Raw genomic sequence first — 47,581 nt, 5'->3', positions numbered from 1 at the left:
GTACAGATGCGGCCGATCAGCGCAGAACTCTTTGAGCAGTGCTGTTTTCCCCACTCGACGACGCCCATACACGACGTAGAAAGCGTGACCAGATGATGAATACGCCGTGTCTAGTGCATCGAGTTCACCTTGGCGGTCATAGAAGGTCATACTTTGCATAATGATTACTGCGATAATGACTTATGCGCTTCGCACTCTCGCCAAAATGCTGTCCGCTCGACCCCGCCTGTTCGCTCCTCGGTTCCGACGCTCTGTCGGAACACTCGTCACTCACGGGAAGGCGGGGGTATGCGCTCGTATCTCTAATCAACGGTAAGAACAGTCGAGGGACCCAAAGTGGCAGAAAATCGGCGTAAGGTAGATATGTATGTATACAGACCGTATACATATGAGCACATCCATCCGAGTCTCCGATGATACGAAAGCGATGCTCGAGAGTCTCAAGCGAGAAAATGAGACATTCGACGAACTGTTGGAGCGACTCGCGCAGAGTGAGCGGCCGATCAACATCGGCGCGTGGAGCAAAGAAGAAGCAGACCGCGCGCGTGACGCAGTCAAGCGTTCTCGGGAGAGTTTTTGACCAGTGACGTTCCTCGATTCGTCGGTCATTATCGATCTCCTTGAGGGTGTCCCGGACGTCGTCGAGTACGTTGACAACTGTTTTCAGCCATACCTCACGTCCACGATCTGTGTCTTTGAGGTGATTGACGGACGAGTCGGGTCGGGGGAGACTGATGTCGTCAGCGTCCGACAAGATTTCGGCGGCGTCCGCTCGCTCGATCTGAACGAGCAGATCGTTCTCGAGGCAGGGCGGATGCAAGACCAACTGATGGATGACGGCGAGCGGATGGCAACGCGAGATCTGCTGATTGCGGCGACTGCCCGGTCTACAGGGAGTGAGCTTGTCGTCGCCGATTCAGACTTCCAAGCGCGACTTCTTGCCGACCAGATGGACGTGACAAATCTTCGGAGCAATCACTAGCGACTCTCTAGGTTGACTTACAGGTAGAGCAGGGCGAAGTGCTTCACTCACCGCGGAAGAACGGGCACAACCAGTTAGCGGGATGCACGAAAGGTCCGCGTGGTGTCTCTGTCACCACGAACCGTCTCAACTTCAACGAGCCCTAGCGAGGTGAAGATGCGACTCCAGTCCCGGTAGTATAGAGGGGTGTCCTCGTCGACATAATTCACGTCGACGTCGGGCGATGAGGACTCGTGAACTGGTTCCTCGGTCTCCGTCGTGATGAGGATGTTGTCGGTGATCCGAGCCACCTCCTCGAAGACCCATTCGACATCGGGATGCAGGTGCTGTAGCGTTTCAACCGTGTAGACCGCGTCGAACTCTCCGTCGTCGAAGTCCTCAATAATATCCTCAATTGGACTGCAGTGAAATGTTCCGTCCGTAGCGAGCCGGGGGTAGTGCTCCTCCATCACGTCGAATGCCTCGGCATTGATGTCTACACCCGAGAGATTCTCGAAGCCGTGATCGGCGAGGTGTGCAAGATGCCGGCCCGAACCACATCCCAGCTCGAGGATGGCTGCGTCACGGTCCAGGTAGCCACTAAGGAGATCGTGAATCAACGTACTCGTCTCATCCGAACCATAGTACGCGTAGTAGGAAGGGGAGTATTCCCCCGGCCGGTTTGTCCACGTGTCTCGGACGGTATCAGGATCCACGTGTATTGACTCCGCTGAACGCATAAAACGCCGTGGGTCGCGTCGGATGCGCGTAGAGATAGGGAGCTTCTCCGGGACGGGGGGGTCCCGGCCAGTCGTAGGCTAAATTCACTGTGCTCGACTTTCTAGTGGCAGCGAGAGTGAGTGCTGGCCGGTCTCTGTTGAGGAAGGAAGTTGATCTAGCCCCCCAGAACAACCGAGTAGCCTATACACTATACCAATAGCCAAATTGTATAGGACATAGATATACCCATAGCCGATACATATAGCAGAAACCTATATGCTAAATGTATATTATACAGTCGGAGACTGTCGGCGGTTGATCGCCTCCCGGAGATCGTCCATCACATCCGCAGTTCCCTCTTGGAGGCCAACACGCACTGCCAGTCGGATAATCGCACTTCGGGATGCGGAGTCGAGTCCGGAGTTGCCGTCGTAGGCCTCCTGAAGTTGCTCGAAGACATCGTCAAGGCGGTCATCCTCTTCGAGCGCCCGGAGCACAGCCGCAAGCGTTGGGTCGTACGCTGTAATCGTGTCTCCTGTCTCGCCGTTCTCGACAGCTTCGAGCGCCTCATCAAGCGCGTCGACGAAGTCTGGCTGAGCGCTGGGGTCGTCACGATCGAGTCGGTTGCCGTGCGATTCTTCTTGTCGGAGTTTCTCGAGGTCGTCGTCAGTCATCGGTGAGTCGGTTGTAGAGTTCTGCCGCGTTGGTTGCGAATGCGTCTCGCGCGTCTGTACCCGTCTTCAGGAGTTCGTCATCCGGGATATCGAAGAGAGTCTGTCCCTCTTCTGTTGCCGTTCGGATCTGCTGGGAGTCGACGACGTACTCCGGCGCGAGCAACTCGCCGAACTCGTCTTGGAACGCCGCCAACTTCTCAGCGTGTAAGTTAGTCCGGCGGTCGAACTGGTTGGGGATCAACATCTGAAGGCGGACGTCTTCCCCGTAGTTGGAGCGAATCTTTTCGAGGTCTTCCTGGAGGCGCTGGGCTTGTGAGTACTCGAACGAGCCCATCAGGACTGGTGTCACGACATTTTGCGCTGCCCACAAGCCATTGTAGGTGATGTTGTTGGCGAGACCGGGCATATCCAGGATAACAACATCCCAGCGATCCAGCGGTTCGACGTAGTCGTCGAGGAACCGTCGGAATCGTGAATAGCGATCGTCGACGTCGTCGACGTTTCCGAGGTCAGCATCGAGGCCATCAAGATCTGGATGAGCTGGGATCAGATCAACCCCGGTTTCGGTCGGATAGACAAGTCGGTCGACCGCCTCGTCTGTCCCGACCATCTCTGCGACGTCCCCCCAGCGGTTCCCCATCGTCGTCGCGACGTTCGGGAAGTCATCTTCGTTGGCGATATCAGCCTGGAGTTGATCGTCGACGCCGAGTTCTTTGGCGAGATCGCCCTGCTTCCCAGCCAGGTCGACGAGTAAGACGTCGTGGCCACCCGCATCCAGTGCAGCGCCGAGGTGAGCGGCGCTCGTTGTCTTCCCCGTGCCACCCTTATCGAGGTAGACAGCAACACGGCGAGTTTTAGGCATTGCCACCACCCTGTAGGTATAGCATACAGTGTTTGGCTATACCTTGATGCTATATAAATATTCAGTCGGTGAACGGAATAGCAGTAAAGAGAACAGACTGTATCAACAGGAGAACGAAGAGTTAGAGCAGCGGATCGACGACCTCACGGGTTTCGACGCCGCATCATTGTTCCGCTCAAGGGGAGTACAAGTAAACTACCGCACCCTACTCGCTCACGGCTTGGCCGTTCGCTTCGTTGAGGGTGGGGCTTTCGCGTGGACTCCCGCTCTGGCCGGAATCTTCGGCAGGAGATTCATATTCTCCGTTCGCGTTCAGCGTCCCGCGATTCAAGCGCACGCCTACGGGTGCGCCTCCGCCGTCCCCAGTTTGGTTACGGCGGAGATACCGCAGTCCAATGTTCTTTGCTGCGTTGTAGTCGGCGTGGTTCTGGTAGCCACACTTCAGGCACTCGAACTTCTCGCCGTCGCGGTTATCCGGGTGCGTGAATCCACAGTGTGAACAACGACGTGACGTATTCTCCGGGTCCACTTGCTCTACATCGATGCCGTGCATCTCAGCCTTGTATGCGACGTACTCGTATAACCGCTTGAAGGCCCACTTGTGGCCCCACGATGCGCCGGGCAGTCGGTCACGGATGCCGGTCAACTCCTCGAAGGCGATGACCGCACAGCCATTTTCGGCGGCTTCTTCGATGATGCCGTTGGCAATCCGGTGGAGCATCATCGTGAACCGCCCCGTTTCTTTTCGACCGACCGACTGGATGTTCTCGTGGGCGTGGCGTGACCCACACCGCTGGAGTGACGCCCGCCGGTTCTCATACTCGCGCCGCCAGTGGTCGAACTCGTGACCGCTCCAGAACGTGCCCGTCGAAGTGACCGCGAGTTGGTTCACGCCGAGGTCAACGCCGAGGACTGTGCTGTGCCCGGTCGTTGCCTGCTCCGGCGTGTTGAACTCCACCTCCGCCTTTGTGCGAAGATGAAGGCACCACTCGCCGTCCGTGTTGTGGAGTTCTGCGCCCGTCACCTCGTAGTCGTCGTTGTCGAGATACCGGCTGTGAGGTGTGTCACGGTCCTCGTCTGGCAGAACGTACTCGACTTCGATACGTCCATCTACGGTCGCCAGCGACACGTACTCGTCGTGGAACGTGGCGCACCGCTTGTCGTAGACGGCAGTCGGTTGCGAGAAGTGTGGTTTCCCGGCGTACTCGCCCTGTTTCCAGCGAGCGACGACGCCCTGTACGGCGTCGGCGGCCTTGTTGCGGGCGTTCTGGACGAGGTTCGCGTGCAACCGTGTCCGGTCGCGTACCTCGTCGTAGGTTTCCTCCTGCAACTGTGCCTTGCTGGTCGTCTTGTATTCGCCCTGCCAAGCGTGGTCCACGACGTAGTTGGCAGCCAACAAAAACTCATCAACTGTTTCGCGGAGAAGGGCGGCGTCGTCGCTGTCCACGTCGAGTTTGACTGGAACAGTGCGCCGCACCTCCATACGTCAGATGGGTAGACGGTAGTTTATTAACGTTGGGGAGAACGGGCGGCTACAGTCCGTGGTCTGTGCCGGAGTTGTCGGCTTCCTCCCCGGCCTACTCGCTTCGCGCTTCCGACTGGTCGGAAGCACTCGCTCCTTGAGGCCGGGGGCTCCGCCTCGAAACTGCTGATCTCACGCTCCAATCGGATCCCGGACCATCACCAGCGTGGTGGAATCCGGAGCTTCTCACCGACCTCATAGAGATACCCCTTCAGGAGCAACTGCTCGATTATGTCACTCGCATCGGCACGGGCGAGTCCCTGCTCTGTGAGGTACGCGATCGCTGTCTCACGTGCGATCGAGTCAGTGTCCGCTGCATCGACGTACGCCTCAAGATGGTCGAGGACATCTTGTTCGGCTGGCGCAATCGGTCGCCGTGAGTTCTGCATCACCAGCAAGTACGGGTTACTCACAGGAGACTGTTCGGGTAGAGGAGGCGGTGGTAGCAGGCTACTCGTCAACCACCGCGGAGGCTGGCGCCTGTGTCCGCGCTCATCTGAAGTATAGGCAAGAGAGAAAGAGAATCGCACGCAGAGTGTAGCAGAGAGGTTGCGGGGTGTACCGAACTCGTCAGACATCCATCAAACGCCAAATCAGTGAACGGACATTTTAGAGACGATGTTAACCCAATACACGCCGATGAGGATAAACAGAATACCGATGATACCGGCTGAATCGAGAGGCTCGTCGAACACGAGAACGCCGATACCTGCGACACCAACGATGCCGAGAGCGGCCCACGTTCCATAAACGACTCCGATGGGCAAGTCTTCCAGAGTTACTGAAACTAGATAAAAAGCAAGTCCATACCCGGCGACGACACCAAGACTCGGTAGCGGGTTTGAAAACCCATCTGAGAGCTTAAGCGAGGTCGTTCCAATTAGTTCGGACACAATCGCGCCGGCTAGTAGCACATATGGATTCATATCTGTCGCTGCTGTTCTGTTGGATATGATGATTCTGAAACCAACTGCCACTTGTGGGCCATTTCTTCCGCAGGTGCGAGTGGACCCGCAATTTTGACGTCGGATTTGTTGAGATCGATCATCGTCGGATTAAGTAGAGCTACTCTTTCCATCGGATTTCGCGGGTCCGGTGTGAAACTGGCATCACGAAAATCGAAACACAGCAGAGAAAAGGCAATAAAGCCGCGTAGAAGGAATCCGATCAACATCAAAAACGACACGCACATACTAACTATCGGAATACAGTAACAATCCTCGATGACTGAACTCGGTGAACTTGGACTGTCGAGCTACGAAGAGAAAGTCTACCGGGCGCTACTGGTCACCGGTGCAGCGACGGCAACAGACATTTCAGCTGCAAGTGGCGTACCCAAGGGTCGTATTTATGATGTACTCAACAACCTCCAAGCTCGGCAGCTCATTCGAACACAATCGACTGAGCCAACCCGATACATCGCAGAACAGCCTGACACCGTCGTTGATAGGCTCCTTGCCGAGCGTACCGCCGAACTACAACAGGAGTGGGCCCGGTATCGTAATGTGGCTAACTCTGTCCGTTCAAATCTCCTGCCAACGTTGCCGACTGACGCGAGCATCTGGCTTGGCACACTCGGCAGTGAAGAGATGCAGACAGCTCTCCAGGAACATATGGAGACAGCGACGAATTCAGTTCACGCCATCGTTGGGCCACCTTATGAGTCAGCTCCGTGGGAGACACTCAAACGAGAAGTTGAGGCGTTTTTTGATGGAGCACAGTCAGGTATCTCTGTCTCATTACTCATCAGCGAGCAAGTACTCGAAACGACCCCGAAATCGCTCTTTGATACCGCCGAAGAACACGTAGCAGAGGTGCGAATCAGAGTACTTCCAGAGGTCTCAGTATCCTTTGATATAATCGACCAGACGGTAACGACCATCGACATCCCCCATCCACAGAGAGCCATAGACCGTATCGGCGTGGTTGCGGTAAACGACAGTGACATCGTCGACGAATTCGAACGTCAGTTTCAGGAACTGTGGAGCGAAGCCGTGCCGCTCCGCGAATGAGCGACGCAGAGACGACTGGTGGGAGCGGGACACGAGCATCAATGATTCATCATTAGCCCACCATCGTATTTGTCCCCGGCCGATTCGTCCAGCTCTAGTATTCTGGATCATAGAAGCATTCGCACACCTACACAGAGATCTCTCAATACAGCCGAGCTACTCATTAATCGCTCCCCGAATCGACATCGCCGAGGACGGCCAGAGCGCCGATGCTGCTGGTCGCGAAGAAGACGGCACCGTCAACGAGAATCGGTGGGATAGTCACGGAGTGGAACCCGTCCAACACGTAGTTCCACTGAACGTCTCCGGTCTCTCGGTCGAAAGCGGTTATCGTCTCCCGGAGTTCGGTGGAGACGTATTCGGAGCCATCAACCATAGCGACTACTGTCTCGTTCCCGACGGACAGCCCTTGAGCGTACACCTCGTCGTCGTGTCGCCACTTCGTGGTTTCTTCCTCGATATCGACTGCGAGCAGTTCCGCCTTGTTCGCCACGAACGCGATTCCCCCGCTCACAGCCACCGTCGTGGTGGATGTCTCGTCGGTCTCGAACAATCGGATCTCACTGTGCCGAGCTCCCGTTTGCCGGTTGTGAATGGCAAGTGTGTTCCCGTCGACGACGAAAACTCCATACTCGGTAACCACCGGATCGGCGCTTGTTGATGGATTCGCTAGTGCCCTCCTCCAGTGGGTTGTTCCGTCATTGAGATCGAACGCTACGAGGCTATCTGTTCCGTCGATTCGCCCGACTGTGTAGACGGTCTCGTTGTGGATCGCTGGCGTGAGCTGCTGCTGTGACACCTCGGTTGTCTCCCAGTGAGATTCGCCGTCCTCCGCGTGGATTGCTTCGAGGCCGTGCCGGTGCGGAACGACGACGATACCCGACTGCTCGTCGACAGCGACCAACTCCGGCGAATAGTCACTACCAGTGGGTTTCGACTTCTCGAAAGAGTGTCGCCAGACAACATCTCCGTTCTGTCGGTTGAGAGCGACGAGTTCCTCGCTGTGAGCCACGACGAAGAGATCGTTGACGAGCGCTCTTCCGTGGTCGCCATCGCCTTCGAGAACTGTCCGCCACTGTTCGCTACCGTCCTGTGCGTCGAGTGCGATGGCGCTTCCCTCGTTGCTGGGGTCAAAGTTCGTGGTGTAGACGGTTCCGTCGGTGATCACCGGCTTCCACCGGGTGAAAGCCGCTGACTCCCACGCCAGGTTCCCCCGCGGGGGTGCGGACCCGTCCGACACGAACGTGTTCGCGCTGTCTGCCCCGTGTTGTGTCCATTTCCCCTCAGGGACGGCGGGCAACGGTGTGTCCGGCCTGCCCGACGGAAGGGCCGATAGGCACCCCGACAGTGCTGCGGTACCGATGCTAGTCGTCGCAAGGAACGTACGCCGGTTCATACGGGTGATAAACGTGTTAGTAACCGGTATCTCGTACTTTCTGGAGGGCGCATTCCCGACGCTGTACGCTCGGATAGTTGTTATACGTTCATACTCAACGTGCAGGCAGAATCCAACGACTGATTCGGCTGTGGGATCGTGAAATAAACACCGTAGCAACGTCTGTGGCACCCTGATTTGTGTATTAACGGGTCGTCCTCCTGCAGAATCTCAGTGTAGTCACGCGGTTTCACGACGGGTTCTACGAGCTGATCGCCGCCAATCGCGACGCCAGCGACCCGATCGAGGTGGTGGCGAGTATGATCGAGTACGGCCGGAACGCAAACCCAGCGTGAGGCAAACTGATCGGTTCAGGATTGAATGACCTGGGCCCAGTCATAGAGATATTCCTATCAATCAGCAATCGACTTCACGAACGCGTAATCAACCGGTGTGTTATGACTGGACAGAGACATATCTTCACTTTGGTTCCCAGATGGCGAGTCGGACTCACTCGATGGCTCTATCCGTATTTCTTCCTCGCAAGTGGGACGTTCTGGAGGTACACTCCCTCGTTGCCGCTGTAAACACTCAAGAGAGGAACCACAATGTCCATCACACATAATCAGCAACGAACTATCCAATTCTATCGGTACCTCTCTATATCAGACAGGCACTCAGGAATCGAACGTCGTCGAAATCATCACACGGTCAGAGTCCGCGATCGTCTGTCGGACACTCTGGTGAATTCCAACGCGTTCAATCAGATCGGACATCGCACTGAGCACCGTTTCGACGTCGTGTTTGAGTGTGTGCTCTCGGTACTGCCCGCCGGAGAGGCCATCATTGCGCTGTGACGAAACGACGATGCTGAGCGTCGAGAGATCAGCGAGAAAGTCCCGAACGCGTCGGCTCGTCCGGCTGTCGAGGGCGGCAACCTCAGCGAGTTCTTGATATCGCTGGTAGACGGTCTGGGACCGAGCGGGCGTCTCACTCTCGGCCTCGAGAGTCGTAAGCGCATAGAGAACGAGCTGCTGGTGATCGGCGAGATCAGCAATTCCGTCCATCAACTCTTCACGTTCCAATTCGTCGCGAGCGTTTTTCACGTGGCTCGTGGTTACGGTATCGGCGTTCTCGGCCCGGGCGATATCGCCCGCTCCCCGGAGGAGGTCAAGCGCCTTCCGGGCGTCGCCTGCGTCCTGGGCACCGTAGGCAGCGCACAGTTGGATCACGCCATCCCCGAGGGCGCCTTCGTGGAAGGCAACCTCAGCGCGTTGTTCCAAGACTGCCTCGAGTTCGGTGGCGTCGTACGGCGGGAACGAGATTGATTTCTCACAGAGGCTGGAGCGGACCTTCGGTGAGAGGTTCTCCCGGAACGCGAGGTCGTTCGAGATACCGATGATCCCGACCTTCGCGTCGTTGATGTTCCCGTTGCTCCGGGCACGTGGGATCTGATAGAGGATGCTGTCACTCTCGCCGATGTTGTCAACCTCGTCGAGGACGATCAAGACGGTCCCCCCGAGGTCATCGAGTTCGTTCCAGAGAAACTCGTACACCTCGTACTGCGGGTGCCCCGTCTTCGAGATGTGGTGTTCTGGGGTTCGAATCTTGTTCACGAGGTTGACGGCGACCTGGTAGCTCGAGTTAAGCCCTTCACAGTTGAGCGAGATGACGGTGAGATCGACGTCGAACTTCTCGGAGTCATCCTGCAGCTGGCCAAGCAGATACGACGTCACGGCCGTCTTGCCGACGCCGGTCTTCCCGTAGAGGAAGATATTGTTCGGTCGTTCGCCGTTGATCACCGGCTGGAGGGCGGCGTGATACTGGGAGATCTCGTTGTCTCGTCCGACGATCGTCGACGGCGTGTAGTCCTCGGACAGACTATCGCGGTTCCGGTACAGCGAGTCGTCCGGCGTGAAACTTATTTCTGACATAGTGACCGACGTTTCCGGTGGCCTCACCCACCCACTGTTTCCAGTGCTTATTGACAGAGTGCCGTTTCCAGTGCTTGGTATTTGGTTCTTCGGGTCCCCTCACCGCCATTTCCAGTGCTCCGTCAGACACCACTGTTTCCAGTGCTTTTGGGGTAGAACAGCCGAATCCACGATGTGTGAGTGGGATAGCCGTCTACTCAACGGTCGCGCTATAGCCCACACAGAGAGAGTGGTGTTTCCAGTGCTTTCTCTCCCCACTAGCCTACCCCTCTAGAATATGTCTAATATTATAGGAAAGATTAAAGACGTACGTCTTTGAATTGGTCCGTAGAACAGTCACTTAGTGAGAACAACCGCTAGTGTTGCTCTCACGGTGACGGTCGTTTTCTGGAAAGCACTGGAAACGGTGGTCTCTCTGTTGGGTAGCTGCTCGAGTTCTCAAGAGTAGACTTCCACGCGGATGCTGAAACTCAGCAGAAGACGCGTGGAACGTATGCGTCGTGAACGGTGAAGATTCTATCAGATACAAGTAATGTTCATAGGTGCGTGCTGAATACCCCGCGCGAATCGGTCGAGAAAGTCTGCGCCGAATCGGACAACCCAACTTATTGATTGGCGCTGTTTCCAACTCCGTTCCCGATACCCCCGCCTTTGCCGCCAACACAGGCGTTCGACGGGGCCGGGGCGATGAGCCACGGCGTGTAGTCTACTGTGGCGCTGCCGCGCTCTAGGGCCCATATCCCCTCCCCATCGGGATTGTCGTCGTGGGTGGGACCGGACCGGTCGTCCCACCAGTTGCACTCGGCAACAAGTGTGCCGTCCCCATCCTTGCTTTCCACGCCGTTTGGGGCGAGGAGGTTGTTCTGCCTAACCGTGGCCTCACTGGCGTCGGCATGAGCATCAATTCCGAATGCGCTACCCGGGTACGGCGCGGCGTCCCGGCCGTCGTTCGCGCTAGCGAACACGTCGTAGACGCTGCTATCGTTCAATCCAGAGATGTGATTCTTTTCAACTGTGATGTCCGTGGGAACGCCCGAATCACTGTCGGAAGACGTGAGGACGACGCCCCACACCCAGCCTATCGAGTGGTGGTCGGTGATTTCGTTCTCTTCTATGGTGACGTTTTCGACGCCGGCCTGTGCCTTTACACCTGCTATCCCGCCGTAATTGGGCCACGTGGTCGCATCACCGTCGCTTTTGAATCCGCGGATCACATTGTTCCGAACGGTCACATCGGAGACTCCAGCGCCGAAAACCTGGACACCGTGGAGAGTGAAGTTGCCCTCCCCATTACTCAGATCGGCGTTGAAATCCTCTATCACGGTGTTTTCGATCACGACATCGCTCGCCTTGACGAGCACCCCGGCCGGGTCTGGGAAGGTTCCCCCAAGGAAGGTCTCGGAGGGAGAAATATGTAGCCGGCGGACAGAAGCACCCTCTCCATCTTGGGTGATCTCGATCTGCCCATCCAGTGCGGCCGGGTTGTTGCCGTTCGGCGAGTTTCGGCCGCGCAGTGTGACCGCCTTATTTACCGTGACATCTTCATCGTAAGTCCCTTGCCTGATACAGATGGTGTCACCGTTGTTTGCACCATTGACCGCGTCTTGGATTGTTCCGTAGTCGTCCGGGACGACGATATTACATCTCTGGGCGGCGGCTGCTCCTGACGACGCAGATAATCCAGCTATACTGATAGCGGATGCGACAGCGCCCCGTTTGAGAACTGCCCGTCGTGATACGACTGTCTGAGACGATGGGAGTTGTGACATAAGGCTTCCCCTTTCACAGGTAGTTCGGGGATCAAAGTTATGAGGTGATTACCCACTCTGATGTATCAGGATCAACCAGAGAGAGCGCTGAACTCACCCTCTATATTCAGCAGACGGTACCTGACAAATATTGAGAAGGTAACGGTCTGGTGTAATTCAATCCAACCGGGGCGTCCGTGACGGGAGGTGCGTTAATCGAGAGCGGCCAGGGACAGTATACGTCCACGTTTGTCCTTGACATAGGGGGTGTCCAAAGCGCTCCGCATCCAAATTGAGCCGAACGAACCTGGAAAGCATACGATCACTGGCTATGCGGTGTACTACTTCGGGGACGATACAGAAAACAGAGAGTCACGAAGCGTCCAAATCCCGATCACGGTGACGTCGTAACGACAACGTACCGTCCGGTATATTTACACTACCGAACGAACCTACTGCAGAACGTGTCACGAAGACGGCCCGGAGAGACACACCGCTTCGGGGTCGGTCTCATCTTGGTCCTCCTGCTGGTCAGTTCTCTCGGCGCCGGCGTGGTAGTCGCGGCCGACGACACAGCCAACGCGAGCAGTAGTGCCAACACCACCGGAAACACGACCGCAGAACCACTTGATATCGACACAAAGCGAGTCAATATCTATTTACGAAGCTCTCGGACTGTGGTCGGTCCCGAGGAGTACGCGGTATTTCAGTATAGCGCGACGAATTACGTCACGAACTCCGAGCCGCTGACGGTGCAGTTGATCCTGGAAGCACCGAGCGGTGTCGCCGTCTCAGGCGCCCGTAACGTGGAGGCGGGATCGAGTCAATTCACCCGGACGGTACATCTCGACCCCGGCGAGACGGCAGGCACGACGATCTTCATCCGTCCCAATAGCCCAGGCGAGTACGCCGTCACCGGGGAGGCAGTCTACTACTTCGGTGACGACAAAGCCGGCGGACGGGGACGTGCCATTGATCTCTCGATCACACAGCAGCCGCCGCCCCCCACAGTATCCGAACGCATCGAACGCGTCGTCACCGGACTTGGTCGTGGAGTGCTCTCGTTCGCGCCGTGGCTTTTCGCAGCCGGAGTCGCCGTCATCGGCGGGCTATTTGCCAGTCGTTACTATACCCGCCTGGGTGAGCAGTATCGGGATCCCAACCGGGTTGTCTGGCTTCGAACGAGGCAGCTCTATCTCAAGCTCAAGTACGCCTGGACCGTGTGCTGGGGGAAGTACCTCTACACCGCCGTGAGCGTCAAACAGCGGCTCCAGCGCGCCCCAGAGGGTCTCGTCGGACTGCTCTTTCCGCTCCCCTATGGCTGGCTTTCGACAGCGCTTTCGGCGTACCTACTCGGCGTGATTCTCTCGCCAGTCCTCGGTCCACAGAACGCCGGTGAGCTCTTTGTTGTGCTCTGGATCGTGGGGCTGATCGCACCGGTGGCAGCGCTGTTGCTGGATGTGTTCCACCACTACGTGCTCTGGTATTTGCTCTTCACCTTCGGCGGCCTCTTGGTGCTTCTCGCCGCACTCTTAGGCGACGTTCGTCTCTACTGGATCCTGGATGTTCCGCTGCCGTCGCTTCCCGTTCCGAACTGAGCAGATCGGTCTCGCTGTGGTGTCACCCAATCGCGGCCGTCACTTCTGTGGTCGCTACTGCAGATATGCATCTCCGTATTCGCCGGTGAATTCGTATTCGGCAGGATACACTGGTTCATTGGTAGTTGCCCACACCGCATTGATTCGTTGTTTGAGCGTCTCCAAGACGACGCGAAGAATATCTGATGGTTCCGATGGATAGGAAGCATCAAGCGCTGTCGTTTCACGTGGCCTTGGTGGTTGGTGAAAGTGTTCACGTGTATTGTGCGTGTTCGGATGGCGATCCCAGCGGCACGCCCACTGCTCGCTATCCCACGTCTCGATGTACTGAATGTTGAAATCCCCATTCATCCGAAATCGAAGTTCGAGACGGGCTGTATCGATCTCCTCCGGATAGTAGCTCTCCACGAGCTGAGCGACAACGCGGTCTTTTTTCTCGGCTGGGAAGTACTGCACTGTCGCGATCACAGACAAGGAGGCGAGATGCTGTCCGAGAATTCGCAGCAGCTCTTCGTTTAGCTCGTCAGACTGGCCCATCTATCGTTTCTGTTTCAGGGGAGAGGCGATGCAGATGCGGGACTCGACCCCGATTCAAGGCGAATCTTTGCCTCGTGGAGTTCACGAAGCCGACGCGTTACTGTGCGCCACTCGCTCAGCGCGTCGTAGATATCGTCTAGGTCCTCGGACTCGACGTCGGAGAGAACGACCGCTTCCGGGGCGGTCGCCTCGAACTGCGCTGCAAGTTCCTGCTCTCGATCACGGTACGCATCGATTGCGTCTCCGACCGCCTCGGCCGTCTCAAACTCGCGTGTGAGCTCGGTCACTCGCCGGAACTCGAAGTACGCTTCATTCCGCACAAAGAGTGCCGGATTCGCTGCGACTTTTTCGAGGACACCGAGTTCGACGAACCATTCCAGATGCGAGCGTGCTCCCTCTTTCGTGCAGTCTGCCCGGTCTGCGATGTCCGCGACGGTCGTCGGCGACGTCAGTGTCGTGGCGACCTCATACACCCGGTCTTTCACCGTTCGCCCCTCCATTGCCGCAGCCCATTCGTCGGTTACGTTGAGATCGGGCGGCGTCTTCTCACTCATTATTGTCTGCTACGCCCTGCGCCTATATTAATTTGTGTCCACGTAGATATCTATTCGTTGCTGATGGTGTTGGCTACCGTCTTAACTGACAATCGAAATTTGAGATCTCATATGTTGGTTCACGCTCTGTCCAACGGGTTGGCTTCATTTCGGACTCGCAGGCGATCTCGGTGAGGATTTGTCACACCTGCAGAGTCTCAAAAATGTGGTTGGGAGGGACGGTAGAAATCCTCAGAAACAGATAGGGAACAGTTGCTGAATACAAACGAAGGCTGTATCGCATTGGATTGCTATTCATCCAAAATCAGTCAGGAACTGCCTGTTGAATAGAGAGGATGAGTTCGGCATTGCTGTGCCACGCAGTATTAGCTCACGTCCACAGTTTGTTTTGAGACCAGCTGACCAGAAGGAATATGATTAATCTGTATAATATATTCTTGGTCTGTCTCGCTCCATTGACTACTGCCTTGCGTCGGTTGATACCATTGAATTGTTATACTATCTCCCGGAGACAAAGGGTCTGAGTAAAATGCCGATGTAGAATCTGAAGCTGACTGGAATTGGGGTTCGTAACTCGCACCGATGGGTTTCCATTTGTCGCCAGTCCATTCAGCTAGTAGCAGCTGATCTGATGACTTGTATATTTTTATTGATATATCATTAGCAGAGAGTGGGTTTCCATTATCGTGGGTAATATCAACAAAATTTGGTCTTTCCCCATACCCGCTATCGAAGTCTTCAGATGCATCGCTCATTTCGAGTACTGCTGCGGGTGAGGTTTTAGGGAGCTCATCCGTGAGCCCTAGTGAGTACGTGGCGACAACCGAGACCAAGATGATAGCAACCGCCACCATAAGAATAATGCTGACCACGGGTGTGACGGCACGAGTATTAGTCTTCATAAACGGACATATATTCTGTTAGTTGATATCTATTTTGCTGCTTCTGTATCAAGTGATCTGATGACCACTACTTAAATACCAATAACCGACACGCGTGGTGTATCTCGTACGATGACCGGAGCCTCGTGTCGGATTGGTAGAACGCTCAGCGACCATTCGCAACCGAATTTTCACGGCTGATTCGGCCGTGATCTCGTGAAATAAACACCGTGACAAGTCTTCTATGGCACTGTAACGTTAGGAGTCAAATCAAGTCGTTCTAATACTCACGGACATAAATACGTAAAAACATCTGGAATTTTGATCCGGTCGAGTGCAGAGAGAGCAGCATCACGAAGATCGTCGAGTGTATCGAACAGACGGTTGCCAAGTTCCTGATCAAGTTGTCTCCAGCACTCTTCCGCGGGGTTCAGCTCCGGTGAACCCCGCGGAAGGTAACAGAGTTCGATCGGTGTACCTTCGGCGAACTCCTGCACTGCATTCGCCGTGAAATACGAGGCGTTGTCCAGGACAACGCAGATTTTCTCGCCGAACTCGGTCTGGAGTGCGTCAAGTAAACGAATCGTCGTGTCGCTGTTGAAGTTCTCTGCACACGGCAGGAAGAACGTCTCACCGCCGTCACTGACTGCTCCGAGCAACTTGATGCTATCCCACGCGCCCGTCACCGGCAGTGACGGGCGCTCTCCTTCCGGAAACCACGCATAGATTAGCGTCGAAAGTACCTGCCGCGTCTGATCGATAGTCAGGACCGTGTATTCGTCGTCCAAGTTGTCGCGCTTTTTTTGAAGCCTTCTTGCCACGCTTCTTGGGCTCTCTCGTCGGATTTGTAGAACTCCGGTCGGGCTGTCTTCCAGGACAGCCCGGCCTCGGACATCAATCGGCGGACATGGCGTTCACAGTACTCAACGCCGAATTCTTCGGCGAGATAGTGACGAGCCAATGGAACAGACCACGCGGGCGCGTCCAGTCCAACTTCTTCGGGTGAGTCGTGGAGTACCTCAACGAACTGGTCGTACTCTTGTTCAGAGAGTTCGGACGGCCTTCCTTCTCGTGGTTCATCATAGACAACCTCCTCGAACGGCTCATCGGCGAGCCGTTCGAGTCGATCAAGCCACCGCGAGAGCCAGCCAGCAGTGTATCCATAGCGTTCAGCGATTTCTTCCAGAGTCGCACCGTCTTCCTCGAGGTAGTTGATTGCCGCCATGAGCCTTTGCGACGGCTTCTTTCCCTCGACCTCCGCCAAGACCTGGCGGAGGTCTTCGGTAGAGACGTTGTCGAGGGACGCCATATTGGAACAACGTATATCTCTTTGAAAAACTTTCAGCCGATAGTATAAGAATGTCCGTCCGTAGTTCGTACTCCTCTCCCTTTCGACGGAGATCTTCGAGCTCGGTTTCAACCTCGGATCTTGGCACCGAGAAGACACGGTTGGCGTGTTCAATTGAAGCGGTAGCGCGGAGTCCCCTTCCTCAAGGAGCGACCCGAGGGAGCGAGTAGGGAGGGGAGGAGCGCGTTCGTATAAATCACAACCATCTAATTATAAGTAGTCATCTTGCTACATTGAAATTGTGGCAGACGACTACGTGCGTCGGACGGCAATCACTCGTCTCGAAGTTACGGACGAGCAACGCGCCCTCCTCGAAGAAACCATCTCCGAGTGGAAGCGTGGTTGCCAACTCGCCACGGATATGGCGTGGAACGTCTGCAACGCTAAGAGCGACGTCCAGCCCCTCGCCTACGACGACGTACGCGAACACACCGACCTCGGCAGTCAGCACGCGATTCTCGCCACTCACCTAGCTGCACAGGCCATTACCGGTTGTCTCGAACGCCGCTCGGAAGGCAAGACGGTCAGCAAGCCCACCTTCACCGCACCGACCGTGAAATACGATACGCGGACTATGACGCTGTTTGACGACGATACGGTGTCGCTCTCCACCACGGAGAGTCGCGTCCGGTGTGACCTTGCGCTGCCCGATGCCGACGACGGCTACCAACACAAGTACCTTGACTCCGACGAGTGGAGTGTCACGGAAAGCACGCTCACCGCCCGTGACGGCGAGTACTTTTTGCATATCGGCTTCCGCCGATCGAAGACCGACACCGAGCGGAACACCGCCGAGGACGGAACGGTCCTCGGGGTTGACCTCGGTATCGAAAACCTCGCCGTCACCAGTACCGCCTCCTTTATCAGCGGGCGGAAGCTAACCCACGACCTCCGTGAGTTTGAGAAGGTACGTGCTGGACTCCAACAGACCGGGACGCGAAGCGCCCACCGAACGCTCGAACAGTCGAGTGGCCGCGAACTTCGCTACGTCCGGGATGTGCTACACCGGGCGTCGAACGCCATCGTAGACGAAGCACTTCGATACGACTGTGACATAATTGCGTTCGAGGACTTGACGGACATCCGCGACCGAACGGGTGCGTCGTGGGGGCACAAATGGGCGTTCCGAACGTTGTACGAGCAAGTAGCGTACAAAGCCGAGGCAAAGGGTATCTCGGTGACACAAGTCGGTTCGGCGTACACGTCTCAGCGGTGCGCCGAGTGTGGGTTCACGGCGGATGAGAACCGCCCGACTCGAAACGACTTCCGGTGCGTGAAGTGCGAGGCGGAAGCGAACGCGGACTACAACGCGGCGAAGAACATCGGGATGCGGTATGTCCGTCGAGGCCAACAGTCGTCTCGACGGACGGGCAACAGTCAACTTGCCCTGAAGTCTGGAACAGTGACGCCGAGCGGCGGATTCACCGCCTACCCTGATCGGTTCGAGGCCGAGTTCATGGACAAGCCCCGTCCTCAACGAGCGCGTCAGCGCGAGTAGGGCGGGGTAGTTGACCGATCTCATCAACCTCTTGCAGTCTTCAGCCATTGTCTCGGGATGGAAGTGTCAATCGTGCAGACTTACAGGTGTTGTAAGCTGGAAATCCCGGCCGACTGTACCTCGTACCACCAAACTCGGTACAGATAAGGCCGGCCCTTACACTAACCGTGTAAGCTAATACAAGCGCGGTTGCGGTCGTCGTAAACTGAACTTTAGTTGGGTGGTGGGATGAATCGGTATTCGTGGTTCGTAGAACCGTCTAAGCGGGGATTGCTTACAGGGTTACCGTCGACTAGCCTTACAACACCTGTAAGGCAACCCGTGTTCATCTCAGCGACCCTCCCCGACCGAGACGCCGATGCGAATCCGCCAACGTCCCTGCTTGTTCTTATCGACACGGCAGAAGCGTGGAGAACTCTCCGCCCAACTTGCGATCTTCTCAAACGTCCGTTTAACCTGGGTCGTCTGTAGTGATTCGCTTCGCGCTGTCTCGAGCTTGTCCTTCGCCGTAGCAGACGTGTAGGTTGCGTACGTGCGCTGGTCGTCTCGGCGGACTGTAGCCCACTCATCAAGGTTGTGCAGGAGCTTCTCTGCGCGCTCGTGGCTTGCATTTACACGCCCGTCAATCACACTGGCGACACCGTCCTTGACGACTTTCGCAACCTTATCGTCTCCAGGGATCGCGTTGAGAAGTTCGACGTCAGTTTCTTCGGAGACGTGCCGAAGCTGCCGGCGAAGGTTTGCGAATTCGGATTTAAACTCTTGCTTGTCTGTGAGGTACTTTTCGCGCATCGCACGCGCCTCACCGAGCCCTTCGACAAGAGCATCGTATTGTGATGTGATCTCGTTGAAGTCGACCGCCGATCTCGACGTTCCTGTTATCACTTTGGTGAGCTTTTTCTGACGACGATCTACATTTTCAACTGTCTTCCCCAGTGGCATACCGGCGATCCACAGGGCTTCGATGCCCCCGCTATTGCCGCGAAGCTCAATCTCGGGCTGCTCGTCGAGTTCTGTTTCGAGTTGGCTTACACGCTGCTGTAAGCCATCCCGCTCCGCTTCGAGTTGACTTACACGCTGCTGTAAGCCATCCCGTTCCGCTTCGAGTTGACTTACACGCTGCTGTAAGCCATCCCGCTCCGCTTCGAGATCATCTATCCGGGACTGCTGTTCTTCGACTGTCTCCTTGAGACTGTCTCGATCTTGTTCCAACTGCTCGACGCGTTCGACGAGCTGCTGGACAGTCGCCGCGTCGACGTCAGCTGGTTGTTCGATAGACGATGCACCTGCTCCGGACATCTCAGATCCTCCCTGTTGCGTGCTCATAGCTATCTCCGTGAGTAGGCACGCCCAACGCGTTCCAGCGCCAGCCCGAATCGCAGCGTCGCCACTTCTTGGGAAACGCTTTTGACCGAGCCGAAAGAACCAGGGAAGTAAGTCCGAGGTGGTGTCCTGGCAGACAAAGCACCTCGGACCCCCTTTGGTTCTTCGGACGAATTGCTTGTCCTACCTGATGGTCTACCGTTTGCTGTCTCTCCCTTATAAACATTTGTCGGACAGTACCGATCATCCCGACACCTCCTGTGTCTGGGAATTTTTGTCCGATTTGGGACCAGCATCGAGCCCCTCGAGCCGCTCTTCGAGCGCCTCGATCACGTGGGTGCGTGGATCCTCGCGACCGCGCTCGTCGCGGAGGCGCGCTTGACACGTGTCGGCATCGAAGCTCTCGACGAGCGAGCGCGCTCGCGTGAGTTTTGCTTCGTACTCGTCGTCGCGAACGACTGGGTCATCGTCCTGTGTGCTGTCCTCTGTGGTGCCGGCGTCCGTAACAGCCGACTCTCCTGTGGACTGTGCTACCGCGACGTCCTGGTCGTCGCCACGAATCCGCGCTTCGGCCCGATCGAGCAGCGTGAGGACACCACGTCGTCCGCTGAACTGTTGCTGTTCGACTTTCCGCCAGAGCGCGATGCGTTCGGGATCTTCCATTCCCTTGATGAGGCTGCGAACGGTCAGCGTCACGCTCCGAGTCCCGCACTGATAGAGGAATCTGGCGGGGTCTTCGCCGCCGAGGCGCTCGACGATCTCTGTGTCGGCGTGCGGGCGCGTGGTCGTATTTGCGGGGCGGGTCATTGGGTGCCCTCCTCTCTCCGTTCTCCGAGTGGACACAGCCCGAAGTCGGCCGGCTCGTGGGTGGCGATGTGGTCGGCCACTCGACTGGGGCCGGTCCCGGGCGTCCACAACTGCGCGCCGCAGGCGGGACACCACACGAGCTGGAGGTGCTGGCGGCGGTGCTGGGGGTACCGATCGACGAGACGGGGCGTGAGCCACGCGACGTCGTCGGTGTCGGGAAGACCCCTGTGAGGGGGTGACATAGTGCTCACGCGTCTGGCCCTCCAGAGAAGAGTTCCGCGACAGTCTCGACCTTCTCGGGGACGTCCGTGAGTAACGCTTCCAGATCGGTGGCCTCGATCCCGCGTGGGGCCTCGACGACCAGTGACAGCTCCCCGCGATCGACGGCGACGAGGACTCGATCGCCCTCGACGTCGACGTCCAGGACGGCCGGGGGCTGGTCAGATGACTCAGTCTTCGCCATTGTCAACCTCCACCCGTCCAGTACAGGGCATCCGGTGGACGGCACGGTCAGGACTTGCCCACGTCGTGGCGACTGTCCGGACGTGCTGGGCTGTACGTTCAGAGAACAAGCCGACCACCTCCTGTGAGTACGATCAGCGTGTGGGCGACCAGGGCGATCACAATAACCAAGACTGCCGTGATGGCTATCCCTGCGAACACCCCTCCGGCAATGATGCCGATCCGGATGAGGTACTCAAGCAGGCCAAGCGATTGGGTCTCAAAGAGGCCCCACTCGGCCATCACCAGAGGCGAACCAGCATAGGCGACTAGCGGCCACGAGGAATCGACTGTCGCGCGATAGAGCAAGTAGTGATAGTTGCACTGGGCACTGTTGCCGACTGTGCGCTGCGGCGATGCCGGCCGCACACATCCGGCTTCGCTGCACTGGTTCTCCCACGGTGGCGGGGCAACAGCAAGCGAGTTCGTCTGCTCTACCATCAGGCACGCACCTCCGCGAGCCGCCGTTTCACGGCCGCCCGATCCACATTTGGCCGGCCACTCTGGAACTGTTCGAGGTACCCGAGCGCATCGAGAAGCGCTTCGATGTCGTCCCGGGAGCACTGGTGCATCTCGCGGTGGATCTGGTGGACGGTCTGGGCGGTCGCGATCGCGTCGACGAGCGCTGTGAAACTGATATCGAACTGGGCAAGGTCGATATGCGACGTCGACGTCTGTCCGCCGTCGGCCGCCGGGACTGACTCTGGCTCGGTGTCGGCGACGTCACTCGCCTCCTCGTCGTCGTCGTCGAGGCCGTCGAACTCGAAGTCGCTGATCGCCGAGATTTCGATGTCGCCACCGACCACATCACTGAGGCCATAGACTCCGAGTAGGCGAAGCGTGCGCTCGCGTGACCAACTGCACGCCTCGATCACCTCGCCAACGCTCTTGGCGTCCTCGACGAGCGATTCGAACTCACCCGGCTCCAGATAGTCGAGTCGGGCCTGTGGGGTGCCGTGGGCCTCCAGCTGGTGGACCTGCCATTCGAGGTCCCCGTCGACGGTGGTCCCACACTGGCACTCGCGCCGTCCGGCGGGTGTCGTGGTCTCGGTGTCGGCCGTCTCCTCGTCGTCGCTGTCGGCGTCTGGAGTTTCGTCGGGTGCCGTCTCGTCTGCCGAGGGTGTCTCTGTGGCGTTCTCGGTGTCGGGTTCAGTGTCTGGCCCGGAGTCGGGCTTGGAGTCTGAGTCAGTATCGGGCCGTGTGTCGGGTCCAGACTCGGACTCGGACTCGGACTCGGACTCAGACTCGATGCCGGCTGTACTCGCTGACTCTCCAGCGTGATCGGTCGTCTCCTCGTTCGGTTCCTCGGCAACGACCGTCGGATCCGTGCCAGCCAGCCGGTAAAGCTTGCGGCGGCGATCGCGTGGATCCTGCCGGACGTCGAGGCGGCCGTCCTCCTGCAGCCGCGCGAGGACGTTCCAGACGTGTTTCGAGCTGTTCGTCTTCGTCTGGATGGCTTTCGCTGGGAGTTCGCCGTGTTCTGTGAGGACGTCGACGATACGCGCGTCCAGTCGTGTTGTCGCGTCCTGTTCGTCCGCGGAATCAGTCGCGGCGTCAGCGTCTCGGTCGCCGACGGCCTCCACGAGTCGCTCGGCGGTCGTTTTCCCGATATGATCGACCGCACAGAGTTCCGTGACCGTTGCCGCCTGGATGTCGACGATCGTCTCGAAGCCCCCGTTGCGGAGCCGTTCGTAGGTGCGCGTCCCGAGTCCGGGTTCAGTCGCGAGGACGTCCTCGAGTGTCAGCTCAGACGCGTCGTCTGGCACCGAGCCGTGATCTGACGCTGACTGATCTGTGGGCGCTGCCCCGAGGTCCCACTGGGGAGTGTCGGTCGTCGCCAGTGCTCGGACAGTGACTGCGTCCTCGGACTCCGTGGCGCGTGTGCCCGGTCGTGGCTCGTCGGTGAGTGCGGCCGTCACATCGAGGTGGGCTCGCAACTGCTCGGTGTCGGGTTCTGCTTCGAGTACCTGGGCGTCGGCGACAGTGACACCGGTGGCTTCGATGCGCTCGACGAGCGCCGCAAGCGTGCGGAACTGCGCCGGTAACCCGCCGTCTGCCACGAGACAATCCGACTGACACTGGGCAATCGCCGCCGCGGAGACGATTTCGGGACGCGCCTGACACCCGTGGGTGGTGGCTCTATTGATCGCGGCCGCGTGGGAGCGGGCGACGCGCGCCCAGCCGCAGGCCCAGCAGATGACGACGTGATCGCCGTCGGGTGCCGACGGCTCAGACATTGCCCGCCACCCCCCTTAGAGTGGCTTCGTTGGTCGATGTGTCAGCGCCACCGGCAGAGGGTGACGTCAGAGGGGACGTCCTACTGGAAGGGGAGACGTGGTTAATGGACCGGGTGTGCCTCTGAACTCCCCGCACGTATGACGATACGCGGAGAATGTGTAAACCTATTGGCAGCTGTTGTTTCTGTAACCCAAACACACCTCGGTCTTCTCGCTCACTCATCGCGCTCACCTCCAAGATCGAGCAGGCCATCATCGGGCGCGCGTGCGGGCTCGGTGTCCCCGTCGGCAGTCGGGCCGCCGAACTCCGCGAGCAGCGACTGGCCGAACTGCGCCCGGCTGGGGGCCTCGTGGAACTCGTCGTCGCGGAAGTCCGTCGACGACAGCCCCTTCTCGTCGTGACACTCCGAACAGAGCGTCTGGAGATTCGTCGGGGCGAAGGGGTGCCCGCCGTTGACGATCGGGACGATGTGATCGCACTCCAGGGCGACGTCCGTCGGCAGGTCTGCGTGGGCGTCGTCGTACCCGCGCCCGCAGCGGGCGCAGTGCCGATCGCGGTTGTACTTCACCCACTTGGAGACGAACTCCCAATTATATAGGTAGTAGACGGCTTCGGCGACGTGCTTGCACCACCGCGAGCAGTACTGCTTGAACGGGTGGGTGACGTCAAGGCCACAGACGCGGCACTGGCCCTCGGGTGTCTTCGACCACAGCACCTCCATTACGGTCGTGCGCGGGCGCCCACGATCGTGACGGGCCGCGACAGCCGTGTGGTCAGTCACGAGTCGGCACCTCCGCTGGGTCGATATTGCTACTCCAGGTCGCTCGGAGCGGCCCACTGAACAGCGAGCGCTCGAGCGGGAGGTACGTGTACGCGGACGCGTTGGCGACGCCGTAGCCGACTTCGGCGCGGGAGGACTCCGGGAGGGGTCGCGGGGTGTCCCACTTCGAGGCCGTCATCGCGATCCGGCCATCAGGCAGGCGGACGTGATCGGCGACGAAGGGAGCCGCCGTGCTCACGTGCAGACGCACGACGAGCCCATCGTCCAGGGCATCCATAATGTCGTTAGCCGAGCAGTTGCCGATGACGGCGAACGTGTTGGTGAGGCGGTCTGCATCCTCGCCTTCGATCGGTGCGGCAGCGCTCACGGGCGCTCACCTCCAAGCCCCGGAATGGGCGCTTCGAGTTGCTGCACCGCAGCACTGACCGCCTTCAGTCGGGCGACCACGACGAACAGTGCGCCATAGCCGACCAGCGGGCTGCCGAGGCCGTAGCCGAGCGAGCCGAGCGTGACTAACTGCACGGGCTCGGTAGGACTGAGGAGACTCTCGATCGGCGTCGCGACCGCGCCGACCAGACACGCGGTGACGCCGACGACCAGCAGGCCGCGCCCGATCGCATACAGGAGGCGGCTGAGGTCGGCCCACTGCAGTTGGTGGACGTCCGGCGCTGACTCGGCCTCAGGCATCGTCACCCTCCTGATCGGTTGCTTGGGCACGAGTCGCGGTGCCGTCGACGGGCGTCGCGAGGGCGTCGTGGGCGACCAGCAGTTCGCGAACGGCCGCGCGGATGCACTCGCTTTTGCTGTCGAAGACCTCGGCGTCGACGAGTTGTTGGATACCGACGCGGAACTCACGGGGCATCCGGACGGTTTCGCGGCGGGCACGCCCGGGCGTCGCTTCGAGCCCGCGCGTCCGTGTGTCGTCGGGCTTGCTCACGCCTTCTCACCCCCGTTGGCGGCGCGCTGGAGATGCACCGCGCCGCGATCGAGGACGGCTTCGCCCTCGGCCGTGAGTCGGTAGCCGTTGGTCCGGCCATCGAGCGTCGTCTTCTCGAGGAGGCCCGCCTCGACGAGCGTATCGAGGTTCGTGTACAGCTGGCTGTGATGGACGGAGTCGTGATACCAGCGTTCGAGGTACGCCTGGATCTCTCGGCCGCTGGGGGGTCGGGCGTCGGTGTAGACGCTCACTGCCACGAGGCAATCCCGCTGGAAGGCTCGGAGGCTGTACCACTGTTTGCCGTGTTCGACGTCGGGACGTTCCAGGTGGCCGCCGTCGGTGCGGAGGTCGGTGTCCGTGTGGTCGTCCGGGTACGCGGGGGCGTGCTCGTCACACGCGAGGGCGTTCACCGGGCGCTCGTCCGCAGAATGCGTGTACACGTACAGGACGACCGCGGGCTCGCCGCAGGGGCCTGCGGGCGTGGGCCACAGATCGCAGGTGGTGCCTGCAGGCGCGCCCACGACGTCGTCCACGTCCGGGGGCGCGCGGCCGCCGTCCGTGAGTGGCTCGCGAGTGGGCGCGTGTTCGCGGTACCGACAGCCGACGCAGACGCCCTCGTGGAGGTACTTCCGGGCGACGACGTCGCCACAGCGCCGGCAGCGGCGCTCGGGATCCGTCTGGGGATCGCTAAATTCGTCGAAGGTGTCGGCGATCTTGCCGCCGTCCGGGACGAGCGTCGAGTCGTCCTGGTCGGCACTGACGGCGTCTTTATCGGCCGCTGCGAGCCGGCCCGCGAGCCCGCGTCGGCCGCTTTTGCGTTGGCGGTCGCGACGCGCGGGCTCGTCGAAGTCTGCGCCACAGTCCGAACAGCGCCAGACGTCCTCGTTGGGATCGACCGTGGAGTTGTGTCGTCCGGGTGCACGCCGGAAGATGTTCTTCGTCGAGCCGCACTCGGGGCAGGCGAGCGTCTGGCCGCCGTCGGTGACGAGTTCGGTGTCCTCGACGAGCGAGATCCACTCGCCGTCGCGATCTTCTCTCCACGCGATCGCTTCGAGTTCGACCTCGTTGCCGCAGCCCTCGAAGTCAGCGCCGCGTGCGGGATGTGGCGCGTAGCATTCGCCTTCGCGGGTTTGCTCCGGGTCTTCGCCGTCGATGTTTTCGGGTCGGACGTGCGTCGCGTCGCACTCCGGACAGCGGTATCGAACCGACACGAGTCGGCTCATCAGCGCTCCACCTCCTCGCTGTCGAGGTCGGCGACACTGCGGACGTTCGGATCCGCGAGTTTCGCGGCGAGTGAGTGCGTGGGATTGTGGTGGCGGTGCTCGACGCTCGGGTCACACCACTCACAGAGGCTCGCATTCTCCGGGAGAGTTCCGCGCCTGGCGGCCTCCCAGTCGGTCTCGGTGCGATCGGCGAAGCCACAGCGCGGTTCTGGGGTGTCGGTGTCGCGTGCGCGCAGATGGAAGATGTTCTCCGAGTCGTCGCGTTCGAAGTATGGGCTCGTGACGACCACGGTGTCGGCGGTGATCGTCGGCTGTGCAGCTGGGTTCGTGACCGCCTGTTTTTTGGCGGTCCGCGGTGTTTTCGACATTGTCGTACATACGACCCCACAAGCGTCGGCCGAGGGTCCAGCTCGGTCGGCGCGTTTTCGTGGGCGCGCCGAATCCGCTCGTAGCGTCGCATATACTCTACAAATGAACCCTCCCACTTGAAATTTGCCACGCGGAAATTAATTGCCGCATAGAGCTAGATTGGTTCGTAGAACCTTTGCATATGGCCCCTGATGTTCCAGTATGGCCGGACGGAAGCGGCAAGTAAACGATTCAGATATCCTTCGAGTGTTTGCTCTATCTCCAGATCCTGTTCTCGTCGCTTCCGAAGTCGCAGAAGAGATTGATATGACTCGTCAGGGTGCTTTCAACCGACTACAGAAACTCGAAGAGGAAGGTTTCGTCAAGAGCGCTATGAAGTCGTCTGCGCGAGTCTGGTGGATTACTCCTGAAGGAAAGCATCAGATAGCGTCGTCGGGCTGAGTGTTTAGCCACCATACGTAGCCGTTCCCCACATTCTTTCGACTGAGCATCCCTTTCTGTCGAAGCCTTTTCATTCGCATATTCGCACTCGTACGGGTAATGCCTAAACGCGAAGCAACTTCTGAGGCTGATACAACTGGTTCCTCTATTTCTTTGATCACGGATATGATCTCCTCATCACTGACTTTCTGGTTCCCGTGAGGTGAACTCATTCCTCTCAGTGAGTACTTAATTTCCACGTGGCAAAAATTTTATCCCCATAGCTCCACAAGAGAGATACAGACACAGTCGACTCTCACCGGGTAATTTCTTCGCAGAAATGCCCGCCTGTTAGAGCAGGCGAGCCGGGCTGTGTCTTGATCTGTGATGAGCCAAGCAAGCCCATCGCCATCTAACGGCGACACGACTCAAGAACGTACCGAACACGAACGCATCACCGACGTCCGCGACCTCGACGTCGGCGACGAAATTCTCGTTGGCGATCGCGTCAAGCCGATCGTCGTCGACGACCACGGCACCCGCCCCGTCCAGACCTTCCAGGGCGAGCGCACGCAACACGCGGTTGAAGCGTCCGGTGAGTGGGCGGACGCTGTTTCGGTCCTGCTCGTGAACCGCATCGATATGGGAACTGGAGAGCGCCGCGGTGACATCTCCGTGGATCTGGGCGCGCCCGAACCGGTCTGGAGGGTCTCGGAATGAGTAGTCGTTCCGAGGGTGATCGCGCAGTCTGGAAGTTCGAGGCCGACGTCGCCACGTTGCTACTAACGGATCCTGTGCGGAACGCGCGTCGCGAGCGACTACTGGAGGGGCAGCAATGAGCGCGCAGACGCCCGCGCGGATCTACGGTAGCAGCTGTGCTGGCTGCGGGCGATTGCTGGTGCGTGGCCCGTCGGATCCCGAACTGTGCGTGCGGTGTCAGCAGGAGCAGTGGGAGGTGCAGCGATGAGCGAGTCTCCGAAAGCCCAGGCTTTGATGCATCTCGCGCAGGCCGTGACGCGAGCGGAGAACGCGGACGCGCAGGCGCATATCGAGGCAGCTTTAGGAGAGATCGAGGAGCTGCCGTGGCCCGAGCAGATCGAGTGTCCGAATTGTGGGCGAAAAGGGTTGGTCGGGCAAATTGCTGTGCACGAGTGCGGCTGAACACTTGATTTAGGTCTGCTCTCCCGCTTCAGCTTTCCCTAGATCCTATTCTTCTGTTCGCCTCGCTAATTTCCAGGTCACATTCGTAATTATACCTGGATCCATCTGTTCATAGAAATCTAATATCCATCAGCCAGCACAGAGGTCTCGCGGAAGTATTCTGCGAGGTCCTGTTTGACCTCTGATGGTGAATCGATGAAGTTTCGAATCCGTGCTTCCACAACGTCAGTCGTTATGACGTGGAGATGCGGCCGTTCTAGATACTTCTCATCATAGTCTTCTTGACTCTGTCCAACCTTTCTCGTGATCCCACTGACGCTGGTTTGTTTGTAAGCTTCGGTGACAAAGAACGGATAGAATAGCTTCTGAAAATCACCGCCAACCAACTGCAACTCGTTTCTCAGGTTGACAGTAAGTGCTACCTCCAGGAGCATCGCCAGCGCATCGACGTACCACACGACCATATTTTCATTCGAGTTGTAGGAATCTGCCATCTTATCGAAGAAGGCGATCTCCTGCTGCCCATCGATTTCGTTCACAACAAAGATGTGGGAGAGATATTCCGTATCGAGGTGCCTCCGCGCCCGGCTGAGATACTCAGTGTGCTTTCCCTCTGTTTCTTCGTCTCCAAAGTTCGCCTCGTCTCCGGATTTTGTATCAACGATGCCACCCACTGTAGAGTATTTATTATCCGGATCTGGTGCGATATCTGTGATCTTGAAAAGTAGATCAGGAAGTTCTTCGCCGCGATTGTCTTCCCCACCCGCATCCGGATAACTGGGTGTCAACGTAGAGAATGCAGCGTATCCGACTTCCTCTAGTCGTGTTCCCGAACTCTGTGGGAGCTCTTTGTTAGTCCGTAGAAGGCGCATATGGTTGAGCTCAGTAAGCATATAGCGGGGATTGGAATGGATCCGCCCAACCACCTTGTGTGAATCAGCATCTAATTGCTCTTGGGCGAGATCTGCTTCGAGCGTCTGGATCTGCTTCATCGCTCGGACTGGTTTCTCAAGATACTCTTGATCATCCGTCAACATCGAGAGTGGAACTGTGTAGACGAGGCTGCCAGTCGTGAACAGCGACTGTGTCTCTAGGTACGCGTCGATCTCCCCATCAGGAACCAGCAGCATCGTGGGCTGATTCTCTCGTAACGCGTGTACATACACCTGAGTCGCCTCTCGTTCTGGATTCCGACCTCCGATAATTGAGACTCGGAGCCCTGCCTGCGTTACACCGTGAACGGAACTCGGGAGACTCTGTGAGTCATAATAATCGAGTTCCTGATCGATTTTGGTTGTCACCGCCTCCAACACCGTCGGCCATTCTAGATCAAAATATCGGCAGGTCTCTAGATCGACAGTCTCCTTGTGGACTTCACCGCCACTTCCGGTACAGCGAGTGTGTAACTTCTGGTTTTCTTCCTCAACCTCGCTATTCCGAAGCGGTGCGCGACAGTGTTGATTCGGACAGCGTTGTGGGAGTTCTAGATTTGAGGACACGAACGATGTTTCGCTGAGAGTTGGGGGTAGATCTGTCTCAGCTACCGTCCCATCTCGAAGCCGTAGTTCAATTGCCTCTACTAATGCATCGAATGGCGGTCCGCTCATACCACGTCTTCCTCGTCGAAGAAGTATTTCAAGGCCAGTTGTGCATCATTCGATAGTCGGGCACTATCGGTCGGCTGGTAGTCACCGCTTCTGACCGCTACGTTTCTGTTGTCAATCGAGAGGACTAATGCTGCATTTTCGTCGTCGGCAGTAGCCAGCAGATCAAGGAAACTATCCCGCATCTGGTCGACTCTATCGAAAATTGCCTCCAGTCCTTCTCGCCCGACAAGTGAGAACTCCTCTGTTGCAACAGATGGATCATCGATGACTTGCGAGCCGTCGTACTCCACGGTTTCTAAACATCGGATGACTGCTTCCTTCTTATCTTGCGGCAACGAGTCAGAATCTCGCACTCGTTCCTTCGCTGTTTCTGCGTGACCTCGTATCAACTGACGCGTTTTTTCGATCGGATCATCGGATTCTTGGATTGCTTCCGATGCATCCGCTTCGAGTTCTCCGGCGGCCTCTAATCGTTTCGTCGTAAGCTCTCCTATGAAGTCTTCAACGTCGAATAACTGGCTGAAGAGAGCGTTTAGGATCCGTTTCCATCTTTGTTTTCCTTCAGTCAGGACGACTGTTGTGTCCTCGCCCGTGGAGTCGATATATACACGGCACGCTTTGACCGCTCGATATTCCTTTGTCATTGTTTCGGGTTTTGCGGGCATCTCCTCGTCTTCCTCGCGGAATCGGAATACCCGGACCCTGTTCGGTTGTGTGCCACGCTCTGCAGTGATATGAAAGACGATACTTCCATCCCCGATTTCTTCGATCTTCACCCGGACTGCTTTGGCCTGATCGTCTGAATTCCATTGTTCGTGGAAATCGGAAACACTCTGCTTGAGCCCATCCAGATTTACCGTATCAGTGTAGGTGTACGTTTTTGTCGAGGCTACACTCCGAATCCGTGAGCCGATTATGATGTTGTCCAGTTCGCTGGCGAGCCCCTCTTGGAGCACACGAAGCGCGAGTTGGTACTTTGATTCCGGTGTGCTTTCCTCAAAGTCGACCTCGTACTCTTCGGCTATATAGCGAACTGTTGGATCGATACCGACGTTCTCATCGTCGAGCCGTTCGTAGGCACCAAGCCACTCCCGGGTTTTGCTGACATATTTAGAACAGAGCGCGCGCCGGATCCCATCGAACTCGTAGTCCGATTTATCGAGATTATCTGATTCAAAGAGACTGAGAGCATCGAAGAGGGTCTGCTTCCTACGAGGTTCTAACCTGTGGAATATCTCTTCATCGTACTCCCCAGCCAAGCCAGACGCAGTCATACAGGCTATGTAACAAAAACCAGGCTCTTATAATTGTAGTTGATTTATCCTCTATGATAGACATTTATCGATGGAACGAGGTTGGTTACGGCTCACTCAGGTCCAGCGGTACAAAACTAACCAACATTGGAACACAATAGCCATCGAGTGTTAGTTAGCCACTCTCGGAGATGATGAGACCGCCCCCACGACTGGGTGGTATACGAGGATCAGCCACGATACGTTATGATAATGCCGGATGACACGAAAGCAGAACTGTAGCAGTGCCTCGCAGTCACGGCCGAACGGCCAGTCGATCGCACTCTCAGCCGCCTGTTAGGTGAGGCCCAGGCGGTCGCTGACGATCTGTGTGGGATCGATGATCCGGCGGTCGTCACCAATCGCGCCAGTGTTGTTGTCGAACTCCTCTCGAAGATCGATGGGACGGGAGACCCCGAGGCGGACGCTGCGGTGGCTCGAGCCCAGGAGCTCGCTGAGGCTCTGGCCATCGAGTGAGTCTTCGATCTCTCTCCGACTGTGTCGAATTGCGCGACTGACAGCACGGTGTTTGCTCATTGTCCCTGATCAGAGTTGACTAGTTATATCCTGATCTTAACCAACTCTGCCGCTGACGCGATTACAATCGAGAAGACAATCAAATAGTAGACTGAGAGAGAATACACAGCTGCAGCCACCAGTTCAATTTTAATTCCGTAACCTAGCAGTCGCGTTTGCGCTGTGTAGATGTTGAGATCGGGAAATAACTGAAAGACTCCTGCGACGATGATCGTGACAATCCCCACCCCAAGAGTGTGGATCGAAATGTGGAGCGACTTCTCATAATAGTCTCTGAGCTGCCCGCTGTGATCTGTGTCCCCAGACAGGTATTGCTCAGAAGAATTCCCGAGCATAACTACTGCGTTAATTGTAAATCCAAATAGGATCGCGGTCAAAGTCAGAATCGGTAAATCAGCAGCTCTTGGACTATTGGATAGTAACACTCCAGCAACAATACTCACGATAGAGTACACAAATATCCGGACCCGTGGATAGCGAATTTTCTCTAGGTAGTTGCTGAGTTCTAATATCGTTCGAACCAGATTGAGTATCATTGAGGGAGATTGTTGAAAGCCTCGGCAATAGCCTGTTTACCCGAGCGACTCGTATTGACCTTCTCTCTGATTGCACGGTCTCCACCCTCACCAAGCTTTACAACTCCGTCTTTGGTCTTTTCCACCCGCACTTTGGTCACGATGCCGGATTCAATCAGTTCGTCAAACACATCGACATTATTCAGCCACTCATCCTTGTTGATGTCAAGGGACATTCTATGTGCCCGAGAGATGTCTAGAAGAGAGGTGATCTTGTTCGCGATGTCGATATTCCCGAATCCTTCGTCTTCTCGAATATCCTCGTCGTTGGGGGGCTTGAAAAGAGATGCAGTTAAATCGTAGTCTTCAGCAAAATCCAGCGTTGTCTTGCCGATCGTTTTCGACTCTTGAATTGACTGAATCGTTTTAGAGGAATAGTGGGGCGTGATGTCCATTCCCTTACAGGCGGCAACAAAGAAAGAGCCAAACGTATTCTCAACAAGAATATGAACCTCGCTATCCACCTTTTTCATTCCAAGTAATCCTTGGACAAACGCGTCTTCGTGCTCCGAGATGATTTTCTGGACAGAGATTCCATCGTCATCTTCTGCTAACTGGTGAAGCGCCTTTCCGGGGTTTGTTTGCTTATAGATATCTGCAGTCACTATGCCAGAACCCTTGTTATATTTCACATTATCAACAAGCAGACTGACCGTTTGGTTTTCCAAGACCCGATCTAAATCCATATCTCCGATTAAATTGATCATTCTTCCGAGATTTTTGTCTATACCTTGCCCAAAACTCGCCAATGTAGCGTTGTTATCTAACGGCTCCGCAGTATAGACAAGGAAATTCATTTATCAGATCCCTAAATTATAGTAGTATAAAACTTCTGCTTGTGTAACGTTTGATTGGAAGCATACTCAACTGCAACCAACTCGAAAGTAGTCGTAGCCATTGGTTTGAGCTATCCTCGATCTCGTCCACCTTCGTATCGCGTTCGATCAGCGCTTCAGATAACCCTCCTAAAACATCGTCAACAGAACCTAATCCCAGACGGTCTGATAGTCCGCGTCACCGATCTCGCCATCAGTCGTGATGATCGCCTCCGTATCCTGCGCGCGGTGGCTGGCGACGATCATTCCGTCGTGAATACTGAACTCATCGACTACTTGCGCGTACTCAACCAGCTCGGCATCATCGATCGGTGCGACCGAGATTGGTCCGTTCCCGACGAGCGCCTGACGGGCGTCCTCCGGCGTGCCGGTGAGGGTGATGCCCCGAACGTCCTTGTCGCGAGAAACTGAGTACAGGACTTCTGCGAGCGCTGTGCTCGGTGCCTGAAGCACGGTCTCTCCCGCCTCGGCCTCGGCAAATACTTGGTCGGCCTCCGACGGGAGAGCGTCGACGAGATAGACGAGCAGGGAGACGGCGTCGGCGGTGTACGTCGCCATCAGGCTTCCTCGTAGTTGCGGTCGCGACGCTCGCGAACGCGCTGCTTAAGCTCTTCGGCGATCTCCTGCCGCTTCTCCTCCGGAGTGTCTTCGGGAAGGAGCATCCCGCGGCCGCCTGTGTTCGTACGCTTCTTCACGACGATCCCCTCGTCTGTGTCCATCCAGACGACCTCGTCGCCGGGCTCCAGATCGTACTTCTCGCGGAGATCCTTCGGGATCGTGGCCTGTCCCTTCTCCGTGACGCGGGTGGACTTGCTCATATCTAGTAATACCCTGCGTAATACCTTAGCTTTGTGGAGGTGCTACGTTCGTATCCTGTATTGAGAGATCTCTGTGTAGGTGTACGAAAGCTTCTATGACACCCTGCTAGAGTTCAGCCCCCATCGGCAGGACGTGGTTTCGAGGCAATCAGAATACGTCGAGATAGTCTTCGATCACGTCCCGCTCATCCTCGGTGAGGTTGAATAGATCGTACACCGTCTGATCGATCTCCGCCTCGAGGTCGTCGATGCTCGTCTCCGCAACTGTCTGCCGATCGGCTTCCAATGCTGCGACGAGCGCTTCCACACCAGCCTGTGATCGCGGAATCGGAATCGTCTGCTCTTCTCCCTTCTTCATATTCCGCCCGTCGACGGCAGCGTGGACGTACTGCGCTCGAAGCTTCTGCTCTTCACGGTCGCCCCTATCCATCAATGGGTCCGTGATCTCGTCAGAACGGCCAGCTGTGACTGCGAACCGTCCGTCTGTCTTCTCTTGGATCTCGGCATTCACTGGGTAGCGACGAGTCTGCCACTCGTAGTCGATGTATCCAAGATCACCATCGAACTCCCCGAGATACGCTTCGGGGAACCGTTCGGTCTTGCTTTCGAGATCAATAGTATCCGTGATTTCACTCGCCTTCTCTCGCAGCGTATCGAATTTTCTATCTGCTCCCGAAGTCGTACAGGGGAGTTTTTCCACGTACTGTGAGCGGTACTCGTAGTACCCACCTGCCTTGACCGTTGTAATGTGCTTAAAGTAGAAGTCGAGGGCCTTTGAGTTCAGCTGACAAGCAACTTCTTGTGTCTCTCCCCGATATTGCTCAGTCAAGAGAATACCATAGGCAGTTGTGAAGTACCAAGTCCCTGGTTCATCAATCATAAAAGTCGCATCCTCAGAAATGTGTGCTTGGATGATTTTTGGATTCTCAAATTTCCCGAGATTCTTAGGGTAGATGTAGCCGTACCAATCATCACGCCCTCTCATTCGGCCACTTTCTCGATCTTCAAGCGCCTCTTTATGAGCAGTGAAGAAATCCCACGTCTTTGGGAGGTTCTCGCGAAGGTAGTCTTCTGAGTAGAGTCCCGCGTTAAGTTCCTTGCCATTTCCACCCTCCGCGAAATAGGGATGAACAACGTGGAGGCCCGACCAATCCCCACGCCAACGTTTTACTTCATTTCCCTGTAGAAATGGCCGGAGGAGATCGGTCTCAATTTCGTACTTTTCCGATTCTCCTATCGGCACGATCGTTACTACATCCCCTGTATCGTCCGATTCGATCCGGTCAGCATCAAGCACATCAACGATGTAGATCTTGTTCGCGCTCGTCCGAATCCCCTGAAAAACGGCGTCAGTAACTGACTCAATGCGTGCGTCAGCTTGCTCCTCCAACTTCCGGAATACATCCAACTCAGCCGGTGGCATCAACGACCAGTAGCCATCCCCAAGCTCGGCCTGCGGGAAGTCGAAGACGTCGATGAACTCATCACCATATCCCGGCTCGCCCCGATGATCACGGACGGCGGCGACGATCTCCTCGTCGAGTGCTCGTCCTGTGTCTTCGTCGACGTTAGCCCTCACCCGGACACATCGGATCTGGTTCTCATCACGGGTGGCTTCATCCGGTTCGTCTGCTGCAATGACGATCGCCGGGTAGTTGGTTGCGTCCTTGAATACACCCGAATCGCGGAAGTCATACACTTCCTCGAGAGCGGCATCTCGACGGAGCACCCGACGCAGTCCCGCTCCGTAATCAGTCACCATAAACTGATTCGGCGTGATGTATCCGAGCGTCCCGGTCCCCTCTTCGAGCCAGTCGAGCCCTCGCTCGTAGAAGGGACAGTACAGGTCGTAGTTTCCAGTCGTCGACTCGTACAGCTCGTCGAGGACCGATTTCTGCTGATCGGGGAGGTTCTGGATCCGGACGTACGGTGGGTTCCCCACGACGTACTGGTACTGCATATAGTTCTTCACGACGAGCGCGAGCACGCTGTCCTCGAACATTTTGAACAGGCGTCCGTCGCCGTGGTCCTCCCTGAGATACCGAACTGTCGCCAGAATGTCGTTGACGTACGGCTCGAAGAAGTCCTCGACACCGTCGTACTCACGAGTGGTATAGCGATGGATGCCCTCCTCGAGGCCGCCACCGTACTCCCACCAATTCTCGTGCATATGGAATTTGACGACGTCCAGGACACCTTGCAGGGCCGCATAATACTCTCCGAAGTTCCGCACCCCGGCGTTCACCTTCGCCGTATCGTACTTGGGCATCCGGACCCGTTGGACGAGGAATCCATCCTCTAATTCTGTCTCGGCGACGTCGTCGTCATCGACCTCGATCGGGAGCGGCACCGGGATCTTCACGTCTTGGCTATCCTCGGTGATCGAATCCAGCGTCATCTGCGTCTGCCCATCATCTCCGAGATCGATCCCTGTCAACTCACGCTCGTTCCGGAGTGAATCCGTCCGGAAGATGGGTAATCGACGAATCGTGAAGTCCTCGTTCGCACGCTTGGCTTCCCGATATTCGGGGAGAATGGCGACCATAAACCGAATCTGGGCCATCAACACCGCGAAGGGGTGAATGTCCAGACCCACAATGTGGGGTGTCGTACAGAGTTCGGTAAGGTGGTCGGCCCAATCGGGGTCATCGTTGTATCGGCGGACGTCTTCGAGATAGCGTTCGACCGCCTCCACGAGGAATGTCCCGGATCCACAGGACGGATCGATGAGCCGTTCCTGTGAAACGCCGACGTTGTAGTCCACACCGTCCATAATGTAGTCGATGACCGGCTGTGGAGTGTAGAATTCTCCGAGAGCTTTGCGCGTCTCTGGGTCGAAGTAGCGCTGATAGAGGTCGCCGAGCGGGTCGCCCTCGATGCGAGAGAAGTCGAACTTCAACACTGCGAAGGAGACGTGCGCAATCGCGCGACTGAATCGCTCGCGGGTGGCTGGACTCACCCGACTGACGTCACTGCCTTCTTTCGCAACGTCACGGAAGCGATTGTACGGGTTCTCGTGTTGGCTGGCCGTTTGCTCACCGTAGCCATCCGTCCACCAAATGAAGATGTCGTCCTCGAAGAGACTCTGAACGAGCTGGTTGCGCATATCCTCGATCATCCCGTTCGCTGCAACCGGGTAGGCGTCGAGGTCTATCTGCCCACTGAACCCACCGAGTTCATCGAAGTATCGGCGGAGGCCCTTACTGTTCGGGAAGAAGTCGTGATCGTCGGTGGCCTTCGCCAGGAGGAGCCGCGCAAGTAGGGCGTGACCGGACTCCAGGCAGAACATAAAGTCACGAAGCGACTGCTTGCCGTCGATAAAGGGCTCCCACGAATCAGGGGTTTCGTCGGGTGCACTCGCATAGCTGGCTTCCCAGAAATCATAGGCTCCCTTCACGAACTTTGCCTCCTGCTCGTCGCGGAGTTCTTCAAGTAAGTCCATCATCGCCGTCACGAGGTCGGCGAAGGGGCTGTCTTCCTCCAAGCGGAACGTCTCGAAGAAGTGCTCTCGGCCGAGTTGCCCATCGAGTTCAACCTCGTCGAGGCGATCGAGGAAGGTGGTGACGCTCTCCGGGGTCGTAATATCCCAGTCGGGTTTCTGGAGCGCCGCTTCGAGGTCAGCGGCATCACTTGCTGTGGCATCTGCAAGCGATATTGTCAGGAGCCGAGCACGCCCCTCGCGGCGATAGAGGTGCAATTGCTCGCCGTTGGTAAGCACGCCGTAGTCAGCTTTGAGTTCCGTCACATAGTGGAAGAGCTGGTCTTTGTGACCCGCAAGATCGCGACCAGTGGATTTGAACTCGTAGACGGCCGTGACCGACTCGTTACTGTCGAGTGTCACGTAGTCCGGGCGACGGTCATCAGGAAGCGTCCATTCGCTACGTAGGTCGTGGCCAGCGCCTTTGTATCCGAGGTGCGTGTAGAACTGCTCGTTGAGGAAGGCGTTTTCCACGTCCTTTTCGCTCATATCCGCATCAAGGCGTGCAGCGATTCCGTGGAGGGAATCAAGAATCGCAGGCGAATCCGACATACCTCTCCTCAGACAGTCAGTTGTCAAAAAGGATGGTATCCAGTGTTCACACGAAATCGGCTGAACCAGACCAAACTAGTCCCGATCACCAGGGGTTCTGCTCAACCAAGTTCAACACTGAAGCGCTCGCCCATCGCATCCTGGAAGCGGCCGGTACTACAGTACAGGACTGACCGGTACTGATTGCCACCGTGTTCGGGGACGCGATGGATGACATACTCGCCCTCGATATCCAAGTCGGCATCAGGGCCGGCCAGTTGCTGTCCACTCTTGCCCCGATCCGTGCGCGTGCGCATTCTTACGCCTATATCACCCACCAAGACAGTTTAGTGACTGGTTCGTGACAGCCTCGGTGTAGATGCGTGTACTCGACTTACCAGATCCGCCCGTAATCCGGTGTTACAACAAACCTGGCATCTCGCCAGCCGTCCAGGCTCGGCTCACCGCCGAAGGGCTGTTTGTTGCAGATTACGACTCTGGAAAATCCCTCGGCAGTGCCCAAGTCCCCGATAAAGACCGGCGGGGGGCCGCGGGCAGTGCCTTCAATCGAATCATCGAGATTAGCCACGTCGGCGGACTCGGAGTGATCCGCACACCGAACGACGAGGATGAAATCATTACGGTCGGGGAGTGGGAGCCGAACTGCGCCACCCTTCGCCCAATCGACGGGAAACTATTGAAGGGCGTCCAAATGGCTCACTATGGACTTTTGACCCCTGGTGATGACCACTTCGAGCAGCTCGACGCGCTCTACAGTGGCGGGAGTTCGACAGTCGATATGGCCACGGACAATGAAGCAACTATCCGTGGGGCGATCGAGTACCTGGACACTCAGGGACGGCTTCGAGGCCCGTCGACGGCAGCAAGGTAGATCCGCCTGCAAGACATATTCGAAAGCCGTTCACGTCACAGAAGATCGTGACTAGATCTCGGCTTGACCGGTGACATCGAGGGAGATCTCGGTCTGAATGTGCTCGACGCTCTTTCGGGCAGTCTACAACGTCATAATATGCGAGCATCTGTCGATTTCCAGGGTTTCACCCCCTCGTCGAGCAATTTCGCTATGCAAGCGCCGAATTCGAATCCTGTCGAGGTATCTGTGACCGCCACAAATCGCCCCGACTCGGATATAGACGTTTTACAGCCCGTCAGACCCGGCTGCATACGCCGAAATCATCCAAAGAAAAGGTCGATATGCACTACGAAAACAGTGCGACGAAGCGTCACGATCGCAAGGATTCTATGGGACTCCTGAGAGCGACCAGTAGTGCGCGCAAAATCGTGGCTGGTCACCGCTACTGAACTCACGGTCCTCGGGGCGATCCCACTCCTCCTCTACAGCGTGCAGCACGGTTTCCCGGGACTGCACGACGCGCTGAGATTCAACTTGCGAGCTTCGTGAGGTACTGATACTCAATAACCCATCCACTTGGCCGGCACAAGAGGAATACGTACTGCAAAAGTCACCTCTTTTCCGTCAAGCGAAATTCTATGTTTCTTCACCAACAGTGCGATGTATGAGCTCGGCTCCATCTCTCGCGCAGGTGCGGGACGCGTTCGAGGCGCTTGGGCCACCTGGCACACCCCTTACGACGCCTGAGGTCGCCACGACATTCGACTGTACCGACCGAACGATCTACAACAGACTTGAGACGCTCGTCGAAGATGGTGTGTTGGAGACAAAGAAAGTCGGCGCTCGCGGCCGTGTCTGGTGGCAACCGGTAGAAGAACACAGAGTGACTAAGCGGGAGATTGTGGAAAAGTACCGGAGACTATTCGAATCAATCGAGAAGGGATTCTGTATTATCGAGGTGTTGTTCGACGATGATGACCAGCCAGCCGACTATCGGTTCCTCGAAACAAACCCCGCGTTTGAGAAACGCACTGACTTACGAGATCCGGAGGGCAAACGGATACGCGAATTGGAGCCAGACCACGAAGACCACTGGTTCGAAAAATATGGTGCTGTGGCACAAACTGGTGAGCCCGTTCAGTTTACAGGATATGCGGAGAATCTTGGCGAGCGATGGTATGAGATTGATGCCTTCCGGATTGGTGACCCTACTGATCACACCGTTGCCATCCTATTTAACGAGGTTTCCGAGCACAAATATACCGAAAACACGGTACAGGGGGGTGAGCAACGACTCAAAGCGCTGGTGGAAGCCACCACGGAGGGAGTCTATCGAATAAGCCCTGACTGGTCCGAAATATACCAACTCGCTGGAGAAGGCTTCGTCGCTGACGGCCTCCTCAACACGTGGCAAGAGTATATTCCAGAAGATGAGCAAGAACGTGTCGGCCAAGCAATCGACGAAGCGATCGAGACACAGAGTCCGTTCGAACTAGAACACCGGATTAAATATGCTGATGGAACCGTCGGATGGACGCATTCAAAAGCCGTACCGATACTGGAGGACGGCGAAATTGTCGAATGGTTTGGTACGGCTACGGACATCACCGAACGCAAAGAACAGCAACGAGAGAAAGATCTCCTCTGGCAAGCGATCGAGAAGGCAAATTCTCCTCTTCTAATGGCGGAACCGGGAAGTGATGACAATCCCATCGTGTACGTGAACGAAGCATTCGAACATCTGACTGGGTATACTGCATCAGAACTGATCGGCCGAGATTGTCGTATTTTTCAGGGAAAAAGCACTCGACAGGAGCCAGTCACGGAACTCAGAGAAGCGATCGATAACGAGGAGCAGGTGACAGTAGAACTCCGTAACTATCAGAGGGATGGAACCGAGTTCTGGAACAGAGTCACGATCTCTCCGGTATACGACACTGATGGAGAACTCGTTCGGTTTTTGGGGACACAAGAGGATATCACCGAATACAAAGAGCAGGAACGCAAGCGGCAGGAAGTGGTCGATCGGGTAACTGACGGGATCATTGAGGTGGATTCCGACTGGCGTTGCACATTTATCAACGGCAAGGGCGGAGAGTTAGCGAATACGTCTGAAGCTGAACTTCTCGATCGAACCTTCTGGGAGGTGTTCGAAGACGCACGAGGGTCCACATTCGAAAAGAAGTATCGCGAAGTTATGGACACTCGGGAGCCAGCCTCGTTTGTCGAGTATTACCCGAAGCTCGACAGTTGGTTCGACGTTCAGGCGTACCCCAACGATGACGATGGGGTCGCTATCTACTTCCGCGATATCACCGAACGTAAGGAGCGAGAACAGGCCCGACAGCGAGCAGAAAAACGTTACCAGAAGCTGCTGGAACTGGCTCCGGTCCCGATCGTCGCTGTCGATCCTGGGACGGAGGAGGTCATCGAAGCGAACGACGCTGCCGGAGAACTCATCGGCTGTCCAACAGCCGAACTTATCGGCCAAACGCGGGCTTCCCTCCATCCCACTGAGAAAAACGACGGCTACGACGCGATATTCAGGAAGGCCACAGAACGAGGCGGAACGTGGCGACACCTGCCCGATGGCTCTCCGACCCATATCGTCGACGAACACGGGAAAGAAATCCCAGTCGAGATTACCGCCAAGAAAGTTGAACTCGAAGGAGATGACGTTGTATACGGGGTTCTACAGGACATTACCGACCAACTCGAATACCAACGCCGGTTGGACACGCTCAACGAGGTAACACACGAGTTGTTTGATGCCGAGGCTGAACGCGAGGTAACCCGAACGGCAGTCGAGGCGCTAGCGGACGTCCTCGAAATCACCACTGTCGCGTTTTATTCGTTCGACGAAGACAAGTGGGAACTCGGACCAGCTGTCCACACCACCTCAAGCGAAGAAGCTGAAGAAATCGACGAACTCCCCGTTTTCGAACCTGGGATCGGTGTTGAGTGGCGTGCATTTGCCGACGGACAGACAGCGCTCGTCGATGATTTCAGAACGCGAGAGACGGACTACGAGTTTGAGCGGACGATCCGGAGTGAACTGGCCGTTCCGATAGACGATTGGGGGCTTCTCGTCGCGGCCGATACGCGACCGGATATGTTCGACGACTGGACGGCCAATCTCGTGGAGACACTAGGGGCCACGATCAGGTCAGCGCTCGACCACACCGAGCGGGAGCAGGAACTCCGAGAACAGCGACGAGAACTGCAGGAAATCGAATCGTTAAATCAACAGATCCGCGATATCACTCATACGATCGTTCAGGCGGACTCACGAGTAGAACTTGAGCAGTCGGTCTGTGAGCGACTGGTCGCGTCCGATGCGATCGAGTTCGCCTGGATCGGGAACGTCGACCTCGAAGAAAAAGCGGTGGCTCCCCGGGCGCAGGCTGGGACAGACAGTGACTATCTTGACAGCGTACCTCTCACGCTAGATGAGAGTACAGACCCTGAACCGTCAGTACAGGCGTTACAGTCACGAGACGCGTGTGGCAGCTCGAATATCGCGACTGACATCCAACACGGCGAGTGGCGAAGTACGGCAATCGAACGGGAGTTTCGATCCGTCCTAAGCGTCCCGCTGATCTACAGGGAAGCACTCTATGGCGCGCTCACCGTGTACTCACGGTCGACGTCGGGGTTCCCGGATGCACTGAGATCCGTCCTACAGGAACTCTGTGATTTGACCGCTCACGCGAGTGCTGCGATCGAACAAAAGGAGGCCTTACACACGACGCAGACGACAGAACTGGAGTTCGAGGCTCGAGACGAAACCACTCTATTCTGTCGATTGGCTGCTGTACTCGACTGTGAAATCGAACTCGAAAGGGTTGTTTCCCAGAGGGGGGAGTCGACACTTGCCTTCTTCAGCGTAGCTAATGGCACGCCCGAAGAACTACTCAAAGAGGCCAAGCGACTGGACGGAATTGAGGAAGGCCGTCTAATCGAACGCCCAAATGATACGTTCATTCAGTTACGGATCACCGAACCGTGTATCGGCTCGATGCTGTCCAACAGAGGTCTTATTCTACAACAACTGGTCGCTGATCGTACTCGATGTTGGTTGACAGTCGAAGTTCCAGAAGCGTTCAATACTCGACAGGCTGTCAACATAGTTACGTCGCACTACGAAAACGCGCAACTGCTCGCCAAACGAGAATCTGATACTCCGTTCAATTCGAGAGAGACATCACTCAATACTCCGCTAGGAGCCCTCACTCCCCGACAGCGCGAAGTCGTGGAGACAGCCTATCGGTCCGGATACTTTGATTCTCCTCGACGTGTAAGCGGTAAAGAAATTGCAGAGATGTTTGACTTCTCCAACTCGACTTTTCACGAACATATCCGAAAGGCAGAACAGACACTGTTTGAGAACCTCATCGAGGACACTAACCGTTCACTCGTCACGTAGGTTGAAACGTCTCGTATGTCAGGTTAGGACAGCACTCAAAACGAATCCTGACAAAGAGTGAGCCTAAGTTCGTGTGCGTTTAGTTACAAAGATCGATTTAGACAATTGATTTTCTGTCTCAATCCCAGAGCATACATTACATATAAGGTTCAGTGAACAAGTCCGCCTCAGTTATTGTGTTGATACTTCACATACAGATAGATAATAAACAGTCACAGTGGACAATCAAATAACCGCTGCTAATCGGAAGCAGGTGGACGGTGCGCAGTTGGTAGACGACATTGAGATCGATCAACAACAGATCGACTGGCGAAAAGATTTCACGAACTTCAAGCCGGAAGATGAGCGACGACTCGAAAATCTCGGTAGCGTTGTTGAACCGGTCATCGACGACGCTGTCGAGGCGTTTTACGACCACCTGGAATCATACGACGAAACCATTGAAATATTCGGACGATCGGGCAAAGGCATTGAAGCACTCAAAGAAAACCAGCGTGAGTACTTGGGGGGATTGTTCGATGGCCAGTACGGTCGGACCCACTTCGAGAGTCGGGCCCGTATCGGCAAAATTCACGATATGCTGGACCTCGGGCCGAAGATCTACTTCGGCGCCTATAGCATCTTCTACCGATACCTGGTCGACGCCATCGTTGCTGACCTGAAAGCAGACCTCGCACAAACGAATGGCGGCGATGCGACACAACGAGGTGAAACCCTCACGCCGGAGCAGGCACTGGATGCACTCGCCGACCGCACGCGGTCTATGCTAAAGGTGATGAATCTCGACCAGCAGGTAGCTATGGATACCTACATCCATTCGTACAGCGAGCAACTCGAAACCAAATTGGAACAACAAAAACAGGTCATCACCGACGTCGATGAGCAAGTGGCGCAGGCCACGAAGTCGGCTGAGAATATCACGGCGAGTACTGAGCGGCTCAGTGAGCAGGCCCAAGACCAAGCGGAGTCGATGAATCAGGTTGCGGGCGAAATCGCGGATATGTCTGCTACTGTCGAGGAGATCGCATCAACTGCGGACGAGGTAGCCACGATGAGCGAGCGTGCTGAAGAACTCGCTCAAGAAGGCCGAGGGGCTGCAACGGATGCCATCGAAGTGATGGAACGAGTTGATGACTCCGCATCGACTGTCGCGACTGACGTCGAAGGACTGCAAGAGCGAGTCGACGAAATTGACGAAATAGTCGAGGTGATGAACGACATTTCCGAACAGACGAATCTGCTGGCACTGAACGCCTCGATCGAGGCTGCTCGTGCTGGCGAGGCAGGAGATGGATTCGCGGTCGTCGCAAGTGAAGTGAAGAGTCTTGCAAAGGAGTCTCGAGAGCACGCAAGCACGATCGAACAACTGGTTTCAGATATCAAAGGCGACACCGCGGAGACAGTTGCTAGTCTGGAAGAAACCACCGAGGCGATCGATCGAGGTATCGAGCAGGTCACTACGGCGATGGACACGCTGCAAGATATCGCTGAATCCGTCCAAGAGGCGTCAGAGGGCATCCGCGAGGTCTCGGATGCGACCGACGACCAAGCCGCCAGCACTGAGGAAGTTGCGAGTATGGTCGACGAATTAGTCGAGCAGGCAGATTCGGTCGCCGACGAAGTCGAACATATCGCCGTGGCAAATGAACAACAGGCAGAGAACGTCGACCAGATCAGCGAGACGGTACAGCGACTGACTACTGAGTGATAATCAGATATGGAAGGTTCAGAAAGATCATCGCCGCATCAAAGACGGCAACCTCTGGCATATAACGACGACTTCGACCTCGTCCTGAACACGAATCAAATTGCTAAACGTGAGCGAATCGACGTCCTTCACGTTGATGACAACGAGAGTATCTTAGATCTGTCTGCCACGTTTCTGGAAAAGAATCACAATCTGTTGTCGGTCCACAGTAAACTCGATGTCAAAGAAGCGCTTGACTATCTCGAAACTAACGAGATTGATTGCATTGTTTCTGACTACGATATGCCCAACCTCAATGGTATCGAGTTTCTCGAGCGGGTACGCGAGAGATATCCTGATGTCCCGTTTATTCTGTATACTGGGAAAGGGTCCGAAGAAGTCGCGAGCAAGGCGATCTCGAAGGGAGTGACCGACTACCTACAAAAAAGGACGGGCACAGAACAGTACGAACTTCTGGCTAACCGGATCGACAACGCCGTTGCTCAGCGCCAGTCGGAGCAACGCGCCAACAAGATCGAACGCTGGCTCATAGAACTCGCCGAGGAGACCACGAACATACTCTGGATCTTCACAGCAGATATGGACGAGGTGATATTCATCAACTCCGCTTTCGAGGAACTCTACGGCATCCCCATAGACCGACTCCGCGACGATCCATTGGGCTTTCTCGACGCAACTCATCCCGAAGATCGACAGCACGTGGCGCAGGCTGTCGAACGGCTTCGAGACGGGAAAACCGTTGAACTTGAACATCGAGTCAACGAAAGCGAGGACTACCAACGCTGGGTATATGTCCAAGGAAAGCCGATCCGTAACGACAACGGCGAAGTCACCCGGGTTGTTGGCTTCATAACAGACGTCACCGAGCGCAAAGAACGCGAACAGCAACTCCGAAAGTTCCAGCGTGCCGTCGAATCCTCGGGCCATGCGATTTATTGTACGGATACCGACGGCGTCATCGACTGCGTCAATCCTGCCTTCGAGGAGATGACTGGATACACAGCCGAGGAAGCAATCGGAGAGAGCTCAGCTATCCTCCAGTCGGGAGAACACGGCGAAGCGTTTTACGAAGACCTGTGGGAAACCATTCTCGACGGCGACGTCTGGCGTAACGAGGTGATCAACGAACGCAAAGACGGCGAACAGTTCGTCATCGACCAGACGATCGCGCCGGTGACCGACGAGTCGGGAGAAATCACCCACTTTGTTGCGGTCAATAACGACATCACGGAGCAACGGGCCGCCGAGCGCGAACTGGAGATCCTCCGGACAGCGATTGACCACGCTCACGCGCCACTCACCCTGACTGATCCGCGCGAAGAGGACAACCCGATGGTGTACGTCAACGAGGCGTTCGAAGACCTCACAGGATATACAAAAGCGGAAGCGCTTGGACGGAACTGTCGGTTCTTGCAGGGCGACGAGACTGACCCCGAAACCGTGGCTCGGTTGCGGGAGGCGATCGACAACGAGGAACCGATCACCGTCGAACTCCGCAACTACCGGAAGGACGGGACACCCTTCCGGAACGAACTGAGCGTGGCGCCGGTGTACGACGCCGATGGCGACCTTATCCGATATCTTGGCACGCAGCGAGACGTTACCGACCGGAAAAAACGCACCCAAGAGCTGCAACGCCAGAACGACCGCCTAGGCGAGTTCGCCAGCGTTGTCTCTCACGACCTTCGCAACCCACTCAATGTGGCCGAAGGACGGCTCCGACTCGCCAAAGACGAGTGTGAGAGCGAGGAGCTATCGCACGTCGAGGGTGCACTCGATCGAATAGAGGCACTCATCGACGATCTACTGACGCTGGCCCGACAGGGAGAAACGGTCACTGACTTCGAGTCGGTCGACCTTGCGGCACTAGTTGAGGAGTGTTGGACCACTGTCGAGACAACGACCGCCTCACTCGTGGTCGAACTCGATAGTAGGATCTCGATCCGAGCGGATGCGAGTCGGCTGAAACAGGTGTTTGAGAATCTGATGCGAAACGCGATCGAGCACGGCGGCCCAGATGTTACGGTGACTGTCGGTGAGCTGGACGATGGTTTTTATATAAGTGATGACGGATCTGGAATCTCAGAGGAGGAGCGCAGTCGAATCTTCGACGCCGGGTATTCAACGGCGGACGCGGGAACTGGGTTCGGGTTGAGCATCGTCGACCAGATCGTCAGCGCTCACGGGTGGAGCATCAACGTTACTGAGAGTAAAGCCGGTGGTGCTCGCTTCGAAATTGCTGGCATCACCGGTGATGGGCGTTCTATCTGGGAACGAGCTGGAGAGAACAATGGGAGCGATGAGCCAGTATGACTGCAGCACCTCGGTCACCCTCGGATCGGAATACGGTGATATAGCTCTACGAAGCACTCAAGAAACACGATGGGGATTTGGACAGTGCCCCACTGTACCAGTTTGTTGATTCAGAAGCACTAGAACAAGTCGTTAATTAGTGGGTGGAGACTTGAAATTGATCTGGGATCTTCTGCCGGTACTCCCAACACCTGATCCCACAGGGATGAGAGTGAATCCGATCGGGCACGCCGCGGGCTTGATTTGGGGCACAGTGCTCGCCGCCGGGACTGCGCAGTTTCCCGAGCAACCCACGGTCAGTCACTCCTCGACGAGGACTGAGCGCCATCACTGAGCGGGCGACGTCCAGCGGTTCGGTAGAGCAAAGACTCGCTCCGCTCGTGCTTTGAGGAAGGGGACTCCGCGCTACCGCCTCAGTTGAATAACTAACTCTTCGACGGAGAGTGCGTAGACGGTCATCTCGGTCCCTTTTTTCGAGTACCACGTGTCTACTGTTTCAACAAGGTCGGCTTCGCAGAGGTGCTCAAGGTGGTACCTAGCATTCTGCACGGAAGTGTCGGCAGCCTCTGCGATGTCTGAGGCCGGCGCCGGGTTGTCGTCAA

The 47,581-nt window shown here is 56.6% G+C and carries 49 protein-coding genes; 13 read left to right on the top strand and 36 right to left on the bottom strand.

Features of this window, described 5'->3' with window-relative positions; translation table 11 throughout:
• A partial coding sequence (locus D3D02_RS16410; protein WP_147435655.1) for an ATP-binding protein occupies positions 1 to 150 on the bottom strand: 150 nt, incomplete at its 3' end.
• A gap of 238 nt (positions 151 to 388) precedes the next feature.
• Between D3D02_RS16410 and D3D02_RS16405 the strand changes: the two genes are divergently transcribed.
• Together D3D02_RS16405 and D3D02_RS16400 are read left to right on the top strand one after the other, a co-directional pair.
• Positions 389 to 580, top strand: coding sequence for an antitoxin VapB family protein (locus D3D02_RS16405; protein ID WP_121571052.1), 192 nt, complete (start codon positions 389 to 391; stop codon positions 578 to 580).
• Positions 581 to 583: 3 nt separating this feature from the next.
• Positions 584 to 982 carry a PIN domain-containing protein gene (locus tag D3D02_RS16400; RefSeq protein WP_121571051.1) on the top strand — a complete coding sequence of 133 codons (399 nt, stop codon included), beginning with the start codon at positions 584 to 586 and terminating at the stop codon, positions 980 to 982.
• A gap of 74 nt (positions 983 to 1,056) precedes the next feature.
• Here D3D02_RS16400 and D3D02_RS16395 read toward each other — a convergent pair whose 3' ends face one another.
• The 6 genes from D3D02_RS16395 to D3D02_RS16370 all read right to left on the bottom strand — a co-directional run bounded on the left by D3D02_RS16395 (position 1,057) and on the right by D3D02_RS16370 (position 5,665).
• The gene (locus D3D02_RS16395) at positions 1,057 to 1,677 is read right to left on the bottom strand and encodes a class I SAM-dependent methyltransferase (protein ID WP_121571055.1); all 621 of its coding nucleotides are present in this window, start codon (positions 1,675 to 1,677) and stop codon (positions 1,057 to 1,059) included.
• Positions 1,678 to 1,971: 294 nt separating this feature from the next.
• Positions 1,972 to 2,355 carry a hypothetical protein gene (locus D3D02_RS16390; RefSeq protein ID WP_121571050.1) on the bottom strand — a complete coding sequence of 128 codons (384 nt, stop codon included), beginning with the start codon at positions 2,353 to 2,355 and terminating at the stop codon, positions 1,972 to 1,974.
• Entirely contained in the window at positions 2,348 to 3,217 is an 870-nt protein-coding gene (locus tag D3D02_RS16385) for a ParA family protein (RefSeq protein ID WP_121571049.1), read from the bottom strand. The genes D3D02_RS16390 and D3D02_RS16385 overlap by 8 nt, the downstream gene beginning before the upstream one ends.
• Positions 3,218 to 3,422: 205 nt before the next feature.
• Entirely contained in the window at positions 3,423 to 4,700 is a 1,278-nt protein-coding gene (locus tag D3D02_RS16380) for an RNA-guided endonuclease TnpB family protein (RefSeq protein WP_121571048.1), read from the bottom strand.
• 197 nt (positions 4,701 to 4,897) lie between these two features.
• Positions 4,898 to 5,128 carry a hypothetical protein gene (locus D3D02_RS16375; protein ID WP_121571047.1) on the bottom strand — a complete coding sequence of 77 codons (231 nt, stop codon included), beginning with the start codon at positions 5,126 to 5,128 and terminating at the stop codon, positions 4,898 to 4,900.
• A 204-nt stretch (positions 5,129 to 5,332) separates the two neighbouring features.
• Positions 5,333 to 5,665 (bottom strand): multidrug efflux SMR transporter, encoded by a 333-nt coding sequence (locus tag D3D02_RS16370; RefSeq protein ID WP_121571046.1) that lies wholly within the window; start codon positions 5,663 to 5,665, stop codon positions 5,333 to 5,335.
• Between the two features lie 297 nt (positions 5,666 to 5,962).
• Here D3D02_RS16370 and D3D02_RS16365 point away from each other — a divergent pair, with 297 nt between their 5' ends.
• Positions 5,963 to 6,751, top strand: a complete 789-nt coding sequence (locus D3D02_RS16365) for a TrmB family transcriptional regulator (RefSeq protein ID WP_121571045.1) — start codon at positions 5,963 to 5,965, stop codon at positions 6,749 to 6,751.
• A gap of 163 nt (positions 6,752 to 6,914) precedes the next feature.
• Here the strand turns inward: D3D02_RS16365 and D3D02_RS16360 are convergent, their stop codons facing one another.
• The 3 genes from D3D02_RS16360 to D3D02_RS16350 form a co-directional block, all read right to left on the bottom strand.
• Entirely contained in the window at positions 6,915 to 8,318 is a 1,404-nt protein-coding gene (locus D3D02_RS16360) for a PQQ-binding-like beta-propeller repeat protein (RefSeq protein WP_233560686.1), read from the bottom strand.
• A gap of 485 nt (positions 8,319 to 8,803) precedes the next feature.
• Entirely contained in the window at positions 8,804 to 10,060 is a 1,257-nt protein-coding gene (locus D3D02_RS16355) for an orc1/cdc6 family replication initiation protein (RefSeq protein ID WP_121571043.1), read from the bottom strand.
• 605 nt (positions 10,061 to 10,665) lie between these two features.
• Positions 10,666 to 11,829 carry a right-handed parallel beta-helix repeat-containing protein gene (locus tag D3D02_RS16350; RefSeq protein ID WP_121571042.1) on the bottom strand — a complete coding sequence of 388 codons (1,164 nt, stop codon included), beginning with the start codon at positions 11,827 to 11,829 and terminating at the stop codon, positions 10,666 to 10,668.
• Positions 11,830 to 12,323: 494 nt separating this feature from the next.
• On the opposite strand from D3D02_RS16350, the gene D3D02_RS16345 reads away from it, so the two are divergent.
• A complete protein-coding gene (locus tag D3D02_RS16345; protein ID WP_147435654.1) occupies positions 12,324 to 13,406 on the top strand; it encodes a hypothetical protein in 1,083 nt (360 codons plus the stop codon).
• A 54-nt stretch (positions 13,407 to 13,460) separates the two neighbouring features.
• Here the strand turns inward: D3D02_RS16345 and D3D02_RS16340 are convergent, their stop codons facing one another.
• From D3D02_RS16340 to D3D02_RS16325, 4 genes are all read right to left on the bottom strand, one after another.
• Positions 13,461 to 13,943: a hypothetical protein gene (locus D3D02_RS16340; RefSeq protein WP_121571040.1), complete on the bottom strand. Its 483-nt coding sequence runs from the start codon at positions 13,941 to 13,943 to the stop codon at positions 13,461 to 13,463.
• A 14-nt stretch (positions 13,944 to 13,957) separates the two neighbouring features.
• Positions 13,958 to 14,497 carry a hypothetical protein gene (locus D3D02_RS16335; protein WP_121571039.1) on the bottom strand — a complete coding sequence of 180 codons (540 nt, stop codon included), beginning with the start codon at positions 14,495 to 14,497 and terminating at the stop codon, positions 13,958 to 13,960.
• A 365-nt stretch (positions 14,498 to 14,862) separates the two neighbouring features.
• Entirely contained in the window at positions 14,863 to 15,399 is a 537-nt protein-coding gene (locus D3D02_RS16330; protein ID WP_121571038.1) for a type IV pilin, read from the bottom strand.
• 266 nt (positions 15,400 to 15,665) lie between these two features.
• Positions 15,666 to 16,687 (bottom strand): IS630 family transposase gene (locus D3D02_RS16325; protein ID WP_121571037.1). Its coding sequence is split into 2 segments (ribosomal slippage): positions 15,666 to 16,183 and positions 16,183 to 16,687, totalling 1,023 coding nucleotides; the frame shifts between segments, so codons are not numbered across the junction.
• A 280-nt stretch (positions 16,688 to 16,967) separates the two neighbouring features.
• Here D3D02_RS16325 and D3D02_RS16320 point away from each other — a divergent pair.
• Positions 16,968 to 18,224, top strand: a complete 1,257-nt coding sequence (locus D3D02_RS16320; protein ID WP_121571036.1) for an RNA-guided endonuclease TnpB family protein — start codon at positions 16,968 to 16,970, stop codon at positions 18,222 to 18,224.
• A gap of 330 nt (positions 18,225 to 18,554) precedes the next feature.
• On the opposite strand, the gene D3D02_RS16315 is transcribed toward D3D02_RS16320, so the two are convergent.
• From D3D02_RS16315 to D3D02_RS16255, 12 genes are all read right to left on the bottom strand, one after another.
• On the bottom strand, positions 18,555 to 19,550 hold the full coding sequence (locus tag D3D02_RS16315) for a hypothetical protein (protein ID WP_147435653.1): 996 nt from the start codon (positions 19,548 to 19,550) through the stop codon (positions 18,555 to 18,557).
• Between the two features lie 240 nt (positions 19,551 to 19,790).
• Positions 19,791 to 20,354, bottom strand: a complete 564-nt coding sequence (locus tag D3D02_RS16310; RefSeq protein WP_121571034.1) for a hypothetical protein — start codon at positions 20,352 to 20,354, stop codon at positions 19,791 to 19,793.
• Positions 20,351 to 20,596 (bottom strand): hypothetical protein, encoded by a 246-nt coding sequence (locus D3D02_RS16305; RefSeq protein WP_147435652.1) that lies wholly within the window; start codon positions 20,594 to 20,596, stop codon positions 20,351 to 20,353. The genes D3D02_RS16310 and D3D02_RS16305 overlap by 4 nt, the downstream gene beginning before the upstream one ends.
• A 5-nt stretch (positions 20,597 to 20,601) precedes the next feature.
• Complete coding sequence (locus D3D02_RS16300) at positions 20,602 to 20,817, bottom strand: hypothetical protein (RefSeq protein ID WP_121571032.1); 216 nt, start codon at positions 20,815 to 20,817, stop codon at positions 20,602 to 20,604.
• A 98-nt stretch (positions 20,818 to 20,915) separates the two neighbouring features.
• Positions 20,916 to 21,296 (bottom strand): hypothetical protein, encoded by a 381-nt coding sequence (locus D3D02_RS20420; protein WP_147435651.1) that lies wholly within the window; start codon positions 21,294 to 21,296, stop codon positions 20,916 to 20,918.
• Positions 21,296 to 23,092 carry a helix-hairpin-helix domain-containing protein gene (locus D3D02_RS16290; protein ID WP_121571030.1) on the bottom strand — a complete coding sequence of 599 codons (1,797 nt, stop codon included), beginning with the start codon at positions 23,090 to 23,092 and terminating at the stop codon, positions 21,296 to 21,298. Before D3D02_RS16290 ends, D3D02_RS20420 begins: the two co-directional genes overlap by 1 nt.
• A gap of 215 nt (positions 23,093 to 23,307) precedes the next feature.
• A complete protein-coding gene (locus D3D02_RS16285; RefSeq protein ID WP_147435650.1) occupies positions 23,308 to 23,874 on the bottom strand; it encodes an HNH endonuclease in 567 nt (188 codons plus the stop codon).
• A complete protein-coding gene (locus D3D02_RS16280; protein ID WP_121571028.1) occupies positions 23,867 to 24,241 on the bottom strand; it encodes a hypothetical protein in 375 nt (124 codons plus the stop codon). Before D3D02_RS16280 ends, D3D02_RS16285 begins: the two co-directional genes overlap by 8 nt.
• Positions 24,238 to 24,561, bottom strand: a complete 324-nt coding sequence (locus D3D02_RS16275; RefSeq protein WP_121571027.1) for a hypothetical protein — start codon at positions 24,559 to 24,561, stop codon at positions 24,238 to 24,240. Before D3D02_RS16275 ends, D3D02_RS16280 begins: the two co-directional genes overlap by 4 nt.
• The gene (locus tag D3D02_RS16270) at positions 24,554 to 24,811 is read right to left on the bottom strand and encodes a ribbon-helix-helix domain-containing protein (protein ID WP_121571026.1); all 258 of its coding nucleotides are present in this window, start codon (positions 24,809 to 24,811) and stop codon (positions 24,554 to 24,556) included. The genes D3D02_RS16275 and D3D02_RS16270 overlap by 8 nt, the downstream gene beginning before the upstream one ends.
• Entirely contained in the window at positions 24,808 to 26,034 is a 1,227-nt protein-coding gene (locus D3D02_RS20990) for a PadR family transcriptional regulator (RefSeq protein WP_199723136.1), read from the bottom strand. Before D3D02_RS20990 ends, D3D02_RS16270 begins: the two co-directional genes overlap by 4 nt.
• On the bottom strand, positions 26,034 to 26,402 hold the full coding sequence (locus tag D3D02_RS16255; protein WP_121571025.1) for a hypothetical protein: 369 nt from the start codon (positions 26,400 to 26,402) through the stop codon (positions 26,034 to 26,036). Before D3D02_RS16255 ends, D3D02_RS20990 begins: the two co-directional genes overlap by 1 nt.
• 202 nt (positions 26,403 to 26,604) lie before the next feature.
• Between D3D02_RS16255 and D3D02_RS16250 the strand changes: the two genes are divergently transcribed.
• A complete protein-coding gene (locus D3D02_RS16250; RefSeq protein ID WP_121571024.1) occupies positions 26,605 to 26,844 on the top strand; it encodes a MarR family transcriptional regulator in 240 nt (79 codons plus the stop codon).
• Here D3D02_RS16250 and D3D02_RS21665 read toward each other — a convergent pair.
• Positions 26,823 to 27,056 (bottom strand): winged helix-turn-helix transcriptional regulator, encoded by a 234-nt coding sequence (locus tag D3D02_RS21665; protein WP_121571023.1) that lies wholly within the window; start codon positions 27,054 to 27,056, stop codon positions 26,823 to 26,825. The genes D3D02_RS16250 and D3D02_RS21665 overlap by 22 nt on opposite strands.
• 154 nt (positions 27,057 to 27,210) lie before the next feature.
• On the opposite strand from D3D02_RS21665, the gene D3D02_RS16240 reads away from it, so the two are divergent.
• The 3 genes from D3D02_RS16240 to D3D02_RS16235 all read left to right on the top strand — a co-directional run bounded on the left by D3D02_RS16240 (position 27,211) and on the right by D3D02_RS16235 (position 27,984).
• Positions 27,211 to 27,543, top strand: a complete 333-nt coding sequence (locus D3D02_RS16240) for a hypothetical protein (RefSeq protein WP_121571022.1) — start codon at positions 27,211 to 27,213, stop codon at positions 27,541 to 27,543.
• Positions 27,540 to 27,662 carry a hypothetical protein gene (locus D3D02_RS21525; protein WP_255410171.1) on the top strand — a complete coding sequence of 41 codons (123 nt, stop codon included), beginning with the start codon at positions 27,540 to 27,542 and terminating at the stop codon, positions 27,660 to 27,662. The genes D3D02_RS16240 and D3D02_RS21525 overlap by 4 nt, the downstream gene beginning before the upstream one ends.
• Before the next feature lie 124 nt (positions 27,663 to 27,786).
• The gene (locus D3D02_RS16235) at positions 27,787 to 27,984 is read left to right on the top strand and encodes a hypothetical protein (RefSeq protein ID WP_121571021.1); all 198 of its coding nucleotides are present in this window, start codon (positions 27,787 to 27,789) and stop codon (positions 27,982 to 27,984) included.
• A 119-nt stretch (positions 27,985 to 28,103) separates the two neighbouring features.
• On the opposite strand, the gene D3D02_RS16230 is transcribed toward D3D02_RS16235, so the two are convergent.
• From D3D02_RS16230 to D3D02_RS16195, 8 genes are all read right to left on the bottom strand, one after another.
• Positions 28,104 to 29,591, bottom strand: a complete 1,488-nt coding sequence (locus D3D02_RS16230) for a hypothetical protein (protein ID WP_147435648.1) — start codon at positions 29,589 to 29,591, stop codon at positions 28,104 to 28,106.
• Positions 29,588 to 30,865, bottom strand: a complete 1,278-nt coding sequence (locus D3D02_RS16225) for a hypothetical protein (RefSeq protein WP_121571019.1) — start codon at positions 30,863 to 30,865, stop codon at positions 29,588 to 29,590. The genes D3D02_RS16230 and D3D02_RS16225 overlap by 4 nt, the downstream gene beginning before the upstream one ends.
• 315 nt (positions 30,866 to 31,180) lie before the next feature.
• Positions 31,181 to 31,420: a hypothetical protein gene (locus D3D02_RS20680; protein ID WP_158599395.1), complete on the bottom strand. Its 240-nt coding sequence runs from the start codon at positions 31,418 to 31,420 to the stop codon at positions 31,181 to 31,183.
• Positions 31,421 to 31,443: 23 nt separating this feature from the next.
• Positions 31,444 to 31,956 (bottom strand): hypothetical protein, encoded by a 513-nt coding sequence (locus tag D3D02_RS20415; RefSeq protein WP_147435647.1) that lies wholly within the window; start codon positions 31,954 to 31,956, stop codon positions 31,444 to 31,446.
• On the bottom strand, positions 31,953 to 32,792 hold the full coding sequence (locus tag D3D02_RS16210) for a hypothetical protein (RefSeq protein WP_147435646.1): 840 nt from the start codon (positions 32,790 to 32,792) through the stop codon (positions 31,953 to 31,955). Before D3D02_RS16210 ends, D3D02_RS20415 begins: the two co-directional genes overlap by 4 nt.
• 189 nt (positions 32,793 to 32,981) lie before the next feature.
• The gene (locus D3D02_RS16205) at positions 32,982 to 33,389 is read right to left on the bottom strand and encodes a hypothetical protein (protein WP_121571016.1); all 408 of its coding nucleotides are present in this window, start codon (positions 33,387 to 33,389) and stop codon (positions 32,982 to 32,984) included.
• Positions 33,389 to 33,649: an AbrB/MazE/SpoVT family DNA-binding domain-containing protein gene (locus D3D02_RS16200; protein ID WP_121571015.1), complete on the bottom strand. Its 261-nt coding sequence runs from the start codon at positions 33,647 to 33,649 to the stop codon at positions 33,389 to 33,391. The genes D3D02_RS16205 and D3D02_RS16200 overlap by 1 nt, the downstream gene beginning before the upstream one ends.
• Before the next feature lie 148 nt (positions 33,650 to 33,797).
• Positions 33,798 to 37,679, bottom strand: a complete 3,882-nt coding sequence (locus D3D02_RS16195; RefSeq protein ID WP_121571014.1) for an Eco57I restriction-modification methylase domain-containing protein — start codon at positions 37,677 to 37,679, stop codon at positions 33,798 to 33,800.
• A gap of 358 nt (positions 37,680 to 38,037) precedes the next feature.
• On the opposite strand from D3D02_RS16195, the gene D3D02_RS16190 reads away from it, so the two are divergent.
• From D3D02_RS16190 to D3D02_RS16175, 4 genes are all read left to right on the top strand, one after another.
• Positions 38,038 to 38,550, top strand: coding sequence for a hypothetical protein (locus tag D3D02_RS16190; protein WP_121571013.1), 513 nt, complete (start codon positions 38,038 to 38,040; stop codon positions 38,548 to 38,550).
• A gap of 646 nt (positions 38,551 to 39,196) precedes the next feature.
• A complete protein-coding gene (locus D3D02_RS16185) occupies positions 39,197 to 42,958 on the top strand; it encodes a PAS domain S-box protein (protein WP_121571012.1) in 3,762 nt (1,253 codons plus the stop codon).
• A 253-nt stretch (positions 42,959 to 43,211) separates the two neighbouring features.
• A complete protein-coding gene (locus D3D02_RS16180) occupies positions 43,212 to 44,666 on the top strand; it encodes a globin-coupled sensor protein (protein ID WP_199723135.1) in 1,455 nt (484 codons plus the stop codon).
• Positions 44,667 to 44,720: 54 nt separating this feature from the next.
• Positions 44,721 to 46,979 carry a PAS domain S-box protein gene (locus D3D02_RS16175; protein ID WP_394337738.1) on the top strand — a complete coding sequence of 753 codons (2,259 nt, stop codon included), beginning with the start codon at positions 44,721 to 44,723 and terminating at the stop codon, positions 46,977 to 46,979.
• Positions 46,980 to 47,384: 405 nt separating this feature from the next.
• Here D3D02_RS16175 and D3D02_RS16170 read toward each other — a convergent pair.
• Positions 47,385 to 47,581, bottom strand: a 197-nt coding sequence (locus tag D3D02_RS16170; RefSeq protein ID WP_147435645.1) for a helix-turn-helix domain-containing protein, incomplete at its 5' end; no start/stop codon positions are given.

The sequence above is a fragment of the Halobellus sp. Atlit-38R genome (assembly GCF_003665925.1).
GTDB lineage: Archaea > Halobacteriota > Halobacteria > Halobacteriales > Haloferacaceae > Haloquadratum > Haloquadratum inordinatus.
Note: the sequence above shows the minus strand (reverse complement) of the source record. Positions and strands in the feature narration are given on the sequence as shown.

Excerpts from the sequence above, each read along its gene's own strand:
- D3D02_RS16300 (WP_121571032.1), bottom strand. The coding sequence starts at position 20,817 with ATGGCGAAGACTGAGTCATCTGACCAGCCCCCGGCCGTCCTGGACGTC.
- D3D02_RS16230 (WP_147435648.1), bottom strand. The coding sequence starts at position 29,591 with ATGAGCGGACCGCCATTCGATGCATTAGTAGAGGCAATTGAACTACGG.
- D3D02_RS16305 (WP_147435652.1), bottom strand. The coding sequence starts at position 20,596 with ATGTCACCCCCTCACAGGGGTCTTCCCGACACCGACGACGTCGCGTGG.
- D3D02_RS16200 (WP_121571015.1), bottom strand. The coding sequence starts at position 33,649 with ATGAGCAAGTCCACCCGCGTCACGGAGAAGGGACAGGCCACGATCCCG.
- D3D02_RS16275 (WP_121571027.1), bottom strand. The coding sequence starts at position 24,561 with ATGCCTGAGGCCGAGTCAGCGCCGGACGTCCACCAACTGCAGTGGGCC.
- D3D02_RS16380 (WP_121571048.1), bottom strand. The coding sequence starts at position 4,700 with ATGGAGGTGCGGCGCACTGTTCCAGTCAAACTCGACGTGGACAGCGAC.
- D3D02_RS16375 (WP_121571047.1), bottom strand. The coding sequence starts at position 5,128 with ATGCAGAACTCACGGCGACCGATTGCGCCAGCCGAACAAGATGTCCTC.
- D3D02_RS16250 (WP_121571024.1), top strand. The coding sequence starts at position 26,605 with ATGGCCGGACGGAAGCGGCAAGTAAACGATTCAGATATCCTTCGAGTG.
- D3D02_RS16190 (WP_121571013.1), top strand. The coding sequence starts at position 38,038 with ATGCGTGTACTCGACTTACCAGATCCGCCCGTAATCCGGTGTTACAAC.
- D3D02_RS20420 (WP_147435651.1), bottom strand. The coding sequence starts at position 21,296 with ATGGTAGAGCAGACGAACTCGCTTGCTGTTGCCCCGCCACCGTGGGAG.
- D3D02_RS20990 (WP_199723136.1), bottom strand. The coding sequence starts at position 26,034 with ATGAGCCGACTCGTGTCGGTTCGATACCGCTGTCCGGAGTGCGACGCG.
- D3D02_RS16225 (WP_121571019.1), bottom strand. The coding sequence starts at position 30,865 with ATGACTGCGTCTGGCTTGGCTGGGGAGTACGATGAAGAGATATTCCAC.
- D3D02_RS16290 (WP_121571030.1), bottom strand. The coding sequence starts at position 23,092 with ATGTCTGAGCCGTCGGCACCCGACGGCGATCACGTCGTCATCTGCTGG.
- D3D02_RS16355 (WP_121571043.1), bottom strand. The coding sequence starts at position 10,060 with ATGTCAGAAATAAGTTTCACGCCGGACGACTCGCTGTACCGGAACCGC.
- D3D02_RS16240 (WP_121571022.1), top strand. The coding sequence starts at position 27,211 with ATGAGCCAAGCAAGCCCATCGCCATCTAACGGCGACACGACTCAAGAA.
- D3D02_RS20415 (WP_147435647.1), bottom strand. The coding sequence starts at position 31,956 with ATGATACTCAATCTGGTTCGAACGATATTAGAACTCAGCAACTACCTA.
- D3D02_RS16210 (WP_147435646.1), bottom strand. The coding sequence starts at position 32,792 with ATGAATTTCCTTGTCTATACTGCGGAGCCGTTAGATAACAACGCTACA.
- D3D02_RS16390 (WP_121571050.1), bottom strand. The coding sequence starts at position 2,355 with ATGACTGACGACGACCTCGAGAAACTCCGACAAGAAGAATCGCACGGC.
- D3D02_RS16405 (WP_121571052.1), top strand. The coding sequence starts at position 389 with ATGAGCACATCCATCCGAGTCTCCGATGATACGAAAGCGATGCTCGAG.
- D3D02_RS16335 (WP_121571039.1), bottom strand. The coding sequence starts at position 14,497 with ATGAGTGAGAAGACGCCGCCCGATCTCAACGTAACCGACGAATGGGCT.
- D3D02_RS20680 (WP_158599395.1), bottom strand. The coding sequence starts at position 31,420 with ATGAGCAAACACCGTGCTGTCAGTCGCGCAATTCGACACAGTCGGAGA.
- D3D02_RS16365 (WP_121571045.1), top strand. The coding sequence starts at position 5,963 with ATGACTGAACTCGGTGAACTTGGACTGTCGAGCTACGAAGAGAAAGTC.
- D3D02_RS16195 (WP_121571014.1), bottom strand. The coding sequence starts at position 37,679 with ATGTCGGATTCGCCTGCGATTCTTGATTCCCTCCACGGAATCGCTGCA.
- D3D02_RS16350 (WP_121571042.1), bottom strand. The coding sequence starts at position 11,829 with ATGTCACAACTCCCATCGTCTCAGACAGTCGTATCACGACGGGCAGTT.
- D3D02_RS16255 (WP_121571025.1), bottom strand. The coding sequence starts at position 26,402 with ATGTCGAAAACACCGCGGACCGCCAAAAAACAGGCGGTCACGAACCCA.
- D3D02_RS16185 (WP_121571012.1), top strand. The coding sequence starts at position 39,197 with ATGAGCTCGGCTCCATCTCTCGCGCAGGTGCGGGACGCGTTCGAGGCG.
- D3D02_RS21525 (WP_255410171.1), top strand. The coding sequence starts at position 27,540 with ATGAGTAGTCGTTCCGAGGGTGATCGCGCAGTCTGGAAGTTCGAGGCC.
- D3D02_RS16340 (WP_121571040.1), bottom strand. The coding sequence starts at position 13,943 with ATGGGCCAGTCTGACGAGCTAAACGAAGAGCTGCTGCGAATTCTCGGA.
- D3D02_RS16385 (WP_121571049.1), bottom strand. The coding sequence starts at position 3,217 with ATGCCTAAAACTCGCCGTGTTGCTGTCTACCTCGATAAGGGTGGCACG.
- D3D02_RS16205 (WP_121571016.1), bottom strand. The coding sequence starts at position 33,389 with ATGGCGACGTACACCGCCGACGCCGTCTCCCTGCTCGTCTATCTCGTC.
- D3D02_RS16370 (WP_121571046.1), bottom strand. The coding sequence starts at position 5,665 with ATGAATCCATATGTGCTACTAGCCGGCGCGATTGTGTCCGAACTAATT.
- D3D02_RS16310 (WP_121571034.1), bottom strand. The coding sequence starts at position 20,354 with ATGACCCGCCCCGCAAATACGACCACGCGCCCGCACGCCGACACAGAG.
- D3D02_RS16330 (WP_121571038.1), bottom strand. The coding sequence starts at position 15,399 with ATGAAGACTAATACTCGTGCCGTCACACCCGTGGTCAGCATTATTCTT.
- D3D02_RS16235 (WP_121571021.1), top strand. The coding sequence starts at position 27,787 with ATGAGCGAGTCTCCGAAAGCCCAGGCTTTGATGCATCTCGCGCAGGCC.
- D3D02_RS16315 (WP_147435653.1), bottom strand. The coding sequence starts at position 19,550 with ATGAGCACGCAACAGGGAGGATCTGAGATGTCCGGAGCAGGTGCATCG.
- D3D02_RS21665 (WP_121571023.1), bottom strand. The coding sequence starts at position 27,056 with ATGAGTTCACCTCACGGGAACCAGAAAGTCAGTGATGAGGAGATCATA.